General features: G+C 66.9%; 51 protein-coding genes and 1 pseudogene (1 of these 52 running past the window's edge). 22 read left to right on the top strand and 30 right to left on the bottom strand.

Translation table 11 applies throughout. The features are described 5' to 3' along the window. The 3 genes from IP69_RS15400 to IP69_RS15390 form a co-directional block, all read right to left on the bottom strand. Window positions 1-256, bottom strand: the 5' portion of a protein-coding gene (locus IP69_RS15400) for an XRE family transcriptional regulator (protein WP_054143716.1). The gene continues 365 nt to the left of window position 1, outside the view; only the first 256 of its 621 coding nucleotides appear in the window; it begins with the start codon at window positions 254-256; its stop codon lies off the left edge, out of view. Between the two features lie 135 nt (window positions 257-391). Further along, entirely contained in the window at window positions 392-1,321 is a 930-nt protein-coding gene (locus tag IP69_RS15395; protein WP_054143715.1) for a DMT family transporter, read from the bottom strand. Window positions 1,322-1,540: 219 nt separating this feature from the next. Continuing rightward, on the bottom strand, window positions 1,541-2,320 hold the full coding sequence (locus tag IP69_RS15390) for an SDR family oxidoreductase (protein ID WP_054143714.1): 780 nt from the start codon (window positions 2,318-2,320) through the stop codon (window positions 1,541-1,543). Between the two features lie 121 nt (window positions 2,321-2,441). Here IP69_RS15390 and IP69_RS15385 point away from each other — a divergent pair, with 121 nt between their 5' ends. Both IP69_RS15385 and IP69_RS15380 read left to right on the top strand, forming a co-directional pair. After that, window positions 2,442-3,272 carry a UDP-2,3-diacylglucosamine diphosphatase gene (locus IP69_RS15385; RefSeq protein ID WP_054143759.1) on the top strand — a complete coding sequence of 277 codons (831 nt, stop codon included), beginning with the start codon at window positions 2,442-2,444 and terminating at the stop codon, window positions 3,270-3,272. Further along, window positions 3,272-4,387, top strand: coding sequence for a glycosyltransferase family 1 protein (locus IP69_RS15380; protein WP_054143713.1), 1,116 nt, complete (start codon window positions 3,272-3,274; stop codon window positions 4,385-4,387). The genes IP69_RS15385 and IP69_RS15380 overlap by 1 nt, the downstream gene beginning before the upstream one ends. On the opposite strand, the gene IP69_RS15375 is transcribed toward IP69_RS15380, so the two are convergent. The 3 genes and pseudogenes from IP69_RS15375 to IP69_RS15370 form a co-directional block, all read right to left on the bottom strand. Next, window positions 4,326-6,116, bottom strand: a complete 1,791-nt coding sequence (locus IP69_RS15375) for a cation:proton antiporter (protein ID WP_054143712.1) — start codon at window positions 6,114-6,116, stop codon at window positions 4,326-4,328. The two genes, IP69_RS15380 and IP69_RS15375, sit on opposite strands and share 62 nt — an antisense overlap. Before the next feature lie 113 nt (window positions 6,117-6,229). Next, a pseudogene (locus IP69_RS21515) lies at window positions 6,230-6,388 on the bottom strand (IS5/IS1182 family transposase); the annotation flags it as partial. Window positions 6,389-6,497: 109 nt separating this feature from the next. After that, entirely contained in the window at window positions 6,498-7,487 is a 990-nt protein-coding gene (locus tag IP69_RS15370) for a peptidoglycan-binding protein (protein ID WP_054143711.1), read from the bottom strand. Window positions 7,488-7,979: 492 nt separating this feature from the next. Here IP69_RS15370 and IP69_RS15365 point away from each other — a divergent pair, with 492 nt between their 5' ends. The 8 genes from IP69_RS15365 to IP69_RS15330 all read left to right on the top strand — a co-directional run bounded on the left by IP69_RS15365 (window position 7,980) and on the right by IP69_RS15330 (window position 18,349). Next, window positions 7,980-8,825, top strand: coding sequence for a MoxR family ATPase (locus tag IP69_RS15365; protein ID WP_054143710.1), 846 nt, complete (start codon window positions 7,980-7,982; stop codon window positions 8,823-8,825). Window positions 8,826-9,184: 359 nt separating this feature from the next. Beyond that, entirely contained in the window at window positions 9,185-10,093 is a 909-nt protein-coding gene (locus tag IP69_RS15360) for a cell wall hydrolase (RefSeq protein WP_054143709.1), read from the top strand. A 74-nt stretch (window positions 10,094-10,167) separates the two neighbouring features. After that, entirely contained in the window at window positions 10,168-10,695 is a 528-nt protein-coding gene (locus IP69_RS15355; protein WP_054143708.1) for a histidine phosphatase family protein, read from the top strand. A 10-nt stretch (window positions 10,696-10,705) separates the two neighbouring features. Then, on the top strand, window positions 10,706-12,154 hold the full coding sequence (locus IP69_RS15350) for a YcjX family protein (RefSeq protein WP_054143758.1): 1,449 nt from the start codon (window positions 10,706-10,708) through the stop codon (window positions 12,152-12,154). Further along, window positions 12,151-13,164, top strand: coding sequence for a TIGR01620 family protein (locus tag IP69_RS15345; protein WP_054143707.1), 1,014 nt, complete (start codon window positions 12,151-12,153; stop codon window positions 13,162-13,164). Before IP69_RS15350 ends, IP69_RS15345 begins: the two co-directional genes overlap by 4 nt. A 196-nt stretch (window positions 13,165-13,360) precedes the next feature. Then, the gene (locus IP69_RS15340; RefSeq protein ID WP_197279902.1) at window positions 13,361-14,809 is read left to right on the top strand and encodes a flagellar hook-basal body complex protein; all 1,449 of its coding nucleotides are present in this window, start codon (window positions 13,361-13,363) and stop codon (window positions 14,807-14,809) included. Between the two features lie 59 nt (window positions 14,810-14,868). Next, complete coding sequence (gene flgK, locus IP69_RS15335) at window positions 14,869-16,755, top strand: flagellar hook-associated protein FlgK (protein WP_054143705.1); 1,887 nt, start codon at window positions 14,869-14,871, stop codon at window positions 16,753-16,755. Between the two features lie 7 nt (window positions 16,756-16,762). Beyond that, entirely contained in the window at window positions 16,763-18,349 is a 1,587-nt protein-coding gene (locus IP69_RS15330; protein ID WP_054143704.1) for a flagellin, read from the top strand. Window positions 18,350-18,585: 236 nt separating this feature from the next. On the opposite strand, the gene flaF is transcribed toward IP69_RS15330, so the two are convergent. After that, complete coding sequence (gene flaF / locus IP69_RS15325) at window positions 18,586-18,957, bottom strand: flagellar biosynthesis regulator FlaF (RefSeq protein ID WP_054143703.1); 372 nt, start codon at window positions 18,955-18,957, stop codon at window positions 18,586-18,588. 252 nt (window positions 18,958-19,209) lie between these two features. On the opposite strand from flaF, the gene IP69_RS15320 reads away from it, so the two are divergent. Beyond that, complete coding sequence (locus IP69_RS15320; protein ID WP_054143702.1) at window positions 19,210-20,409, top strand: flagellin; 1,200 nt, start codon at window positions 19,210-19,212, stop codon at window positions 20,407-20,409. 125 nt (window positions 20,410-20,534) lie between these two features. After that, window positions 20,535-20,957, top strand: coding sequence for a flagellar biosynthesis repressor FlbT (locus IP69_RS15315; protein ID WP_054143701.1), 423 nt, complete (start codon window positions 20,535-20,537; stop codon window positions 20,955-20,957). Window positions 20,958-20,960: 3 nt separating this feature from the next. Here the strand turns inward: IP69_RS15315 and IP69_RS15310 are convergent, their stop codons facing one another. The 4 genes from IP69_RS15310 to IP69_RS15295 form a co-directional block, all read right to left on the bottom strand. Next, entirely contained in the window at window positions 20,961-21,380 is a 420-nt protein-coding gene (locus IP69_RS15310) for a hypothetical protein (RefSeq protein ID WP_054143700.1), read from the bottom strand. A 182-nt stretch (window positions 21,381-21,562) separates the two neighbouring features. Next, entirely contained in the window at window positions 21,563-22,051 is a 489-nt protein-coding gene (locus tag IP69_RS15305) for a hypothetical protein (RefSeq protein ID WP_054143699.1), read from the bottom strand. Between the two features lie 2 nt (window positions 22,052-22,053). Then, on the bottom strand, window positions 22,054-22,419 hold the full coding sequence (locus tag IP69_RS15300; protein ID WP_082359366.1) for a rod-binding protein: 366 nt from the start codon (window positions 22,417-22,419) through the stop codon (window positions 22,054-22,056). Then, window positions 22,419-23,552, bottom strand: a complete 1,134-nt coding sequence (locus IP69_RS15295) for a flagellar basal body P-ring protein FlgI (RefSeq protein ID WP_082359365.1) — start codon at window positions 23,550-23,552, stop codon at window positions 22,419-22,421. Before IP69_RS15295 ends, IP69_RS15300 begins: the two co-directional genes overlap by 1 nt. A gap of 227 nt (window positions 23,553-23,779) precedes the next feature. Between IP69_RS15295 and IP69_RS15290 the strand changes: the two genes are divergently transcribed. Next, window positions 23,780-24,187, top strand: a complete 408-nt coding sequence (locus IP69_RS15290) for a flagellar assembly protein FliX (RefSeq protein WP_156323487.1) — start codon at window positions 23,780-23,782, stop codon at window positions 24,185-24,187. 115 nt (window positions 24,188-24,302) lie between these two features. On the opposite strand, the gene IP69_RS15285 is transcribed toward IP69_RS15290, so the two are convergent. From IP69_RS15285 to IP69_RS15275, 3 genes are all read right to left on the bottom strand, one after another. Then, the gene (locus tag IP69_RS15285) at window positions 24,303-24,848 is read right to left on the bottom strand and encodes a 2,4'-dihydroxyacetophenone dioxygenase family protein (protein ID WP_054143697.1); all 546 of its coding nucleotides are present in this window, start codon (window positions 24,846-24,848) and stop codon (window positions 24,303-24,305) included. Between the two features lie 97 nt (window positions 24,849-24,945). Next, window positions 24,946-25,674, bottom strand: coding sequence for an SDR family oxidoreductase (locus tag IP69_RS15280; protein ID WP_054143696.1), 729 nt, complete (start codon window positions 25,672-25,674; stop codon window positions 24,946-24,948). A gap of 53 nt (window positions 25,675-25,727) precedes the next feature. Next, window positions 25,728-26,501 (bottom strand): hypothetical protein, encoded by a 774-nt coding sequence (locus IP69_RS15275; protein WP_054143695.1) that lies wholly within the window; start codon window positions 26,499-26,501, stop codon window positions 25,728-25,730. A gap of 317 nt (window positions 26,502-26,818) precedes the next feature. On the opposite strand from IP69_RS15275, the gene IP69_RS15270 reads away from it, so the two are divergent. Beyond that, complete coding sequence (locus tag IP69_RS15270; RefSeq protein ID WP_054143694.1) at window positions 26,819-28,033, top strand: NADP-dependent isocitrate dehydrogenase; 1,215 nt, start codon at window positions 26,819-26,821, stop codon at window positions 28,031-28,033. Between the two features lie 760 nt (window positions 28,034-28,793). Here IP69_RS15270 and IP69_RS15265 read toward each other — a convergent pair. The 4 genes from IP69_RS15265 to recA all read right to left on the bottom strand — a co-directional run bounded on the left by IP69_RS15265 (window position 28,794) and on the right by recA (window position 34,679). Continuing rightward, window positions 28,794-29,456 (bottom strand): hypothetical protein, encoded by a 663-nt coding sequence (locus tag IP69_RS15265; RefSeq protein ID WP_054143693.1) that lies wholly within the window; start codon window positions 29,454-29,456, stop codon window positions 28,794-28,796. Continuing rightward, window positions 29,453-30,619 (bottom strand): cyclic nucleotide-gated ion channel, encoded by a 1,167-nt coding sequence (locus tag IP69_RS15260; RefSeq protein WP_054143755.1) that lies wholly within the window; start codon window positions 30,617-30,619, stop codon window positions 29,453-29,455. Before IP69_RS15260 ends, IP69_RS15265 begins: the two co-directional genes overlap by 4 nt. 7 nt (window positions 30,620-30,626) lie before the next feature. Next, entirely contained in the window at window positions 30,627-33,269 is a 2,643-nt protein-coding gene (gene alaS, locus IP69_RS15255) for an alanine--tRNA ligase (protein WP_054143692.1), read from the bottom strand. Window positions 33,270-33,593: 324 nt separating this feature from the next. After that, window positions 33,594-34,679, bottom strand: a complete 1,086-nt coding sequence (gene recA / locus IP69_RS15250) for a recombinase RecA (RefSeq protein ID WP_054143691.1) — start codon at window positions 34,677-34,679, stop codon at window positions 33,594-33,596. A 198-nt stretch (window positions 34,680-34,877) separates the two neighbouring features. On the opposite strand from recA, the gene IP69_RS15245 reads away from it, so the two are divergent. Further along, window positions 34,878-35,906 carry a P1 family peptidase gene (locus IP69_RS15245; RefSeq protein WP_054143690.1) on the top strand — a complete coding sequence of 343 codons (1,029 nt, stop codon included), beginning with the start codon at window positions 34,878-34,880 and terminating at the stop codon, window positions 35,904-35,906. A 6-nt stretch (window positions 35,907-35,912) separates the two neighbouring features. On the opposite strand, the gene IP69_RS15240 is transcribed toward IP69_RS15245, so the two are convergent. From IP69_RS15240 to flgB, 7 genes are all read right to left on the bottom strand, one after another. After that, the gene (locus IP69_RS15240; RefSeq protein WP_349236300.1) at window positions 35,913-38,474 is read right to left on the bottom strand and encodes a cell cycle histidine kinase CckA; all 2,562 of its coding nucleotides are present in this window, start codon (window positions 38,472-38,474) and stop codon (window positions 35,913-35,915) included. Window positions 38,475-38,491: 17 nt separating this feature from the next. Beyond that, window positions 38,492-39,559: a flagellar biosynthesis protein FlhB gene (gene flhB, locus IP69_RS15235; protein ID WP_054143688.1), complete on the bottom strand. Its 1,068-nt coding sequence runs from the start codon at window positions 39,557-39,559 to the stop codon at window positions 38,492-38,494. Window positions 39,560-39,565: 6 nt separating this feature from the next. Next, entirely contained in the window at window positions 39,566-40,324 is a 759-nt protein-coding gene (gene fliR / locus IP69_RS15230) for a flagellar biosynthetic protein FliR (RefSeq protein ID WP_054143754.1), read from the bottom strand. Window positions 40,325-40,404: 80 nt separating this feature from the next. Further along, on the bottom strand, window positions 40,405-40,671 hold the full coding sequence (gene fliQ / locus IP69_RS15225) for a flagellar biosynthesis protein FliQ (protein ID WP_054143753.1): 267 nt from the start codon (window positions 40,669-40,671) through the stop codon (window positions 40,405-40,407). Window positions 40,672-40,815: 144 nt separating this feature from the next. Then, on the bottom strand, window positions 40,816-41,139 hold the full coding sequence (locus tag IP69_RS15220; protein ID WP_054143687.1) for a flagellar hook-basal body complex protein FliE: 324 nt from the start codon (window positions 41,137-41,139) through the stop codon (window positions 40,816-40,818). Window positions 41,140-41,153: 14 nt separating this feature from the next. Beyond that, a complete protein-coding gene (flgC, locus tag IP69_RS15215; RefSeq protein WP_054143686.1) occupies window positions 41,154-41,564 on the bottom strand; it encodes a flagellar basal body rod protein FlgC in 411 nt (136 codons plus the stop codon). Window positions 41,565-41,624: 60 nt separating this feature from the next. Further along, window positions 41,625-42,026 (bottom strand): flagellar basal body rod protein FlgB, encoded by a 402-nt coding sequence (gene flgB, locus IP69_RS15210; protein WP_054143685.1) that lies wholly within the window; start codon window positions 42,024-42,026, stop codon window positions 41,625-41,627. Between the two features lie 225 nt (window positions 42,027-42,251). On the opposite strand from flgB, the gene IP69_RS15205 reads away from it, so the two are divergent. Beyond that, window positions 42,252-43,742, top strand: coding sequence for a hypothetical protein (locus IP69_RS15205; RefSeq protein ID WP_156323486.1), 1,491 nt, complete (start codon window positions 42,252-42,254; stop codon window positions 43,740-43,742). 210 nt (window positions 43,743-43,952) lie between these two features. Next, window positions 43,953-44,669 (top strand): flagellar type III secretion system pore protein FliP, encoded by a 717-nt coding sequence (fliP, locus tag IP69_RS15200; RefSeq protein ID WP_248306857.1) that lies wholly within the window; start codon window positions 43,953-43,955, stop codon window positions 44,667-44,669. Between the two features lie 23 nt (window positions 44,670-44,692). Here the strand turns inward: fliP and IP69_RS15195 are convergent, their stop codons facing one another. The 5 genes from IP69_RS15195 to fliL form a co-directional block, all read right to left on the bottom strand. Then, entirely contained in the window at window positions 44,693-48,151 is a 3,459-nt protein-coding gene (locus IP69_RS15195) for a hypothetical protein (RefSeq protein WP_054143683.1), read from the bottom strand. 108 nt (window positions 48,152-48,259) lie between these two features. Further along, window positions 48,260-49,096: a hypothetical protein gene (locus tag IP69_RS15190; protein WP_054143682.1), complete on the bottom strand. Its 837-nt coding sequence runs from the start codon at window positions 49,094-49,096 to the stop codon at window positions 48,260-48,262. After that, a complete protein-coding gene (locus IP69_RS15185; protein WP_054143681.1) occupies window positions 49,093-49,560 on the bottom strand; it encodes a DUF6468 domain-containing protein in 468 nt (155 codons plus the stop codon). The genes IP69_RS15190 and IP69_RS15185 overlap by 4 nt, the downstream gene beginning before the upstream one ends. Before the next feature lie 16 nt (window positions 49,561-49,576). Then, window positions 49,577-50,704 carry a flagellar motor switch protein FliM gene (gene fliM / locus IP69_RS15180; RefSeq protein WP_082359364.1) on the bottom strand — a complete coding sequence of 376 codons (1,128 nt, stop codon included), beginning with the start codon at window positions 50,702-50,704 and terminating at the stop codon, window positions 49,577-49,579. Between the two features lie 78 nt (window positions 50,705-50,782). Further along, window positions 50,783-51,304 carry a flagellar basal body-associated protein FliL gene (gene fliL, locus IP69_RS15175; protein WP_248306856.1) on the bottom strand — a complete coding sequence of 174 codons (522 nt, stop codon included), beginning with the start codon at window positions 51,302-51,304 and terminating at the stop codon, window positions 50,783-50,785. Window positions 51,305-51,585: 281 nt separating this feature from the next. Between fliL and flgF the strand changes: the two genes are divergently transcribed. The 5 genes from flgF (at window position 51,586) to IP69_RS15150 (ending at window position 56,902) form a co-directional block, all read left to right on the top strand. Then, window positions 51,586-52,329: a flagellar basal-body rod protein FlgF gene (gene flgF / locus IP69_RS15170; RefSeq protein ID WP_054143678.1), complete on the top strand. Its 744-nt coding sequence runs from the start codon at window positions 51,586-51,588 to the stop codon at window positions 52,327-52,329. A gap of 22 nt (window positions 52,330-52,351) precedes the next feature. Then, the gene (gene flgG / locus IP69_RS15165) at window positions 52,352-53,143 is read left to right on the top strand and encodes a flagellar basal-body rod protein FlgG (RefSeq protein ID WP_054143677.1); all 792 of its coding nucleotides are present in this window, start codon (window positions 52,352-52,354) and stop codon (window positions 53,141-53,143) included. A gap of 17 nt (window positions 53,144-53,160) precedes the next feature. After that, the gene (gene flgA, locus IP69_RS15160; protein ID WP_054143676.1) at window positions 53,161-54,219 is read left to right on the top strand and encodes a flagellar basal body P-ring formation chaperone FlgA; all 1,059 of its coding nucleotides are present in this window, start codon (window positions 53,161-53,163) and stop codon (window positions 54,217-54,219) included. Window positions 54,220-54,242: 23 nt separating this feature from the next. Then, the gene (gene flgH / locus IP69_RS15155; RefSeq protein ID WP_054143675.1) at window positions 54,243-55,019 is read left to right on the top strand and encodes a flagellar basal body L-ring protein FlgH; all 777 of its coding nucleotides are present in this window, start codon (window positions 54,243-54,245) and stop codon (window positions 55,017-55,019) included. Between the two features lie 578 nt (window positions 55,020-55,597). Continuing rightward, window positions 55,598-56,902 carry a hypothetical protein gene (locus tag IP69_RS15150; RefSeq protein WP_054143674.1) on the top strand — a complete coding sequence of 435 codons (1,305 nt, stop codon included), beginning with the start codon at window positions 55,598-55,600 and terminating at the stop codon, window positions 56,900-56,902. Window positions 56,903-56,948 lie beyond the last annotated feature (46 nt).

Below are 56,948 nucleotides of genomic sequence, written 5' to 3'. Positions count from 1 at the left end.
CGCTGGAGAGCACGCGCTCGATCGAGATGTCGAGTGCCTGCGACAGCCGCCAGATCGTCGCCAGCGTCGGGTTGGTCTCGTTGCGCTCGATCTGGCTGATGATCGACTTGGCGACGCCCGACTGCTCGGCGAGCTCCGACAGCGAGAAGTTGTACGCCTTGCGCAGGCGCTGGATCGTCTTGCCGAGCTGGCCCGAGATGACGTGAGCCCCGGATTCGAACTCGCGTCCGCCACGCTCTTTCGTCTCGATACCCATGCTGTCTGGCCTGCCTCACCTGCTGGATCGTTTGCACAAGCGAACGATTGTTTGTCCTGGCGGACAATGCCCGTTGCAGCCGCGAGGGGCAAGCCGCAGCCGCGCGCGGAGCCCCGATGGGCACGCATGTCGCGTTCAGGTCGAGCGTGTCGAACTGATCTCGCGCTGTTCGCGCTTCAACAGGCCCAGCCGCTGCTCGCGCAGGATGACGTAGATTCCCGATGCGATGACGATCGCCGCCCCGATCAGGATGGTCGAGACCGGCCATTCCCCGAAGACGAACCAGCCGATCAGCACGGCCCAGATCATGGTCGAGTATTCGAAGGGCGCGATCAGCGAGGCGTCGCCGAAGCGATAGGCCTGGACCAGGAGAATCTGGCCGAAGCCGCCGAGGACACCGATCGCCACCAGCATGGCAGCCTCCGTCAGGTCCGGCATGCGCCAGCCGAAGGCGAGCGTGATCAGGCCGAGCGCGCTGGTCAGCAGCATGAAATAGAACACGATCGCCCCGGTCGGCTCAGTCTTGGTCAGGAGACGCACCTCGATCGAGGCAAAGGCCGAGCAGAAGGCGCCGGCCAGGCCGAGTGCGGCGCCCAGCGCCGGCCCGCCCTGCAACCCTTGCGACAGGGTTCCGCCGGAGAGATGCGGCGAGAGCATGATCAGTACGCCGACGAAGCCGACCGTGACCGCGCTCCAGCGATAGATCCGCACGCGCTCCTTCAGCACGAGCGCCGCCAGTACGACGACGCCGAGCGGCGCGGCGTAGCCGAGCGCCACCGCATCCGAGAGCGGCAGGAACTGCAGCGCCGCGAAGCCGCAGAACATGCCGGTCGAGCCGATGACGCCGCGCTTCATGTGGCCGCGCAGATTGCGCGTCTTGAGCGCGCCCGGGAGTTCGGAGCGCCAGGCGAGCCAGATCAACAGGGGAATCAGCGCGAAGAAGGAGCGGAAGAAGACCAGTTCCCCGGTCGGATACTGCGCCGACATATGCTTGATGCCGGCCGACATCAGCGTGAAGGACAGCGCCGAGAGCAGTTTCAGGCTGATGCCGAGGAGAGGGGACAAGGGACCGGCGCGGTGGGAGGAGCAAAGGGCGGCGGTGCCGCCGTATCGCGGTTAGACCATGCCGGGCCGAGGCCTCAAAGCGCCAAGCCTGCAACCCCGCCACGCGGCGGGCGGGCGCGTGGCTCGTTTTCTTCGCAACGGTTCCCTCAGCCCTCATCCTTCGAGACGCCGCTTCGCGGCTCCTCAGGATGAGGGCTGAGGGGTAAGAAACCGCTGGCCTCAGAAGCTGCCGCGGAACGCGCCGCCGTCGATCAGCAGGTTCTGGCCGGTGATGTAGCCGGCATGGGCGCTGGCGAGGAAGGCGCAGAGCTTGCCGAACTCGTCGGCCTCACCGAAACGGCCGGCGGGCACGTCCTTGCGGCGCTCCTCTGCCATCTGGTCGACACTCATGCCCTCGTTGGCCGCCATCTTCGACAGGCCGCTCTTCAGCCGGTCCGTGTCGAAACTGCCCGGCAGGATGTTGTTGATCGTGACATTGGCATGGGCGACCTCGCGGGCGACGCCCGCCAGGAAGGCGGTCAGACCGGCGCGCGCCGCCGATGACACGTCGAGACCCGGCAGCGGCGTCAGCACGCTCGCCGAGGTGATGTTGATGATTCGCCCGAAGCGGCGCGCGATCATGCCGTCGACCACGGCCTGAACCAGTTCGAGCGGCGTCGCCATGTTCTGGACGACACCCTCCACCAATGCCTCGCGAGAGACATCGCGAAACGGTTTGGGCGGAGGCCCGCCATTGTTGTTCACCAGAATGTCGGGCTGCGGCGCGGCGGCGAGCAGGGCCTCCTGCCCGGCGCGGGTCGAGACGTCGGCGACGACGGTGAGGACCGTCGCGCCGGTGGTGGCACGAATCTGGCTCGCCGTCGCCTCGAGGGTCGTGCCGTCGCGGCCATTGATCACGACGGTGCAACCGGCCTCGGCCAGCGCCTGCGCGCAGCCACGGCCAAGTCCTTTGCTGGAGGCGCAGATAATGGCCGTGCGGCCGGAAATTCCCAAATCCATGGCATTTCTCCAAAGGCTTCGTGCCTTGAACCGCAGACAGACCACGGATCGTCAGCGCCGTCATCAAAGCGCAACGCAAATCAGACACATGCCGGACGCATCGCAACAGGATGGGCCGGGCATGGGCGACGAGGACGACGCGAAGCAGGTCCGCAGCATCTTCATCTCGGATCTTCACCTTGGCACGCGCGGTGCCCAGGCTGATCTGGTTCTGGAATTCCTGCGAGACTATGACGCCCCTCAGATCTATCTGGTCGGCGACATCATCGATGGCTGGCGGCTGAAGAGCGGCTGGTACTTCCCCCAATCCCACAACGACGTCATCCAGAAGCTGCTGCGCAAGGTTCGCAAGGGCTCGAAGCTGATCTACGTCACCGGCAACCACGATGATTTCCTGCGCGACTTCACCGGGCTGCAGTTCGGCGGGATCACGCTCGTCGACGAGGTCATCCACGAAACCGCCGACGGCAAGCGCTTCCTGGTGATCCATGGCGATCTGTTCGATCTCGTGGTGCGCAACGCCAAATGGCTCGCCCTGCTCGGCGACTGGGCCTACACGGCCGCGCTCGCGTCCAACGCCGTGATCAACAAGGTTCGCCGCCTGCTCAACCTGCCGCACTGGTCGCTGTCTGCCTGGGCCAAGCTCAAGGTCAAGAACGCGGTCAACTATATCGGCGAGTTCGAAACCTGCCTGGCCGGCGAGGCGCGCCGGCATAACGCCGACGGCGTCATCTGTGGCCATATCCACCACGCCGTGTGCCGCGAGATCGACGGGCTGACCTATATCAACACCGGCGACTGGGTCGAAAGCTGCACGGCCTTCATCGAGCATCACGATGGCCGCTTCGAGATGATCCGCTGGCCGCAGGGCCGCCAGAAGGGCGAGGCCCCGGTGCCTGTCGTCGTTCCGGCCCGGCCTCTGCCGGTGCCAGCGCTCGTCGAGGCCGCCTGATGCGCGTCATGATCGCGACGGATGCCTGGCGTCCGCAGATCAACGGCGTCGTGCGCTCGCTGGAACGAATGGTGCAGGCGGGGCCCGCTTTCGGCGTCACGCCTAAAATGCTGACGCCGGAAGGCTTTCGCCAGATCGGCCTGCCGAGCTATCCCGACATCCGCATCGCGCTTGCGACGCGGCGGGCGCTGGCGGAGCGTATCGCCGATTTCGGGCCCGACCACATCCACATTGCGACCGAAGGGCCGATCGGCTGGCTGACCCGGGCGGTGTGCCTCGCCCAGAAGCGGCCCTTCACCACGAGCTACCACACCCGCTTCCCGCAATATGTCGCGGCGCGCTGGCCGATTCCCGAAAGCTGGAGCTACGGCTTCCTGCGCCGCTTCCACGGGCCGGCGGCTGCCGTGATGGTCTCGACCGCGTCTGTGGAAAGCGAGCTGCGCCAGCACGGCTTCGAGAAAATCGTGCGCTGGGGGCGCGGGGTCGATCTCTCCCTGTTTCATCCGCGCCCGCAAAGCGTGCTCGACCTGCCGCGTCCGATCTTCCTCAGCGTTGGGCGCGTCGCGGTCGAGAAGAACCTCGACGCCTTCCTGTCCCTGCGGCTGCCGGGCAGCAAGGTCGTGGTCGGCGACGGGCCGGCCCGCGCCGATCTCCAGAAGGCCTTTCCCGACGTGACCTTCCTGGGCACGCGTGAGGGCGAGGATCTGGCGGCGATCTATGCGTCCTCGGACGTCTTCGTGTTCCCGAGCCTGACGGACACCTTTGGCATCGTTCTGCTGGAGGCGGCGGCGAGCGGCCTGCCCGTTGCGGCCTTCCCGGTGCAGGGGCCCAGCGACGTCTTTGCCGGCAGCGGGGCTGCCGTGCTAAACGAGGATCTGCGGACGGCGGCGCTGCAGGCGCTGCGGATTCCGCGCGAGATCTGCCTCGAACTTGCGGCGAGCCACAGCTGGGACCGCAGCGCCGCGCAGTTTTACGGCCATATCGCGCAGGTCGTCAGCCAACATGCGGGGCGCCTGCCCCGCAATGGGGTGGCCGTGGCGCCGCAGCCGGGGATCACAGCCTTCGCGAGCGCGCATCCCGCGGAAGGGCTGGGGCCGCGGCGTCTGCCGGTTTGAGGAGGGCGCGGAAAGCGTCCCGCCGTTCATGCACCGAGGCGATGACGAAACCCATCGGCACGCCCAGCCCCACCAGCGCGGCCTCCGACAGCTGAAGACTGGCCTCGATCGTCTCAGGCACGGCATCGTTGACGCCGATCCTGTAGAGATGACGCGCATGATCGGCGTCGCGCGCGCGGGCCACGATGACGAGATCGGGCTTGAGCTCGCGCGCCGCCAGCACGGTGGCATCGACCGCGCGCTGATTGTCTATCGTCACGATCAGCGCTGTGGCCTCCTCGATGCCGCAGAGCCGCAGGAAATCAGGCCGGGTCGCATCGCCATAAAAGGCCGGTCGCCCCGCCCGTCGCTGCGCCGCGATCAGCGAAGCGTCCGAATCGATCACGATATAAGGCTTGCCGTGCTCCTCCAGCATCGAGCCAACGAGTTGGCCGACACGGCCGCCGCCGACGACGATGGCCCGGGCCGAATGGTCGAGCGGCGGCAGCACCTTGGCCTCGTCGGGCAGGATCACCGGCACGGCCAGCTTCAGGGTGAGGCTGCGGGCCAGCCTTGCCAGCAGCGGCAGCGCCACCATGGTCAGCGACACGCCAGCCAGCACCAGGCTGGCGGCGGGCTGGTCCAGTAGCTTGGCCGCGACCGCACCATTGAGCAGGACGAAGGCGAATTCGCCGCCGGGGCCGAGCATGATCGCGGTCTCAACCGCAGTCGCCTTCGACAGGCGCAGAAAACGGGCGAGACCGAAGACGAGCAGGGATTTCGCGGCGAACAGGCCAACCGCGATGCCGAGAATGGCCAGGGGTTGGGCGGCGAGCTGCGCCGGGTCGACGCCCATGCCGACGGTGAGGAAGAACACGCCGATCAGCAGCGATTTGAACGGCTCGATCGTGACCTCGATGGCGCGGCGATATTCCGTCTCGGCGAGCAGCAGGCCTGCGATGAAGGCGCCCAGCCCCATCGAGAGCCCGGCCGCCGCGGCGATCATGCCGGTGCCGAGCGCGATCAGCAGCGTCGCCGCCATGAAGCTCTCGGAGGAATCGGTCGAGGCGACCAGGCGAAACAGCGGCCGCAGCGCCCGCCCGCCGACCAGCACGATCGCGGCGATCGCAGCAAAGGCCTGAAACAGGGCCTGAACCAGACCGGCCAGCAGCGAGCCGCTGCCGTCCTGCGCGCCGAGCACGCTGACAAGAAAGAGCAGGGGAATGACCGCGATATCCTGGCAGATCAGCACCGCGAAACTGGCGCGGCCGGCCGAGGAGGTCATGCGCTTCTTGGCCGAGAGCAGCTCCACCACCATCGCGGTGGAGGACAAAGCGAGGCCAAAGCCGATGATCAGCGCCGCCGTCGCCGGCTGGCCCAGCGCGAACGCGACACCGCCGATCGCGGCCGCAGAGAGTACGACCTGGCCCAGGCCCAGCCCGAAGACGAGGCGGCGCATGGTCTTGAGCCGCTCGAACGACAGTTCCAGCCCGATGACAAAGAGCAGGAAGGCGACGCCCAGTTCAGCCGGTCCCGCCAGCGCCTCGGCGCTGGAGACGGTGATGGTGCTCAGCAACGGAACCGAGGAGACCAGCCCGCCCAGGCCGAAAGGGCCAAGCAGGGCACCGCAGGCCATGAAGGCGACGACCGAGTTGATCTTGAAGCTCTTGGCGAAAGGCACGATCACGCCGGCCGTCGCGAGCACGACGACAGCGTCCTTGTAGACGGAAGGATCGACGGTTCCGGCCAAGGCGGCGCGCTCTGCGATTCGGAAGAGAGATGGTACCGCGAGACTGTGCGGTCCGGTGCGCCGCAACACAACCTTCGCGGCGTTGTCGCGGTCCAAGAACCTGCTTCAGACGTTCACGCAGGTTTGCAATGTCTTGCGATGCGTCCTGTGAGCATGCGGATGCTGGCGATTTGAGCGAAAATGGTGGCGCTTTCGATCGATTTCTCCCAGTCCCTCGCGAGGCGGCGGCAGCGTCCGAGCCATGCGATTGGCTGCTGGCCCACCCAGCGGCGACGCCGATCACGCTCGGCTTGGGCGACAACGGTCGAGGCCAGCGGAAACCCCATTTGCTTCAGTACCAAGCAGGGCTCACAACCTGCCGATAGCGCTCAACTCCGGCGCTCAGGTCGCCGGCGATCCAGGCGGCGGCGGGCCGGTCAGTTCGTTGTAGGCAAACTGCTTTGTATCTATGATGTTACCAGCAGGTCCCCAGGTGAACCTGAGGCCGTTCCAGTTGCCGAAATGCATGCCGCCTGACTGCGTTCCCTGCCAATAGAATTGCAGATGGATGGAGGCGGCGACTTCGGCGGCTGTGCGCTGAGCAAGTTGGTAGCAGAATTCGTTGCCGTCATAACTGGCGTGGCCATTGGCTTCTGAACACGGTCCGATCCGTGCGACCAAGCAGCTATGGAATTCGATGCGCTTGACCTTGCCACGCAATTGTTCGAGCTGGGCCAGATCCGTTCGGGATATCCCGCTCTTCCCGGGGCCGATGTAAAGGTTGCCCTTTTTGGGATCGACAACCCGAGCCGACAAAGTGGGATGTTGAAAGGCGCCTCGGCAGCACTGCACGAAACCAGGCAGGCCGTGCGACATGATTTTCAGCGTCAGATTGCCGCCGGCGGCATCACCCCGCTTGATGACATTGTCGATCATCCATTGCAGCGGTGTGTCGCCGTTCACTTCAAGCACATCGCCGAGCGGCTTCCAGCCGAACAGACGGACGTCATGGACGATGAACTCCTTCGGGGGCCCGGGTGGCGGAGGCGGAACGGGAGGCGAGGGCGGGGCCGGGGGCAGAGGGCCAATGGATGCGAGCTCCTGGTCGAGCGCGGCGACTGTCTTTTTGCCGACGATATCGTCGATCCGGCCAGCGTAATTCAGGATCCGGCGCGCTGTCTTGAAACTCCGGACGCTGGCAGCCGTCGACGGCCCGTAACGCATCTGGGTTAACTCGTCTGGCGAGATGGCCGCAGCGCCAAGCCGGATCAGCGCCTGTTGGATCTTGCCGACGAAAGCGCCTATGGCCCCTTGCTTTACATTACTGGAATCTGCGACCGCGCAGGCTTCCAAGCGCGGATCGCCGGAGAATTCTTTCGACTGGAGTGGCATCGGCCTGTCCTCATGACATGGAGGAAGTGACAGTCGCGCGCATCATCGACCCGCAAGCTGGACCGGCAGGACGAAAATTATATGACGAAATGCCGGAAGGGAATGCCTACTGCCATAGACTTAGAAGCACTTACTGAGAGCGTGTTTGAGCAGGATTCCCAAGCCGGCGTTGGCGTGATTCAAAAGGCGTCGGATCAACGACGCGAGCCGATCCAAAGTCGAAAGGCAGCCGCCTGTAAGGCGACGCCACGATGCTAATCTGACCGCCCCCCGGTGGGCGTGATCGCGCCCGTGATTCCGAATGCGCGGCCGCCCGCCGGGCCGGATGCAGGGATCACCTGTGCTCCCCAATCCAGCTTCGTTTCGTCTTCTCAGCGTCGTGTTGGCCAGTGCGGCTTGCGTCGAGCCATCTGGTCGAAGGTTTCCCGTCGCTTGCATCCTGGGTTAGCCTTCGCCGACATTCTCCAGAAAGCTTGGTCAGAAGGCTACCGCATGCGTTTCACCGGCACCGAGAACTATGTCGCCACCGAGGATCTGACGGTTGCGGTCAATGCCGCGATCCGGCTGGAGCGGCCGCTGCTGGTCAAGGGCGAGCCCGGCACCGGCAAGACCGTGCTGGCCGAGGAGATCGCGGCTGCGCTCGGGGCGCCGTTGATCACCTGGCATGTCAAATCGACGACCAAGGCGCAGCAGGGCCTCTACGAATACGATGCGGTCAGCCGCCTGCGCGACAGCCAGCTCGGCGATCCGCGTGTCTCCGACATCGCGAACTACATCCGGCGCGGCAAACTCTGGGAGGCCTTCGTCGCCCCCGAGCGGCCCGTGCTGCTGATCGACGAGATCGACAAGGCCGATATCGAGTTCCCCAACGACCTGCTGCTCGAGCTCGACCGCATGGAGTTCCATGTCTACGAAACCGGGGAGACCGTCAGGGCCGCGCGCCGGCCGGTGATCATCATCACGTCCAACAACGAGAAGGAATTGCCCGACGCCTTCCTGCGCCGCTGCTTCTTCCACTACATCCGCTTTCCGGACACGCAGACGATGCAGGCGATCGTCGAGGTGCATTTCCCCGGCATCAAGAAGCGGCTGATGGAGGAGGCGCTGAAGCTGTTCTTCGAGGTGCGCGAGGTGCCCGGCATCAAGAAGAAGCCCTCGACCTCCGAACTGCTCGACTGGCTCAAGCTGCTCGTCGCCGACGAGATGACGCCTGAGATGCTGCGCGAGCGCGATCCGCGCAAGCTGATCCCGCCGCTGCATGGGGCGCTGCTCAAGAACGAGCAGGATGTCTCGCTGTTCGAGAAGCTGGCGTTCATGGTGCGGCGAGAGGGACGGTGAGGGGGCGCGGGACCTCCCTCAGCCCTCGTCCTGAGGGCGAAGTTTGGCACTCGCCGGATAGACACACCCGCGCCGTCATTCCGGGCGAGCGAAGCGAAGTCCCCGAATCCATCGTAGGGCGCTGATCTCTATGATGGATTCCGGAGCGGCGCCGCTTTGCGGCTTGTCTGGAATGACAGAGGCAGGAATGGGCAGGAGGGCTGGGGTGACAGCCGTCGCGAGAGGCAGAGGGCCGGCCTTCGATCTGGCCCCTTCCTTCCCGCACTAACTTCCTGTTAAGACATTACGCATTCCTTGCGGGTGACGAGGGGATGCCGTCTGCGGCAGCCCGACGCCCATCAACAGGAGGCCGCCGCTCGATGCGCGCCACGATCGCCGCCGAAGCCGTCCGTTCCACGGGCCCTCTCCGCCGCCACCGCCGCAAGGCGATCCCGCTGCTGATGGTCCTGGCGGCTCCGGCGCTCGGCGCCTGCAGCACCTCGCCTCTGAAGACGGCCGCAGCCAAGGCCGCTCCCGCAGCCAAGACGCCCCAGGACGTGCGCAAGCGCGCCATCGAGCTCGCCAAGGCCGATCCGCGCGAGAAGGACTGCCTCGTCCGCGCGATGTATTTCGAATCCAACCGGTCGAGCGACAGCGGGTTGCTGGGCGTCGGCACGGTCGTGCTGAACCGGGTCGAATCACCGAGATACCCCGAGACGATCTGCGGCGTCGTCGGCGCGCCGCGCCAGTTCGCGCCGGGCGTGCTGACCCGCGCCATGGCCGCCCGCGACCTGCCGCGGGTCGAGGCCGCCGCCGAGGCGATCCTGGCTGGCAAGCGCAACGAGTCGGTCGGGAACGCCAAGCATTTCCACATGGCCGGCCTGCGCTTTTCCTACGCCAACATGCATTATGTGACGGTGGCCGGCGGCAACGCCTTCTACGTCAAGGGCGAGCGGCCCGAGCGCCGCCGCATCGAGGAGCCCAGCTACCAACTCGCCAGCGTCTCCGCGCCTCTCGCCACCACCACGGCGTCCTCTGTGCCGAATTCGTTTGCCACCGCGCCGCTGGCCTTCGCGCCGGAAATGGCGGTCGCGCCCGTCGCCATCGCCTCAAACCAGCTCGTCACCGCGCCGCTGCCGCCCGGACGGCCGCTCGATCTCGACCTGCCGCGGAAGACCGCATCCGCCGCCGTCGTGCCGGCCAGGCCGGATGCCCGGCTCGCCTCGCTCATGCTCGACAGCCGCGGTCTTGACGCCAAGGCCCTGCGCGGCAGCCTGAAGCTGGACTGATCGCCTCCTGTATTGCTGCCGCCGATCGCATGGTGCCTCTCGCAAAAGCCGGGCGCTGCCACTAGGTTGCGCTGATGCGACGCCTCATGCTCCTGCGCCATGCGAAATCGAACTGGCCCGAAGGCGTGGCCGATCGGGAGCGGCCGCTTGCCACGCGGGGCCGCGAGGCCGCCCCGGTGATGGGGCGCTATCTCGCCGACGAATTACTGCTTCCCGACCTCGTCCTGGTCTCGCCGGCGCGACGGACGCAGGAGACCTGGCAGCTGGTGGCCCCGATGCTGCCGGAGAAGCCGCCGGTCCAGCACGAACCCCGCATCTACGAGGCGCCGATGCGGCGGCTGCTCGAGGTCGTGCAGGAGACCGAACCGCAGGTGAAGACGCTGCTGCTGATCGGTCACAATCCCGGTTTCGAGGATCTGGCGATGCATCTGACCGGCCATGGCGACCGCTATGCGGCGGCGCGTCTGAGCCAGAAATATCCGACCTGCGGGCTGGCCGTGCTCGATTTTGCCGTCGAGGACTGGCGCGATGTCGCGGCGCGCGGCGGCCGGCTCGACCGCTTCGTCACCCCAGCCTCTATCGGCGAAGGCCCGGACGAATGAGCCTGTCCGCATCGTGAGCCAAAATTCCTATCTCGATGACGCACGCCAGGCCGCGCTTGCCTTCGGCGACAGCCTGCTCGGCATGGGTCGGCCCCGGCTGCGGCTGGGGGTCACCGGTCTGTCGCGCTCGGGCAAGACGGTGTTCACCACCGCCTTGATCCAGAACCTGATCGAGGGCGCCAAGCTGCCTGTGCTGAAAGCGGCGACCGAGGGCCGGATTTCGCGCGTGCGCCTGGTGCCGCAGCCGGACCCGGACATCCCGCGCTTTCCCTATGAGGCGCATCGGGCTTCGCTGAACGGGGCGGAGCGGCGCTGGCCCGACTCGACGCGGCGGATCTCCGAACTGCGCGTCGAGATCGACTACGAGCGCGCTTCCGGCTGGTTCAAGGGTCCAGCGACGCTGACGCTCGATATCGTCGATTACCCCGGCGAATGGCTGCTCGACCTTGCTCTGATCGGGCAGGATTACAAGACATGGTCGCGCCAGGCCGTGGGCGATGCGCGCAAGGCGCATCGGCGCGAGGCGGCCGCCGCCTGGCTTGCCGATCTGCCGGCGCGTGATCCTATGGGTGCGCCCGACGAACTCGCGGCCGAGGCTGCCAGCGACCGTTTCAAAGCTTATCTCGGCCGGCTGCGCGCCGATCCCGAAGCGGTGGCCGTGACGCCGCCGGGGCGCTTCCTGATGCCGGGCGATCTCGAGGGCTCGCCAGCTTTGACCTTCGCGCCGCTCGATCTTGGCGCCGATACCGAGCCGCTTCCCGGCACGCTGGCGGGGCTCATGGCGGAGCGTTTCGAGGCCTATAAGCGCGTCGTTGTGGCGCCGTTCTTCCGCGACCATTTCGCCAGGCTCGACCGCCAGATCGTGCTGGTCGATGTGCTGGCGGCGCTCGATGCCGGCGCGCCGGCGCTGGCCGATCTCGAAACCGCGCTCGGCCAGGCGCTGGCGGCCTTCCAGGTCGGGCGCAATTCCTGGCTGTCGAGCCTGTTTGCGCCTCGGATCGAGCGGGTGCTGTTTGCGGCCACGAAGGCCGACCACGTTCACCACACCAGCCATGACCGGCTGGCGGCGGTGATGGGCCATCTCGTCGCGCGTGCCGCCTCGCGCGCGCAAGGGGCGGGCGCGCGTGTCGAATCGATGGCGCTGTCGGCGGTGCGGGCGACGCGCGAGGTCCGCATCAAGCAGGGCCGCGAGGATCTTCCCGCCATTGCCGGCGTGCCGGAGGCGGGCGAGATGGTCGATGGCGAGGTCTTCGACGGCATGAGCGAGGCGGCGATCTTTCCTGGCGAATTGCCCGAGCGGCCCGATTCCGTGTTCGATCCGGCAGCGAAATGGCAGATCAGGGCGCCGCGCTTCCGGCCGCCGCTGGTCGAGGCCGATGCCGGAGGCCGCAGCAGGCCGCCGCCGCAGATCCGCCTCGACCGGGCGCTCGAATTCCTGATCGGGGACAGGCTGGCATGAGCAAGGCGCCGCGCGCGATCCGGCTCGATCCGGCCACCCTCGAAGCGGCTCTCGACGAGAAGGTCCGCGGGGGCGAGGTCGCGATTCTGCCGGAGAACGAACCGATCGACCCTGTCGAGCCCGCGGTCCTGCCGGTCGCCAAACGGCGCTGGTCCTGGGGCGGGCTGTTCGTGGCGGGGCTTTCGGGCTTCCTGACGCTTGCGGTCGGTGTCTGGGCCGAGCGCACCATCGTCTCGCTGATGCAGCAGAGCCCGGTGCTGGGCTATGCGGCGCTCGTTTGCGCGGCGCTGGCGGCGCTTGCGCTGCTGGTCATGCTGGTTCGGGTGCTGCGCGACATCCTGCGCGAACGCAAGGTCGAGGCCCTGCGCCTGCGCGCCATGGCCGCGCTAGCCGAGGGCAGCCTGAGCGAGGCCCAGGCCGTGGCCGCCGAGCTTGCGGGTCTTTACGGCGCGCGCGCCGACACGGCCAAGGGGCGGGCGCATCTCGCCGACAGCCTGCCGCAGCTCTTTGCCGCGCGCGACGTGCTCACCGTCGCCGAGCGCAGCCTGATGGCGCCGCTCGACGCGCTGGCGCAGGCGCAGATCGCCCAGGCGGCGCGGCGGGTCTCGCTCGTCACAGCGGTCAGTCCACGCGCGCTGATCGACATCGTCTTCGTGCTGGTCGCCTGCGCGCGGCTGCTGCGGACGATCGCCGGCATCTATGCCGGGCGCCCCGGCACGCTGGGGCTGATCCGGCTGGCGCGGCAGGTGCTCGGCCATCTCGTCGTCACCGGCGGCATCGCGGCCGGCGATGCCGTGATCCAGCAGGTGGTCGGGCAGGGTCTGGCGGCGCGGCTGTCTGCCAAGCTGGGGGAGGGCGTGCTGAACGGCTTGCTGACGGCGCGCATCGGCCTTTCGGCGCTGGCGGTGTGCCGACCGATGCCCTTCGTCGAGGCTGCGCCGCCCAGCCTCGGCGATGTCGCCGGCGACCTGTCGTCCTGGCGCGGCGCGCCGGAGCAGAGCGGGGCCTGAACGACACGATGCCCCCGCAGGGCTTAGGCAGATTCTGCCGGGCTGGCCGATTCTGCCCGGCGCAAACCGGGTCTAAACCTCTGAGAAACCATCCAAGTCATTGGTATTTCAGGCCCGCGCCGCTGGCATGGGCCGTGCAGTTATCGCCTCGAAAGTGATGGTCGCCCCGGGGGGCGCCGGTCGAGGTGAGGGTTCCATGGGTGTTTTCAGCGCGTTGACAACGGCAGTTTCCGGAATGCAGGCGCAATCCTATGCGCTGGAAAACATCTCCGGCAACATCGCCAATTCCCGCACGGCCGGTTTCAAGCGGGTCGACACGACCTTCTCGGACCTCGTGCCGGATTCAGCGCTCAACCGGCAGATCTCGGGTTCGGTTGCGGCCTACAGCCAGTCGACCAACTCGATCCAGGGCGATCTCACCGCGACGCGGATCGACACCAACGCGGCGATCAACGGCGATGGCTTCTTCGTCGTCGATCAGCGCACGACCGGGCTCGGCAGCAACACGCAGTTCGCCAATACGAACCTGTACACCCGTCGCGGCGATTTCGACTTCGATGCGAACGGCTACCTCGTCAATGGCGCCGGCTATTATCTGAAAGGTCTCAAGATCGATACGGTTACGGGTCAGCTCATCGGCACGCAGCCGGAGGTGTTGCGCATCACCAAGGAGCAGTTCCCGGCAAAGGCGACGACTTCGATCGAATACCGTGCCAACATCCCCGCCGTCCCGGGCACCAACAATGCGACGGCCGGGACGCCGGGCTCGGAACTGCTGTCGCCGACCGGCTTCACGAGCAATCCGCTGTCAACCACAGAAGGTGGAACGGGCGTCGTGATCGGCAGCGATCTCACCAGATTTCTCAGCCAGACCATCCCTGGAGGCTCAGTCACTGTCTATGATGCGCTCGGCAAGGCGACGAGCGTCGAGTTACGTTGGGGGAAGACCGTCAATGCCGCACCCGCCGTCGCGGCAGACCCGGCGGCAATTCCTCCGGTCGTCGGCTCGGCCGCGACCGTCGATACCTGGAACCTTTTCGTTGCCGAGAATACCGGCGCAACAGGCGCCGTTCCCGCGTATCGCAACGCCAATACAAGCATCACCTTCGGGTCGACGGGGCAACTGGAGACGCCGGCCAACGGCAACATTCTTCTGCCCGAAATGACCATCGGCGGCACCCTGATTAGTTCGGCCGCCAACCCGATCAATTTGACGACTGGTGGCAACGGCGTCACCCAAAACGGCGATGTCAGCGGCCAGATCGACGCCCGCTCGATCCGGCAGGACGGGTACACCGCCGGCACACTCGACCGCACTAGCGTCTCGGCCACCGGCCAGGTCATCGGCACCTTCAGCAATGGACAGGTGGTGGCGCTGGCGCAGCTTTCGGTCGCGCGCTTCAACGCCGACAACGCGCTCAAGCGGCTTGATGGCGGTGCCTTCGAAGAAACGATCGAATCAGGAGCGCCGATCATCGGGCTCGGCACCTCGCAGCTCATCGGCGGCAATGTCGAACAATCCAACACCGATATCGCCGACGAATTCTCGAAGATGATCGTCACCCAGCAGGCCTATTCGGCCAACACCAAGGTCATCACCACGGCTCAGGAAATGCTGCGCGACGTCTTCAGCATCATCCGCTGAAGGCTCTCGAGACGTTCGGCGCCGCCCGACAGGGCTTCTAGCCGCGACAGGAATTGACCATGGGTCTCAGCACATCCCTCAATACCGCGGTCGCCGGGCTGAACGCCACGCAGATCGGCATCGGCGTCATCTCGCAAAACGTCGCCAATGCCGGAACGGCAGGCTATGTCCGTCGGGCCGTCTCGACATCGGATACGCTGAGCGGACAGACGGTTGGGAGCCAGAGCACGCAGGTCCAGCGACTGCTCGACAAGATCGTCCAGCACCAGCTCTGGCAGGAATCCGCCGGGGCCGCCTATACCTCGACGCGGGCCGACATGCTGTCGGGCCTCGACCAGCTCTATGGCGCGCCGGGCAGCGCAACGGCGCTCGATTCGATCTACAGCGGCTTCACCAGCGCGCTGCAGGCTCTCCAGAACGACCCGTCATCCTACAGCCTGCGCACCGCGGTGCTCGATAACGCCGGTCAGCTTGCCGCCCGACTCAACACACTGTCGGATGGTGTGCAAAGCTTGCGCAGCGACGCCGAGACCGGCATCGCCAGCGCGGTCACGCAGGTAAACAACCTGCTCGAGGCGCTGACGAACGTGAATGCGCGGATCGTCGGCACGCCCAACGATGCCGCCGCCGCCGGCCTGAAGGATCAGCGCGACCTGATCCTGTCGGAGCTGTCGCAGTTCATCGACATCAAGACCAGCGAGGACGCGCGCGGCTCGATCAGCATCACGACCGGGTCCGGTACGCAGCTCTTCGACGGCCGCCCGTCGGTGACCTTCGGCTTCGATGCGCGGTCGGGCCTGGACGCCGATGATCAGTGGAGCAGCGATCCGGCCCAGCGCGGCGTCGGGACCATCACCATGTCCACCGGTTCCGGTGGCACGATGGACGCCATCGCCAACAAGACGTTCCGCTCCGGCGAGATCGCCGCGCTCGTGGAGATGCGCGACAAGACGCTGGTGCAGGCGCAGGCGCAGCTCGACGAGATCGCGTCGCAGATGGCCAAGGCGCTGTCGGACCGCGAGACCAAGGGCGTCGTCACCGGCGCCGGCGTGGGCAACTCCGCCACGCTTGCCATCGCCTCGCCCTCCACGCTGTCGCCGGGCAACACCATCACCTTCGACTACAAGGCGACGGCCACCGGCCCGACGCAGCGCCTGACGCTGGTGAACGCGTCGGCCGGCACGGTGCTGCCCGCAACAGCCGTCGGCGACGCCAGCAATCAGGTCATTGCCGTCGATCTGTCGGGAAGCGCGGCCGACATCGCCACGGCTATCCAGGCTGCTCTCGTCGCCACACCGGGCGTGCCTGCCTTCACCTTTTCCAATCCGAGCGGAAACCAGCTCCTGATCTCGGCCCCGGCGGCAAGCCAGGTCATGGGGGTTGCTTCCTATGCGACCAATACCGCGCTGACCGGTGGGAGCGCCGAAATCCCCCTGTTCGTCGATGGCGGTGCCGGCGGTGTCGCGTTCACGGGCTCCTATGAGGGCCGTTCGCAGGCGCTTGGCTTTGCCGGACGGATCACCGTCAATCCGGATGTGATCGCCGACCGGTCGAAGCTCGTGGTCTTCAACACGACCGCGGGGTCGACGACGCCTCAAGGGGACGCGACGCGGCCCAAGCTCATGCTGGAGGCCTTGACGCAAACCCAGCGCAGCATCACCAACCGCACCGGCCTAGACGGCTCGACCGCGACGACCCAGCTGACGGTGTCCAATCTCGTCCAGCGCATCGTCTCCTCGCAGGGCCAGTCGGTGGAGACCGCCAAGCGGCTGGACGAGGGCCAGCAGGTCGCGCTGGCCGCGATCCAGAGCCGGTTCCAGCAGACCGCGCAGGTCAATGTCGACCAGGAGATGGCGCAGCTGATCGAGTTGCAGACCGCCTATGCCGCCAATGCCCGCATCATCTCGACCGTTAAGGAGATGATGGACCTTTTGATGAGAGTGTGAGCGCGCCATGACCATCACCTCCTCCGGCACGGGCGCCTACCGTCTCGCCACGCGCAGCCAGTTCGTCAGCGCCCGCAATGATCTGACGGAGTTGCAGCGGCAGCTGGCGACGCAGCAGAAGAGCACGACCTATGGCGGGCTCGGCATCGACCGGACCAAGAGCCTCGATCTGAACGCGAAGATCGCGTCACTCGATTCCTGGCTGGCGGGCATCGAAACCGCGGGCACCAATCTCAAGCTCCAGTCGAATGCGGTCGAGAGCATCGCCAAGGTCGCCACGCAGATCCGCACGGATATCAGCACCAGCACCTATCTGCCGTCGCAAGGCGGCCTGACCGGTCCGCAGATCCTGGCGGAGGGGTCCTTCGCGCAGGCGATCGATCTCCTGAACATCGACGTCAACGGCCGCTACCTGTTCTCGGGCCGCACGACCGATGTGAAGCCGACCGAGTCGACCGACCTCATCATCAATGGCGACGGCGTCAAGGCCGGGCTCAAGACGCTGATCGCCGAGCGGGCCACGGCCGATGGCGTGGCTGCGGGCGGGCAGGGGCGGCTGGGCGCGACATCGGCGACGAACGTTGCCACGCTGGCACGGGACACCGGCTTCAATGCGGCGTACGGCTTCAACATTTCGCCGCTGTCGTCGGGCTCGACTAATCTCGTTATGGCCGTTGATCCCCCTGCCGATCCGACCAGCCTGACGGTCACCGTCGGCCCCAGCCAGCCGCTGCTCGGCGAACAGATCCGGATCAAGCTCGACTTGCCCGACGGGACGCAGACCGAGATCCTGCTGACGGCCAAGGATCAGAGCGACCCGGCCAGCGCCGACGGTTTCGCCATCGGGGCGACGACGGCCGATACTGCCAAGAACATCTCCGATGCCATTGGCATCGCTCTGAAGAACGAGGCGCAGACCACGCTGAAGGCAGCGTCCGCGATCTGGACCACCACGGATTTCTTCGACTCCAGCGTCAATTTTCCGCCGCGGCGCGTGCCCGCAGACCTCGCCGATCCGCCGACGCGGGCCGGTGCCGCCGCCAATACGGTGATCTGGTATCAGGGCGAGGACGGGCTCGATCCGGCAGTGGCGCTGGATCCGCTGGCCGACGATCCTCGGGCTCTGGCGACGGGCGATCCAGTCCTGCCGAACCCCTCCGCCCGCAACACGGCGGGTGTCCAGGTCGATCGCACCCAGATCGTGTCGATCGGCACCCGGGCCAATGAGGGGGCGATCCGGGCCAGCTTGGCCAATCTGGCCGCCTTCTCGCTGGTCGAATTCCCGCAGGGGGTTGCCACCTCGCAGTCCGGCTACAATGCGCTGGCCGAGCGTGTCCGCGACGGGCTGAGCTATGAGGGGGGCCAGAGGCCCTCCGACATCGCGGTCGAGCTCGGCGTGGCGCAAAACGCGCTGAAATCCGCAACCGAGCGTCACGAGGCGACAAAGGCCTATTTCGAGACGACACTGGGCGGCGTCCAGGAGATTGACAAGAGCCTGGTCGCGACGCAGATCCTGGCGCTGCAAACCAGCTTGGAATCGAGCTATCAGGTGACCTCGATCCTGTCGAAGCTGTCGCTGACGAACTACCTGTAGGCGCTGAGCGCCCGCTGCTGAACTTCAGCGGCTAACATCCTGCGCGTCCGGCCCGAATTGAGCCCAATCCCGGTCATGGCTCGGTGCACGCCCGTTCTATCCGGCGTTATTCCGGACAAGCCGCGCACCATCGCCGTCCTGAACCCGTCATAGAGCACCGTCGGGCCTGACGCTGGGTTCCGGATCTGCGAGACGGCACGCGCAATAGCGTCCGTCTCGTCGCGCGTTCGCAGATGTCAGCGGCCGCGCAGGCCGGCGGCGATGTTGCGGTTGATCTCGATCAGCCCCGGCAGCGCCTGTGCGGAATTCGTCGCGCTGATGCGGACGGATTCGGCGAAGATGAAATTCGCCAGGTTCAGCAGATTGCTCTTGTCGGCGAAGGGCAGGGGATTGTCGGCCTTGCTGACGGCCGAGGCCAGCAGCGTCCAGAGCTTGCGGTTGAAGGCCAGCGCCGCGTCGAGATCGCCGGCGCGGCTTTCGAAATGGTCGGCGACCGCCTGGAGCTGCGTCGCGGCCTTCATCAGAAGCTCGGCTTCGAGATCGCGGGGGGTGTTGACGGTCGAGGTCTTGCGGGCGGCGGAGGCATATGCGTTGAAACCGGGCTGCATGCGCTTCATTCCAATCGGATGGACGGCCTGTTGCCGCTTCGGCAGGTGTAGATGCCCGTGTCTTAAAATGCGGTTTAAAGGGCGATCGCCGCTGCAAGACGGCGTTAGGGGCTCATTTACCGTGTTTGACCTCGGACCTTTCCCAAAGGCGAATACGCCGAAAGCAAGCCTTCGCATTAAGGCCGCCGCAAGGTCTGGCCCTCATGTTCACGAGGCGGCCAGCAGGGCCGCTTTCGATCAAGGACATGACACATGGCAATCGCTCTTTCCGCTGGCGTTCGCACCAACCTGCTCTCTCTGCAGAGCACCGCCCAGATGCTGACCCAGACCCAGGAGAAGCTGTCGACCGGCAAGAAGGTCAACAGCGCTCTCGACAACCCCACCAACTTCTTCACGGCCCAGGCGCTCACCGAGCGCGCCTCCAGCCTGACCTCGCTGCAGGACGGCATCAACACCGGCGTGCAGACGGTCAAGGCCGCCAACAAGGGCCTCGACACCATTACCACCCTGCTCAAGCAGGCCAAGTCGATCGCCGAGCAGGCGAAGAACGCGGGCAATGGCGCCGCCTCAGCCGGTGTTGACGCTGGTACGGCTATCGACGTTACCGGCACTGCTGCCGGCAGCGTCTTGGAGAGGACTCGTGCGGCTTCCCTCACCACCAACGGTGTCGCTGATACCGAGACGCTGATCTTTACGACAACCAAAGGCGGCGTGCAGGAACAGTTCACATTCACCGCGAGCGCGACGCTCGACACCGTGGGTGAACTCGTTGACGCTGTTAACAACTCTGGCGTTGCTACCGCTAAGATTAATGATAACGGAACCCTCAGCTTCGATGCGGCTGTCGATACTGCTGCCACTCCGGCTGAAACATTCACTATCACTGGTACTGGCGCGACTGCTACCGACCTTGGTTTCGCAGCTTTCGCTACCGCCGCTCGCACACCCAGCACCACCGCAAACGGTCAGGATTATGTCTCGCAGTACGCGGATGTGATGACCGCCATCAATGATGCCGTTACGGACGCAAGCTTTAACGGCATCAATCTGTTGCAAGGCGGCGATAGCAACAAGCTTACCGTGACCTTCGACGGTGCCTCGAAAAGCAAAATCGATGTCGACAGCAAGAGCTTTTCTACCTCGGGTATGTCGGTCGTTTCTCTCGGCAGTGGTAACGCGGATGCGGTTCTGACGTCGATCGACACGGCTCTGAACACCGTCAAGGGCAGCCAGGGCGAGTACGGCAACAAGCTTGCCATCATGCAGACCCGTCTCGACTTCTCCAAGGAGCTGTCGAACATGCTGGAAGTCGGCGCCGACAACCTGACGCTCGCCGACACCAACAAGGAAGCGGCCAACCTGCTCGCTCTGCAGACCCGCCAGTCCCTGTCGCAGTCCGCCCTGTCGCTGGCCAACCAGTCCGACCAGGCCGTGCTCCAGCTGCTGCGCTGATCCACATCAACGGCGAGGCGGGCCTCACGGCCCGCCGGTCACCCAGGCGGCGAGGGCAACCTCGCCGCCTTTTTCATGGTCGGTTAACGCTTCTGGCGCAAAGACTGCAATGCGAGGAGCAGACCATGGCGCTGAAGATCGAACTCAAGGCCAATGAGCGGGTGATCATCGGCGAGCACGCGATCGTCAACGCGAGCGACCGTCGCATCAAGCTCGTGGTCGAGACCAAGGCGCGCATCCTGCGCCAAAGCGAGATCCTCCCCGAACTTGAAGCCAGGACGGTCTGCGACCGGCTGCAGGTGGTGCTCCAGAGGATGTATCTGGCGCGCGACCCGGCGCCGCATCAGGCCGATTTCCTGCGGATCGCGGGGGAGATCGTCGCGGCGGTGCCGAGCTTCGGGCCGAAGATCGCGGCGATCTCGGGGCATATCCTGGCTGGGGAAATGTATCAGGCGCTCAAGGGCGCGCGCGCCCTGCGCGAAGACGAGGCGGCCCTGCTGGAGCTGGCAAGGGTCGCGCTGGCGGGGCCCGACGCGGCGTCGGCCTGAAACTCACACCGAGCGGTCGATGCGGGCCGCTTCGGCTTCCTGCTGCGCCAGCACGCGCGCATAGACGCGTCGGCGCAAGGAGGCTTCGTCGGGAATGGTCTCGACGACCTCGCCCGTACTTGCATCGCGTCTTTGCAGAATGACGGTGCGCGTCTGCGGCTCGACAATCAGCCGCCGCTCGATGTCGGATGAGGCGGCGCTGCGCCGCAGGGCCTCGTTGCGGGCGCTTTCGGTTTCGGCGCGCTGCTGCAGATCCCGCCCGCGAATGTCGAGCTCGATGGCCCGACCGGCCTGTGCGGATTGCACGGTCTTCTCGGGGGGGAGTTCAACGCCGACACTGCCTTGCGTCGCGACGATATCGGCGCGGGCGGCGATCGGGGGGCCTCCGACGGGTGTGGTCCTGGGCGCGTTGCCGAAATCCATGGTTTTACTCCTTCTGGAGTGAGGCCCAGCGGCGCGGTGCCGCTGCTGGCCTTTGCATGGACAGGCTCGCGCCGATCCGAACATGGACAGGCTGGCACGGAAGATTGAATCTCCCGTCAAGAAGTTAGGTAAATATTGAGGGGTTTGGAGGCAGCCGCCCGCTCAGGCCCGCTGATGCTGGCTTAGAGCCGCCGCGACACCATCAGCGGTCCGGAATTGGGCCTGGCGAAGGCGCCGGCGCCGACAGTGGAAGCCGGACCATAGCCGGCCGCGCGGGAGGGGCGGTTGGCGTCGGCGGCGAGATCGCGGATGATCGATTCCGAGACCGCGCGCGCGGTGGCGAGCACGATCTGGTTGGTTTCGATCAGCGTCTGGAACGAGAGATGCGCGCCCTTCAGCCGCTTGACCTGATCGGGCACGAAACGGGCAAGCGCGACCGCGTTGAGCTTCACCTGTTCGACGCCGCGCATATAGATGCCGGCGAGCTCGGTCTTGCGCGCCTCGCGCGTCATCGCCTCGGGCAGGCGGCCGGCACGGACAAGTTCGGTCTCCTCGCCGACGACATGCGACAGGGCCGACAACGCCTCGAGCACGCTCTCGATCAGCGCCCTGGCTTCGAGCGGGCTGGAAACGCGCGGCCGCTCGTCGAGAACGCGTCTTGCGACCGACATGGTTACGCTCCCGAAGCCTGTGTCGCGATGCTGGCGCCGGACTGCTCCTGCACCCGCAAAAGATCGCGCATGATGCTGTCGGAGAGGCCCAGACCACCGGCCTTCTGGATCTGCTTGGCGTATTCCTGGGTCAGCTGCGACTTGTAGATATCGCCGCCGATGCCGTTTTCGCCGAGCGGGCCTTCACTGCCCGAGGGGGTGGCCGTGAGCTGCTGGGTGACCTGTTCGAGGAACATGGTCTCGAAATCATCGGCCTGCTTCTTGGCCTTGGCCTTGGCCGGATCGAGCGCGTTGGAGAGCCCGCTGGCGAGGCTGCCGACGACGTTGAGGGCCAGCTTGGCGGCCGGCATGGCAAGGGTTGGGCTCATTACATCACCTCGATTTCGGCCTGCAGGGCGCCTGACGCCTTGATGGCCTGGAGAATGGAGATCAAATCGCGCGGGCCGATGCCGAGCGCGTTCAACCCGTCGACGAGCTCGGCCAGCGTCACGCTTTCGCGCACCAGGGCCAGCTTGTTGCCGCCTTGGGTATCGACCTTCACATTGGTGCGCGGGGTCACCACCGTCTCGCCATTGGCAAGCGGGCCGGGCTGGCTGACCTGCGGCTGTTCGCTGATCGTGACGGTGAGGTTTCCCTGCGCCACGGCAACCGTCGAGACGCGGACATCCTTGCCCATGACGATGATGCCGGAGCGCTCGTCGATGACGATCCGGGCGAGCTGGTCGGGCTCGATGCGCAGCTGCTCGATATCGGTGAGCATGCGGATCATGTTGCCCTGGAAGCGCGGCGGGATCTGCAGCACGATGGTCGAGGGATCGGTCGGCTCGGCCGCGTCGCCGCCGAGGAAATCGTTGATCGCGGCGGCCATGCGGCGCGCCGTGGTGAAATCCGGGTTACGCAGCGATAGCCGCAGCGTCTTCAGCTTGTTGAGTGCAAAGTCGATCTCGCGCTCGACAACGCCGCCATTGGCGATGCGCCCGACGGTGGGCACGCCGCGGGTGATCTTGCTCGCATCGCCCTCGGCCGAGAACCCGGCGATGGCGACAGGCCCTTGCGACACCGCATAGACCTCGCCATCGGCGCCCAGAAGCGGCGTCACCAGAAGCGTGCCGCCCTGGAGGGACTTGGCATCGCCCAGCGCCGAGACCGTGACGTCGAGCCGGGTGCCCTGCGTGGCAAAAGGCGGCAGATTGGCGGTCACCATCACGGCCGCGACATTGGCGGTGCGCATATTGGCGCCGCGCGTGTTGACGCCGAGCCGCTCCAGCATCGCGGTGAGCGACTGTTTGGTGAAGGGCGCGTTGTTGAGGGTGTCGCCGGTGCCATTGAGGCCCACGACGATGCCGTAGCCGAGGATCTGGTTGGAGCGGACGCCCTCGACGGAGGCGAGATCCTTGATGCGCGACAGGGCCTGCGCCTCGCCTGCCACCACGGCGAAGCCCAGCGCCAGCAGCAGGGCCAGCGGCTTTACCAGGGATGTCAGGGCGGCTTTGCGGAACATGGTCTCACCGGCAGGAGAAAACGGTCGGTCATCCTCCTGCGATCCGCGTGCCAGACGCCGACACATTTAAAATGCTGATTTATCAGTTGTTTGGACATTCGAGGCAGGGTCAGTCCTGCCGATGGGCGGCAGCCGTTCCTGCCGGGGCGGCAGTTTCTGCCGGGTGGTTTACCGCCTGTTAACCAGGCTGGCATGAGGGTTCGCATGACCGATTTCGCGAGGCGACCATGATCCGGATCGACCAGCGCGCACCCGTCTCCCACGCCGGCCCGGCAGGTTCCGCACGGCGCGCAGGGAGCGCCGCGTTCACATTGCCGACCAAGGAAGGTGCGACCAGCGCCCGCAGCGCGAGTGTCGCCGCGTCGGGTCCGCTCGACACGCTGCTCGCCGTGCAGGCCTATGAGGAGCCCCACGAGCGCAAGAAGCGCCAGGCCAAGCGCGGCCACGACCTGCTCGACGGGCTCGATCGCCTGAAGGCGGCGCTGCTCTCTGGCCGCGTGCAGATCGCCGAACTGGAGGAGATCAGGGCCAATCTCACCATGCGCCGCGAGACGACCGACGATCCGCGGCTGGACGACGTCCTGGCGCATATCGAATTGCGGGCGGCGGTGGAACTGGCGAAGCTCGGGCGGTGATCTCCGTCATGCTCGGGCTCGACCCGAGCATCTCGTGACGAGATGGTCTGGAGAAACATCCGGCCAGAGATTCTCGGGTCTGCGCTTCGCTTCGCCCGAGAATGACGTGATCCCGCTACCGGATGAACTGATCCGCATACTCCGCGCCGAGCCCGTTGCTGGCATAATGCGCGCGGCATTTGTCGAGCCGCGTGAAGACGTCGTCATAGCCGAGGCATTTGCCGTCCGGGTCGACATAGATCATCGCGCCGTTGACCTGGAACATGGTGATCATCTCCTCGGTCTCGGGATCGACCACCAGCGTATGGGTCTCGCCCGGCGCCTCGTAGACATAAGACCCTTCGGTGGCGACCCAGTCATGCTCGAGATAGCGCCACTGGCCCTTGAGCACATAGCCATGGACCGGCTGCGGATGGCGGTGGCGGGAGAGCACGCCCGAGCGGCGCACCCGCAGCAGGTTCATCCAGTAGCCGCGCGTCACGCTGAGGCATAAGGGTCGGAACCAGACATTGTCGTCGACCGGGACCCAGACGCGCTCATCGGTGGGGATGACGTTGGGCACAATCAACTCCGGCGGCGAATCCTTCGGCTGCGGGTGCCGATAGGGCGTCCAGCGCTCGGCGTCGGAGGCTGCGACCGGAATGGGGCTGACCTTGTTCATGGTGTTTCTCCCGTTGCTGTTGGCTGAATCCGGCGTTGCCGAGCTGATTCAGGATGATCCGGCATCGTCCTGTGCCGGTTGGGTTTTGGCTGGCGGGTCAGACCGCCAGATAGCCGCCGTCCACCGGCAGGATCGTGCCGGTGATGAAGCCGGCCGCATCCGAGAGAAGGAAGGCGATCGCGCCGCCGACATCGCCGGGCTGGCCCCATCGGCCCATCGGCGTGCGCGCCAGGATGGGCGCCGAGCGGACGGCATCCTCGACCAGCGGCCGCGTCAGTTCGGTCTCGATCCAGCCCGGAGCGACCGCGTTCACGCGGATGCCGTCGCCCGCCCAGGCGGCGGCCAGCGACTTGGTGAGCTGCCCGATCGCGCCCTTGGAGGCGGCATAGCCTGGCGCGAAAGCCGAGCCGTGGAAGGTCAGCATCGAGGCGATGTTGACGATCGCGCCATGGTTGGCCGCAAGCTTGTCCTTCGCCGCCAGGCACATCCGCATCGTGCCGCTGAGATTGACCTCGATCGTCAGGCGGAAGGCGTCGATCTCGAACTCCTTGCCGCCGCGCTGGATCATGCCGGCGCAGTTCACCAGCGCGTCGAGGCGGGGGCAGGCGGCGATGATCGCCGCGACTTCGTTGTCACGCGTGACGTCGAGCCTCGCATAGGCAATGGCGGGGTGGGGTGGGGCAGTCGCAATTTCCTCTTCGGTCAGGCCGGTGGCTAGGACCTCGAAGCCCGCAGCGGCGAGCGCGAGCGCGGCGCCCTGGCCGATGCCGCGGGTGCCGCCGGTGACGAGGGCGAAGCGTGGTGCGGTGTGGGGTGTGTCGGTCATGGCGCCGAGTCTAACGGCGCCGGCAGCACACGGGAAGACCGCGGCCCTGCGTTTCAGGGCGTCGGCAGTTCCAGCCGCAGCAGGGCGGACGCGTTGGTCTGGTAGTCGTTGCCGGTGATCGGCACCTGCCGGCCGACATTGAGATCCAGTGTGGTGCGCCAGGGCATGGAGAGCGGCTGCGTCAGATCCGCGATGACCTTGACGCGTGGCGTCATGCTGGTGACAAGCCCGTTTTCCGCCGCGAATGTATAGCTCCCGGCGAGCGCGATCTCCGTCGTCAGCGTGACGATGTCGAGTGGCTGGAGCTTGTAGCCCAGTACGGCCTGGGCATTCTGCTCGGCTGATCCCGCCGCCTGGAGATTGCCGCCAGCCGCCGCGCTCCACAGCACATCCCCCTCGGCGCTCGGGCCCTGCGTCACATTCCAGTCGACCCGCGTGTCGTTGCGCTGCCAGCCGCCCTGGCCCGTGACGATCGCGGTCGAGACCGAGAGCCGCTCGGCACCCAGCTTCATGCCGACAGCCCGCTCGGCGACAGAGGGCAGCGGCGTCGCGGCGGGGCTGAGCCCGCGCCGGATCGGCACGGCGGCGAAGTCGGGCCGGGCGAGCCCGTTGCGCACGGCCCTGTCATGGGCTGCGCTTTGCTTGTTCAGCGTCGGGGCCATGAAACTCGGCGTCGCCAGCACGGGCTCGGGCGGCGGCGGCGGGGCCTGCCAGCGTGGAATCGGGGCAAACAGCTGCATCTCGGCCTCGTCCGCGAAGGCTGCGTCGAGCGTCAGCGCATCGGCAGGCTGCTCCGGGCTGGCGGCGAGGGGCCCTGCGGTCAGCATCAGAAGCGCTGCAGCCCGAATCAAAAGGCCGGCCGGCGCGAGAAAGACAGATGGAGGCAAGGCGGTCGTCCCGGTGCGGCGGCGGTGAGGGCGCAGACTGAACACGCAAGCCGACGATTTTGCGGCAGTGCAGCATGGATTTGCCCCGCCATGGCCTCAAGGGTTAAGGAGCCTTGCGTCCCGGGTTCAACAGCGCCTTAGCCGAAAACCGCATTTCCCTTTCCAGGCCGATGCTTTAGGACACGGCCAACCGCCTGCGGCGCGCTTGCCGCAGGCCGATATCGTTTCAATCTGACCAGAAGCAGGGGTCGTTTCACATGAGCAAGATCAAGGTCGCCAACCCGGTCGTCGACATGGACGGCGACGAGATGACCCGCATCATCTGGCAGAAGATCAAGGACACGCTGATCTTCCCCTATCTCGACCTCGATCTCGATTATTACGACCTCTCGGTCGAGAACCGCGACGCCACCGACGACCAGGTCACCATCGACGCCGCCAACGCGACCAAGAAGCACGGCGTCGCGGTGAAATGCGCGACGATCACGCCCGATGAAGGCCGCGTGAAGGAATTCAACCTCAAGTCGATGTGGAAGAGCCCCAACGGCACGATCCGCAACATCCTCGGCGGCGTGATCTTCCGCGAGCCGATCATCTGCAAGAATGTGCCGCGCCTCGTTCCCGGCTGGACCCAGCCGATCGTGATCGGCCGCCACGCCTATGGCGACCAGTACCGCGCCACCGACTTCACCTTCCCCGGCAAGGGCACGCTGTCGATCAAGTTCGTCGGTGAGGATGGCGCGGTGATCGAGAAGGAGGTCTTCAAGGCCCCCGAGGCCGGCGTCGCCATGGCGATGTACAATCTCGACGAGTCGATCAAGGATTTCGCCCGCGCTTCGCTGAACTACGGCCTGATCCGCAAGTATCCGGTCTATCTCTCGACCAAGAACACCATCCTCAAGGTCTATGACGGCCGCTTCAAGGACATCTTCGAGGAGATCTACCAGGCCGAATTCAAGGCCCAGTTCGACGCCGCCGGCATCACCTATGAGCACCGCCTGATCGACGACATGGTCGCGTCCGCGATGAAGTGGTCGGGCGGCTATGTCTGGGCCTGCAAGAACTACGATGGCGACGTGCAGTCCGACACGGTGGCGCAGGGCTTCGGCTCGCTGGGCCTGATGACCTCGGTGCTGATGACGCCCGACGGCAAGACCGTCGAGGCCGAGGCAGCGCATGGCACGGTGACGCGCCACTATCGCGAGCATCAGAAGGGCAAGGAGACCTCGACGAACTCGATCGCCTCGATCTTCGCCTGGACCCGTGGGCTGGCCCACCGCGCCAAGCTCGACGGCAATGCCGAGCTGGCCAGGTTCGCGACGCTGCTCGAGAAGGTCACGGTCGACACCGTCGAGGCCGGCGACATGACCAAGGATCTGGCTTTGCTGGTCGGCGCCGAGCAGAAATGGCTCTCGACCACCGGCTTCCTCGAGAAGGTCAGCGAGAACATGAAGAAGGCCATGGCCGCCTGAGTGGTTTCAGCCTTCGTGACGACACGAGAGCCCGGCCGGCGACGGCCGGGCTTTTTTCGTGGGTCGGGGGAGGCGGTTCATTGGGGCGCCCGTCATCCTGGACAAGCCGCGGCACGCGGCGCAGGCCGGGATCCATCATCGGGCACGGTCGCCGCCCTATGATGGATCCCGGTCGGCCTGCGGCCGCCCAGGATGACGGTGGTGGTTCGGGGACCATCATCGACGCCGCGCACCAAAAGCCCCGACCGACCTGAGCCGCGGGGTTTCGCGACCATACCCCCGAAAGGGGATGCGCGGAGCCGGGTGGCGCGCGGATCAGAGCCGCGTGCCGATGTCGAGTGTCGATGTCGAGGTCGATGCAGCGCCGATCTCGCGCCGCCCGGCTCCGCGCGCGGGTGTTTTGGGCGTCGCGGCCACTCGTCCCTTGACTAAGGGGACTTACTGCCGCTCGACCTCCGGGAGCCCCCGCCCGCAATGGCGACGCCTCCCGAAACCCGCCACTGCACCCGGCCGCACGATGCCTCGCGAGAGCCCCCTTGGTCGGATGCAGCGAGGGGAGGATAGGGGCGGGCGGGGTGGCGGGGATAAGGGGTGGAGGTTATGCCCGTTCAATCCATGATCACGACGGTCGTTGGGGCGGCTGCCGACAGCGGCTCATCGTAGAGCGCGGTGGTCAGTTCCGGGCTCTTCGCTGGCGCGAAGCCCTGGAATGACAGCGGGGGGCTGGGGATGCGTGCGGTTTGTCCGCTCCCCTCCACCCTCACTCCACGCGCACCGCCCTTGTCGCCAGCACGCGCAGGCCGCTGAAGGGGGCGTCCATCACATAGCGCAGCTCGTAGGCGCCGGGCTGGTCGGGGCCATCCAGCGTCGCCTCGACGTTCTCCTGCGGGAAGAAGGACGGGCCTTGCGCGTCCGGGGCGGCGCCGGCCTGCACCAGCACCACCCGGTCGCGCTCGCCATTGGGGCCGATGCCGCGCACCGGCAGGGCCTGGCCGCGTCCGATGCGGGCGGGCGCGGCCAAGGTCGCCTGCGGCGGTGTGGTGACGAGCGACTGGCGCAGCAGGATGACCGGGGCGCCGTCCTGGTCGCGCGTCAGGCGCAGCTCATAGGCGCCGGCCTCGCCCGGCGTCGGCAGGCTGGCCGAGGGGCGGGCGCCGAGCGGCACCACGACGATGGCGGTCGCAGCCGGATCGGTCGGACGCGCGATGGCGAGCCGCGCTCCTTCCGGCGCACGGGTGGCCAGGACATTCAGCGGCGAGCCCGCCATCAGCCGCTGCGAGGCGGACAGCGCTGGGCCTTTGGGCTGCGGCGGCTTGCGGGGGCCCTGCTGCTGGGCCTGAGCCTGCGACGGGGAGCCGGCGGGCGACAGGGCGGCCAGCGGCAGGGCGGCTGCCGCCAGCAGGATGAGACGGCGAAGCCTCATGCGCCCAGCGCCAGCTTGCGGATATGGGCGGCGAGCTTCGGGCTGCGCGCGGTCAGGGCGCGGAAGTCGATCTGGTCGAGCACGAGGAGCTTTGTCGGCGCGGTGGCGACCGCCGCGCTGACCGCCGAGGCATGGCTCGTGATCGCGACGTCGTCCAGCGTCAGCGCGCCGAAGAAATGGCCTTCGTCCAAGGTCGTCTTCCCCTCCGGCCGCGAGATCTCGACCTCGCCGCTGGCGACGAAATACAAGGCCTGCAGCGGCTCGCCCTCATGGGCCACCACGACGCCGTTGCGCACGGTGCGGGCGCGCAGGAACTGCATCACCTGCGCGATCTCGACCGCATCGAGTTGGCCAAATAAGGGCACGCGGGCGATCATGCTCCAGGTCACGACGAATTCGCGGCGGTGGATCTCCTGCGCGAAGGCGGTGGCGACGATGCCCACGGGGAGCGCCAGCATGACAAGGCCGAGCACCGCCGTGACGGATGCCACCGCCTTGCCGGCCGCCGTGACCGGGAAGACATCGCCATAGCCGACCGTGGTTAGGGTGATGATCGCCCACCACATCGCATCGGGAATCGTGCCGAGCTTGTCGGGCTGGGCCTCGTGCTCGACGAGATGCATCACGCTGGCGGCCATCAGCATCACGCCCATCAGCACGACGAAACAGGCAAACAGCGCCTTGCGCTCCGCCGACAGCGCCGCCGCCAGCGAGGCCATGCCCGGCGAATAGCGCCCGAGCTTGAAGAAGCGCAGCAGCCGCAGCAGCAAAAGCGCGCGCAGATCGCTCAGGCCTAGCACCGCGAAGGCGAGCGGCAGCGTGGCCAGAAAATCGATGATCGCCGGCAGCGACAGGGCGTAAGCCAGCCGCGCCCGGGCCGGGGAGAGCGCGCGGTAGCGGGCATGTTCGGGCGCGACCCACAGGCGAATGGCATATTCGAGCGCAAACAGGACCAGCGAGACGGCCTCCAGCGCCTGGAAAGCCGGGCCGAAGCGCGCCGCGATGTCGGGCACCGATTCCAGCACGATCGCGGTCACATTGGCGCAGATCAGCAGGACGAGCCCGCGATGGATCGCGGTGGCGATGGCATCGTCGCCTGCGCCATGGTCGAACCAGAGGTGAACCCGGCGCCGCCAACTCGGGTGAGAGGCGGCGGCGTCCATGGCGGCGTCAGCCCATCGCGGCGGCGACGGCGTCGAGCGCGGCTTGCGCTTTGTCGCCATCGGGGCCGCCGGCCTGGGCCATGTCGCGGCGTCCGCCGCCGCCCTTGCCGCCGAGCGCCTCGGAACCCGCGCGCACCAGCGCGACCGCGTCGAACCGCTCGGTCTGGTCGGCGGTGACGCCGACGACGATTCCGGCCTTGCCATCCTCGGCGACGCCGACGATGGCGACGACGCCCGAGCCGATGCGGGTCTTGGCCTCGTCGACGAGGCTCTTGAGATCCTTCATCTCGACGCCGCTGATGGCGCGCGCCAGCAGCTTGGTGCCGGCGATCTCCTGCACCGGGTCCTGCGCTTCTCCACCGCCGCCCATGGCGAGCTTCTTGCGGGCGTCGGAGAGTTCGCGGTCGAGCTTGCGGCGCTCCTCGATGAGGGCGGTGAGCCGGTTGCCGGCTTCATGGGCGGGGACCTTGAGCAGGCTGGCGAGCCCGTCGAGCAGGCGCGACTCGGTGTTGAGCCGCAGGCGCGCGCCGTTGCCGGTCATCGCCTCGAGGCGGCGCACGCCGGCGGCGACCGCGCTTTCCCCGACGACGCTGACCAGGCCGATATCGCCGGTGCGGTTGGCATGGGTGCCGCCGCAGAGCTCGACCGAATAGGCGCGCCCCGTGGCGTTGGTGCCCATCGCGACGACGCGGACCTCGTCGCCATATTTCTCGCCGAACAGCGCACGCGCGCCCGACGCGATGGCCTCGTCGACGCTCATCAGGCGGGTCGAGACCGGCTCGTTTTTCAGCACGATGGCGTTGGCGATCTCCTCGACCTCGCGCAGTTCCTCATCGGAAATCGGCTTGGGATGCGAGAAATCGAAGCGCAGCCGGTCGGGCGAGACCAGCGAGCCCTTCTGCGCGACATGGTCGCCAAGCACGAGACGCAGCGCCTCATGCAGCAGATGGGTGGCGGAGTGGTTGGCGCGGATGGCGGCGCGGCGGGCATGATCGACGACGAGTTCGACGGCGGCGCCGCGCTTCAGCACGCCCTCCTTGACGGTGACGGCATGGGCGAAGACATCGCCGAGCTTCTTCTGGACATCGCTGACCGCGACCACCAGGCCGGGCCCGCGCACCGTGCCGGCATCGCCGACCTGGCCGCCGGATTCGCCGTAGAACGGCGTCTGGTTGACGATCATCAGGCCGGTCTCGCCGGCATTCAGGCTCTCGACCTCGGCATTGTCGCGGATCAACGCCGTGACGACGCCTTCGGCGGTCTCGGTGTCGTAGCCGAGGAATTCCGTGGCGCCGAGCTTGTCGCGCAAGGGGAACCAGAGCTTCTCGGTCGCGGCCTCGCCGGTGCCGGCCCAGGCGGCCCGCGCCTTGGCCTTCTGCTGCTGCATGGCCGCATCGAAGCCATCCGTATCGACGGTGACGCCGCGGGCGCGCAGCGCATCCTGCGTCAGGTCGAGCGGGAAGCCATAGGTGTCGTAGAGGGTGAAGGCGACGTCGCCCTTGAGGCTCTGGCCTGCGGTCAGATCCTTGGCGGCGTCGTCGAGCAGGGTCAGCCCTCGCGCCAGCGTGGTGCGGAAGCGGGTTTCCTCGAGCTGCAGCGTCTCCGAGATCAGCGCCTCCGCGCGCAGCAATTCGGGATAGGCGCGGCCCATCTCGCGGGTCAGCACGGGGACGAGCCGGTGCAGCAGCGGATCGCGCGCGCCGAGCAGCTGCGCATGGCGCATGCCGCGGCGCATGATCCGGCGCAGCACATAGCCGCGGCCCTCATTCGAGGGCAGCACGCCATCGGCGATGAGGAAGGCGGCGCAGCGCAGATGGTCGGCGATGACGCGGTGGCTCGCCTTCATCGGCCCGTCGGAGGGCACGTTGGTGAGGTCGGCGATGGCCGCGATCAGCGCCGCGAACAGGTCGATGGCGTAGTTGTCATGGGTGCCCTGGAGCACGGCGGCGATGCGCTCCAGCCCCATGCCGGTGTCGATCGAGGGGCGGGGCAGATCGGTGCGAATGCCGCCCGCCGCCTCCTCATACTGCATGAAGACGAGATTCCAGATCTCGATGAAGCGGTCGCCATCCTCGTCGGGCGAGCCCGGGGGGCCGCCGGGGATGTGGTCGCCATGGTCGTAGAAGATTTCGGAGCAGGGGCCGCAGGGGCCGGTGTCGCCCATGCGCCAGAAATTATCCGAGGTCGGGATGCGGATGATCTTGGAATCCGACAGACCAGCGATCTTCTTCCAGAGCGCGTGCGCCTCGTCGTCCTCGGAATAGACCGTGACGGTCAGCTTGTCCTTGGGCAGGCCGTATTCGCGGGTGACCAGCGTCCAGGCGTGGGTGATCGCCTGTTCCTTGAAATAATCGCCGAAGGAGAAGTTCCCCAGCATCTCGAAGAAGGTATGATGGCGTGCGGTGTAGCCGACATTGTCGAGATCGTTGTGCTTGCCGCCGGCGCGGACGCATTTCTGCGCGGTGGTGGCGCGCTGATAGGGGCGCTTCTCCTGGCCGGTGAAGACGTTCTTGAACTGCACCATGCCCGAATTGGCGAACATGAGCGTCGGGTCGTTGCGCGGCACGAGCGGGCTCGACGGCACCACCTCATGGCCCTGGCCCTTGAAGTAATCGAGGAAGGTGGACCGGATTTCGTTGACGCCGCTCATCGCTGTTTGCGCTCTGGTCTGGGCTTGAGGCCGGCACACCCGGCGGGAAACACCGCTTCTAGTCAGGCGACCGGCGCCTGTCCAGAAAACGCGCGCGGGCGGAGCAGACAGCAAAAGGGCGGCCCGGGAGCCGCCCTGTGTCAAGATCGTTGAAGATGATCACCCATTGCGGCAAAAACGCGCCGTCATTCCCGACAAGCCGCGAAAGCGGCGCCGCTCCGGAATCCATCATAGAGGGCCGTCGGCGCCCTATGATGGATTCCGGGACTTCGCTGCGCTCGCCCGGAATGACGGCGAGGGTGTGATCGCCGTCCGCGCCAATCCTCAGGCCTCGCCCTCGTCGAGATCGTCGGCGCTGGGCGTCGCCTCGTCGAGGATGCGCTCGGCGACGAGGCCGGAGTTCTGGCGGATCGTCGCCTCGATCTTGGCGGCCATTTCGGGGTTGGCCTTGAGGAAGGCCTTGGCGTTCTCGCGGCCCTGGCCGAGGCGCTGGCTGTCGAAAGAGAACCAGGCGCCCGACTTCTCGACCATGCCGGCCTTGACGCCGAGATCGACGAGCTCGCCGACCTTGGAGATGCCCTCGCCGAACATGATGTCGAACTCGACCTGCTTGAAGGGCGGCGCGACCTTGTTCTTGACGACCTTGACGCGGACCTGGTTGCCGGTGGCCTCCTCGCGATCCTTGAGCGTCGCGACGCGGCGGATGTCGAGGCGCACGGAGGCGTAGAACTTCAGCGCGTTGCCGCCGGTGGTGGTCTCAGGCGAGCCATACATCACACCGATCTTCATGCGGATCTGGTTGATGAAGATGACCATGCAGTTCGAGCGCGAGATCGACGCCGTCAGCTTGCGCAGGGCCTGGCTCATCAGGCGGGCCTGGAGGCCGGGCTGGACATCGCCCATCTCGCCCTCGATCTCGGCGCGCGGGGTCAGCGCGGCGACCGAATCGACCACCAGAACGTCGATCGCGCCGGAGCGGACGAGCGTATCGGTGATCTCGAGCGCCTGCTCGCCAGTGTCGGGCTGCGAGATCAGGAGATCGTCGAGATTGACGCCGAGCTTGCGGGCATAGACGGGATCGAGCGCGTGCTCGGCATCGACGAAGGCGCAGACGCCGCCCTTCTTCTGGGCTTCGGCGATGGTGTGCAGCGCCAACGTGGTCTTGCCGGAGGATTCCGGCCCGTAGATCTCGATGACGCGGCCGCGCGGCAGGCCGCCGACGCCGAGCGCGATGTCGAGCCCGAGCGATCCGGTCGAAATCGTCTCGATCTCGACTGCCTGCTGGTTCTTGCCCAGCCGCATGATCGAGCCCTTGCCGAAGGCGCGCTCGATCTGCGAGAGCGCCGCATCCAGCGCCTTGGCCTTGTCCATCGAGGACCCTTCCACCAATTTGAGATTCGCCTGACTCACGATTCGCGCTCCTTATGGCAGGGGCGCGGGGACATCTCAATCCGCGCCGATGGCCAAGATTGGTCACGGTTTGTTCTTGTGGGCAAGTTCTTTTTTTGTTCTCGTGACGGCGGTGCTGACAGGAGATGTCAGGAGCGGCTATCGGCCGGGTTCCGGGCGCCGCGGATCGCCGCTGGCAGTGTTTGAAGGGATGGTGGAATGAGCCTGCGCGCGCGCGATGTCGGCCTGATCTGCGGGACGTTGCCGCCGGGGCCGCTCAACGCAATCGCCGATGTCGCCGGGGTGCGCGTCGGCCATCGCAGCCTGCACCAAGGCGATGTCCTGACCGGCTTCACGGCGGTGCTGCCGCATGAGGGCGATCTGTTCCGCGACAAGCTGCGGGCGGGCTGCGACGTCATCAACGGCTTCGGCAAGAGCGCGGGTCTGGTGCAACTGGCCGAGCTCGGCCAGATCGAGACGCCGATCCTGCTCGGCAACACCTTTTCGGTCGGCGTCGGCATCGACGCGCTGGTCAGCCGGGCTCTGGCGTCTCATCCCGAGATCGGGCGCGAGACGGGAACGGTCAATCCGCTGGTGCTGGAATGCAATGACGGGTTCCTCTCCGACATCCGCGCGCGGGCTTTGACCGAAGCCGATGCTTTCGCCGCACTCGATTCCGCCGCCGCTGGGCCGGTGGCCGAGGGCTCGGTCGGCGCCGGCTCGGGCATGAGCGCGTTTGGCTTCAAGGGGGGCATCGGCACGGCCTCGCGCCTGATGCGGCTGGGCGCGCGCGATTTCACGCTCGGCGTGCTCGTGCTCGCCAATTTTGGCAATGCCGGGGATCTCGTTTTGCCCGATGGGCGCCGGCCCGTGCCGCCGGCCGCGCCGCCTGCGACGCAGGAGCGCGGCTCGGTCATCATCGTGCTGGCGACCGATCTGCCGCTGGAGTCGCGCCAGCTCAATCGGGTGGCGCGGCGCTGCGGCGCGGGGCTGGCGCGGCTGGGCGCCTTCTGGGGGCATGGCAGCGGCGATATCGCGGTCGCCTTCAGCACGGCGGGGCGCATCGCGCATCACGAGGCCGCCGATATCCTGCCGATGGCGATGCTCAATGAGAGCCGGATCGACCTGCCGTTCCGCGCCGCCACTGAAGCGACGCAGGAGGCGGTGCTCAACGCGATGCTGGCGGCACCCGCGATCACGGGGCGCGACGGGCATGCGCGCCTGTCGCTGGCCGACGCGCTGCGCTGAGGGGCATCACCCCATCGCCGCCTTCACCGTCTCGACGAGCTGCTTCATCGTGAACGGCTTTGGCAGGAACTGGAAGTCCTCGCCCTCGGGCAGGTTCTTGCGGAAGGCTTCCTCGGCATAGCCGGAGACGAAGACGACCTTGGTGGCGGGGTTGCGCTGGCGCAGTTCGCCCAGCAGCGTCGGGCCGTCCATCTCGGGCATCACCACGTCGGAGACGACGAGGTCGATCTGGCCGTCATGCTGCAGGAAGATCTCCAACGCCTCGACGCCCGAGGCCGCCTCATGGACGGTGTAGCCGCGCGAAACCAGCATGCGGGCGTTGAGCGCGCGCACGGCGTCCTCGTCCTCGACGAGCAGGATGACGCCGGCGCCGGTGTGGTCGGCGGCGATCTTCTTGGGCGCCTCCTTGATCGCGGCTTCGGCTGCGATCTCCTCTTCGCTGGGGACATGGCGCGGCAGGAAGATGCGGAAGATCGTGCCGCGGCCGACGACCGAATCGCAGAAGACGAAGCCGCCGGTCTGCTTGACGATGCCATAGACCATGGAGAGGCCCAGGCCCGTGCCCTTGCCGACCTCCTTGGTGGTGAAGAACGGCTCGAAGATCTTGTCGAGATGCTCGGGCGCGATGCCGGTGCCTGAATCCTCGACCTCGAGCAGGACATAGTCGTCGGTCGGCAAGGCGGCGTGGGCGAAGCTGGCGCAGTCGGCGCGCTCGACATTGCGGGTGCGCACCGTGAGCTTGCCGCCATCGCCCATCGCGTCGCGGGCATTGACCGCGAGGTTGACGATGACCTGTTCGAGCTGGCCGAGATCGGCCTTGACCGGCCAGAGGTCGCGGCCCTGGCGGACGTCGAGCGTGACCTTGTCGGCGACGACGCGCTTGAGCATCAGCGAAAGATCCGACAGCACGTCGCCGAGTTCCAGCACCTGCGGCCGCAGCGTCTGGCGGCGCGAGAAGGCGAGCAGCTGCCGCACCAGCGCAGCCGCTCGGTAGGCGTTCTGCTTGATCTGCATGATGTCGGGGAAGGACGGGTCGGTCGGGCGATGGCTCGCCAGCAGGAACTCCGAGGCGTTGATGATGACCTGCAGCACATTGTTGAAGTCGTGGGCGATGCCACCGGCCAGCGTGCCGACCGCCTGCATCTTCTGGGCCTGGTCGATATTGTCCTTGAGCTTGCGCTCGGCGGTGGTCTCCAGCGCATAGACGATGGCGCGCTCGCCGTCGCCATCCTCGGTCGCGGCTACGGGCGCGAGATAGAGCCTGGCCGAACGGGCTTCGTCGGCGGCCAGCGTCAGATCGAGCGGGGCGACCTCGCGGCGGCCTTCCATGACGTCGGTCAGCGCCCGGTCGAGCCCGCCGCCGGGCACGACGAGATCATGAATCGTGGCCGGCTGGGGGCCGAGTTGCTGGCCGGTGTGGGTCAGGCGGGCGAAGGCGGCGTTCGAGCGCAGGATGGCGCCGTTGCGGTCGACGGTGGCGATCGCCATCGGGGTCGAGTGGAAGAAGCGGGCAAAGCGGATCTCCGCCTCGCTGCCGCGGTCGGTGCCGGCTTCGCCGGGCGCCCGGTTCAGCACCAGCGTGCGCGATGGGCCGGCGCGGCCATCGCTGCCGAAGGCGACCTGGTGGTGCAGCCGCACCGGCACGGGGGCACCGTTGCGGCGCTTCAGATCGACGTCGAGAACCTCGATGCGGACATCGCCGGGATGGCCGCGGATGGCCTGGACCAGGGCTGCGGCGCCGGGCGTCGCGATATCGTCGAGATGCAAGCCGCCCGAGCCGAAGCGGGCCAGATCGAAATCGAGCCAGCCCGAGAGCGTGGCGTTGAGATAGGACACCTCGCCATCGGCATCGATCGAGACGAAGCCGGCGGGCGCATGGTCGAGATAGTCGATCGCGTGCTGCAGCTCCTGGAAAGCGTTTTCCTGGCGCTCGCGCTCGGGCGTGATGTCCGACACGGCCCAGAGCGCGGCCGGTTTGCCGTCGCGGCGAACGGGGGAGACCCGGATGCGGTACCAGCCGACGGCACCACGGCCGGCAAGCGCGGGTTCAAGCCGGATCTCCTCGGAGAGCTTGCGGTTCTCGCGCGCGGCGGTGGCGAGGCGGTAGATCGCCTCGGAGACCTCGGCCCGGCCGGTGAAGAGGCTGCCGACCGGGCGCAGATCGCTGGCGCCGCGCGCGCCGGCCAAAGCGATATAGGCCTCGTTGGCGTAGACGATCGAGGTCTCGCCCTCGGTGACGACAATGCCCTCGTCGGCACGATCGACGATCGCCTTGGTCAGGTCGTTGCGGGCGGCGCGGCCGGAGAACTGGATCAGCCCGACGGCAAAGGCGAAGAGGCCGAAGACGCCGACGACCGAGAGCAGCGCGAGCAGGCCGAGAATCAGTGGCTGGGCCCATTCATGGGCGATGAAGCCAAGCGCCACCGCGGCACCGACGAGCAGCCCCGCGACGAGCAGGATGACGCCGATATGCCCGGGCTTGTCGGAGCGATCGATCGCAGTCGTGGTGCCGCCCATTGCGGTGAGATCCGTCCGGTTGCCGTGGCGCCGTCGCAAGGGGCGACGCATGCGTGAATATCAGCGAGTTAGGCGTGCCGACGCTTCATGCGCAAGACGTATCCGATCACTTCCGCCACGGCCTGATAGTGTTCGACAGGAATTTCTTCGTCGATCTCGACGCTGGCGTGCAGCGCGCGCGCCAAGGGCACGTTTTCGACGATCGGGACCTTGTGCTCGCCTGCGACCTCGCGGATTTTCAGCGCCATCGCATCGACGCCCTTGGCGAGGCACAGCGGCGCTGCCATCCCGGGCTCGTATTGCAGCGCGACCGCGTAATGGGTCGGGTTGGTGATGATCACGGTTGCCTTGGGCACGGCTGTCATCATGCGCCGGCGGGCGCGTTCCATGCGGATCTGCCGGAGCTTGGCCTTGATCTCGGGGTTGCCTTCCGAGTTCTTGTGCTCGTCCTTGAGCTCCTGCTTGGTCATTTTCTGGCGCTGGTACCAGGAGTAGCGCTGCCAGCCGAAATCGCCGAGCGCGATCACGGAAAACAGCGCCAGCGCGCTCGCCATCAGCTTGATCGCCAGCACCAGCGTCGCCGGCAGCAAGGCCGAGACATTCATCTGGGCGAAGCCCTCGAGCCGGTCGTGCTCGTTCCAGAGCGTGATCCAGAGCACGGCGCCGACCAGACCGGTCTTGGCCAGCCCCTTGGCGAAATTGACCCAGGCCTCCTTGCCGAACATCCGCTTGGCGCCGGCCATGGGCGAGATGCGGCTGAACTTCGGCATCATCGGATCGAAGGTCCAGAGCGGCTTGTGCTGGATCAGCGCGCCCATCAATGCGGCGACGAGGATGAAGGCGAAGGGCAAGCCGAGCGCGGCAAACCCCGCCATCACGCCCTGCTGCGCGACATTGGCGAAGGCCGCCCCGTCGGAGGGCACCTGATGGGCGTTCATCAGGAAGGCACGCAGCGACAAGGCGGCGTCGCGGGCCGACCAGCCGGCACCGACGAGCAGCGCCATGGTGAAGCCGCAGAGCACGAAGAAGGTGCCGATCTCCTGCGATCTGGGAATATCGCCTTTCTCGGTCGCCTGATCCAGTTTTCGCTGGGTCGGCTCCTCTGTCCTGTCTTCCTTTTCGGCGTCCTCCGACATGGCGCCTCAGTTCCCGGCAAACTGGCGCAGGAAGGCGCCGAGATCGTTGAGGAACACGCTCATCATCACGCCGACGACGGCCAGCAGCACGAACATGCCGCCGAGGATCGAGGCCGGAACGGCGAGGAAGAAGACCTGCAGCTGCGGCATCATCCGCGCCAGCACGCCGAGCCCCAGATTGAACAACAGGCCGAAGACGATGAAGGGCGCCGAGATCTGCACCGCCAGCGAGAACCCCTGGGAGGCGGCCCGCACGGCCAGCATCATCACATCGCCGATCTCGGGAATGCCGCCCGGCGGCAGCAGGCGGTAGCTCTCATGGATCGCGACGATCGCGACATGATGCAGGTCGCTGGTCAAAATCAGGGTGATGCCCAGCAGGGTGAGCAGGTTGCCGATCGAAGGGTTCTGCTGGCCGCCGGTCGGATCGACCGTCATGGCATAGCCCAGCCCCATGGTCTGCGCGACGAGCGTGCCGGCCGTCTGCAGCGCGGCCATGACGAAGCGGGCGCAAATGCCGATCACCAGGCCGATCAGGATCTCGCCGAGCAGCAGGCCGACCACGGCCGAAAGGTCGGTCGGCAGGGTCAGAAGCGGGCGCGCCATCGGCACCATCATCAGGGCGATGAAGAAGGCCAGCGACAGCCGGGCCCGCGAGAAGACGAAGCGCTCGCCGATGCCCGGCATCAGCATGACGAGCGTGCCGACGCGCGCGAAGACGAGCACGAAGACGGCGCTGATCTCGGGCAGGATCGCGATCTGCATCGTGCCGTCGTCACCTCGTCGCCCATCGGAACGCCGCGTGGGCGCGCCTCCGATGAAGGCCAGGCGCGGCAGCGGCAGGCTCATTCGCCCGTGGCGATTCGGACGGCGACCCGTCCCATATAGCCTGCCAGGGCGTCGCCCATGAACGGCAGAAACAGCATCAGCCCGGCGAAGACCGCGAGAATCTTCGGCACATAGACCAGCGTCTGTTCCTGGATCTGCGTCAGCGCCTGGATCAGCGAGACGACGAGGCCGACGATGAGGGCGATCATCATCAAGGGCCCGCCTGCTTTGAGAAAGACCATGATGCCGTCGCGCGCGACGTCGAGGATGGCTCCGGAGGTCATGTCGATATCCTTTTTGGCTGAGGATTCCTCAGCCCTCATCCTGAAGAGCGCTGTCTGGCGCGTCTTGAAGGTGATCCAGAGGGCGCTGGCGCATTCTTCGACGCGCCGCTTCGCGGCTCCTCAGGATGAGGGCTCGTCTCGATCTCAGACCGGCATCCGCATGATTTCTTCATAGGCCGCGATCACGCGGTCGCGCACGGCGACCAGCGTCTCGATGGCGGCCTCGCTCTCGGCCACCGCGGTGACGACATCGACGACGTCGGCACGGCCGACGGCGACGGAGGCGGTCTGCGTATCGGCCTTGCGGCCGGCATCCGCAGTAGCCTCGAGCGCCTTGCCGACCAGGGCCGAGAAGTCGGTGGCGCCGGTCTGCGTCCCCGTCGGGGTGAGGGGCTTGCGGAGCAGATTGCCCGCGCCCATCCCCTGGATCGAAGCATAGGCGCCGGCGGCGAAGCTTGGCGTGGCCATGATGAGCTTGTCCTTCAGGCGCGCAGGATGTCGATGGTGCGCTGGATCATCCGGCGCGTCGACGAGATCAGGTTGAGGTTGGCTTCATAGCTGCGCTGGGCCTCGCGCATGTCGATCGTCTCGATCAGCGAATTGACGTTGGGCATGCGGACATTGCCGGCGGCGTCGGCCGTCGGATTGCCCGGCTCGAACTTCACGCGGAAGGCGCTCTGGTCGCGCTGGACGCGGCCCATGTCGACGACCTGCGCCTCCAGTTCGCGGTCGAACCGACGCTGAAAGGTCGGGATCTTGCGCCGATAGGGGTCGGCGCCGGGGCGCTCGGGGCCCGAATCGGCGTTGGCCATGTTCTCGGCGATGACGCGCATGCGGCCGGACTGGCTGCGCAGCCCCGACGTCGCCACCGCGATGCTCTTGAGAAGATCCATCCTGCCCGTTCCTTACCTGTGCGAAGCGTCAACGGCCCGGTCTGTTAGCGGCCCGGTCTGTTAGCGGCCTTTGCCGATGGCGATCTTCATCAGGCCAAGGCCCTTGCTGTAGAGCGAGGCGGCAAGCTGATAATCGGACTGGTTCTGCGCGACCTTGCTCATTTCGTCCTCGAGATTGACCGCGTTGCCGCTCGGCGTGGTTTCGAACCGCTGGGCCCGCTTGTCGTCGAAGCCGCCCGCGCGGGTGCTCAGATCCATGTGCCCGGCGCTCGTCAGGGCGAGCCCGACGCTGGCCTGTCCGGTCCCGATCGCAGGCGCCTTGACCTCCATCGGGCGAAAGCCCGGGCTGTCGGCATTGGCGACGTTCTCGGCCAGCACCTTCTGGCGCGACTGGTGCCAGTGCATGCGGGTCTTCAGCGCCAGCATCAGGTTTCCGCCTGTGCCCAGGGCATTGTTCGCCATGACGGTGGCCCTCCCGAAGCCGGCGGTCGCGCCGGTCCACTGGGTAAATATTGCCGGCCTCGTGGTTAACGATCGGTTAAAACCCCGCGGTTCCGGGGATCCGGTTAACCACGCATTCACCATGTTTCCTGAAAGCGCGGGCGTCATGCTATAGCCAGCGTGTTCAACGTCAGCTGAACTTAAAGGCAGCCGGGGCCCGGCCAGCCGTCGCATATGAGGCAGACCTTGCAGAGCTTGTTTGGCTTCGATCTTCCCACCGCGCAGAAGTGGGTCATCGCTTTTGGCGTCATCCTGGTGCTGCTCGTGCTGCTGGGGCTGTTTGCGCGGCAGATCAAGGATGGCCGGCTGCGGCTGAAGGGGCAGGGCGGGGGCCGCACGCGGCAGCCCCGGCTCGGCGTCGTCGACATCCACGATCTCGACCGCCAGCGTCAGCTCATCCTGATCCGGCGCGACAATGTCGAGCATCTGGTGATGATCGGTGGTGCCTCCGACGTCGTCATCGAGACCAATATCTTGCGCAGCGGGGCGCGGACGCCGATGCAGGCTTCGCCCGACATCGGGCTGCCCGACCGCCCGCTGCCGTTCGACACGCTGGTGCCGCAGGATGCGCCTCGCCAGGAGCCGCCCCGCCAAGAGCCGCTGCGCCAGGAGTCTTCGCGTCAGGAGCCTTCACGTCAGGATAATGCCGAGGACATGCGCCGCGCGCCGCCGGCCCCGGTTGCACAAGTCCCGATGGCAGGCGAGGCCCCGCCGCCGCCGGTGCGCTCGGCCCCGCGCCCCATGCAGACGCTGACGCAGGCAGAAGCTGCCGTCGCAGCGGCGGCAGGGGGCAGCGCCGTGCTCGCGGCCTCGTCCAGGGCGCAGCCCGCGCCGGCCGCCCCGGCATCGTCGATGCCGACCCCGAATTTCACGCGCGACCACGCGCCGGCACCGACCGCCAGCGCAGGCGAACTCGACGATATGGCGCGCCAGCTCGACGAGGCTCTGAAGCGACCGTTCTCGGCGGTTCGACCCTCCCAGGCGCAGGCCAATCTTCCGGTCGAGACCGAATCTGCGGTCAAGCTGGACCTGCCCGCCCCGCCGGTGGCTCCCCCCACACGGTTGGATCCGGTCGCGGCATCGACCATGTCTGCGCCGCCCGTGTCTGCGCCGCCCATGTCTCCGCCGCTCATGTCTCCGCCGCCCATTCCCGCTTCGCCGCCGGCCGCGCGGATCGTGCCGCTCGATGTCGAGGCCGAGTTGGAACTGGCGCTGGGCCTGAAGCCCGAGCGCACCAGCCCCAAGCCGCCGGCGCCCGCGCCGCTGCCTGTGGTGTCCCATCGGCCGGCGGATGTTGAACCGGTGGTGATGCGCGAGGCCGAGGCCGCTGCAGCGCCTGCCGTATTCAAGCCGGCGGCGGCGCCAGTGGCGGAGCCGCCCGTGCCCCTGTCGGATGGAGGGGACATCCGGCGGATCGGCGATGAGGCAGCCCTGACGGCGCCGACGCCTGCGGATGCACCTGCGGATGATGACGGGGCGTCCGGCGAGCCGTTCCAGGAGTTCGAGCCTGTGGCGGATGCGTCGCCTGCGCCCCCGCCCGCGTCCGAGCCTGATCCAGCAACCCAGCCGGAGCACGAAGCCGAAAGTGCGCCCAAGCCCATCGACCCGTTTTCGGTCGATGCGATCGAGGCGGAATTTGCGCGTCTGCTGGGACGCGATCCCAAGCCGCGGCCGTGAGCTTCACGGCCGTGCAGGCCGCGATCAACAGGATTTGTGGCTTCGCGGCGCTTTGACGCCGCCCGGCCGGTTGCGGCCTGGCCAAACCCGGCCTTAGCCTCGCGCGGCCCGACCAAGTGAGTCGGGGGCAAACCCGGCGCGTGCGTGACCCTGATCTGCACATCTGCGAGACGGCGCCCCGTGCGCAGCCGGCGCCCGGTCTGGGCCTGGCTGGTGCTGGCTGCGGGGCTGGTCGGCGTCCCTCATGCACCGGCACTGGCGCAGACGCTGTCGCTCGATCTCGGGCAGGGCGGTGGCGTGGCCGAGCGCGCGCTTCAGCTCATCGCCGTCATCACGGTCCTGTCGCTGGCGCCGTCGATCCTGATCATGGTGACGTCGTTCACGCGCATTGCCGTGGTGCTGTCGCTGCTGCGTTCGGCGCTCGGCACGCAGACAGCGCCCCCCAATGCGGTGATCATCGGGCTGGCGATCTTCCTGACCGGCTTCGTGATGGCGCCGACGCTGCGCGAAGCCTATTCGAGCGCGATCGTGCCGCTGGTGGCGGGTCAAATCCAGCCGGCCGAGGCCTATAACCGCGGCGTCGTGCCGTTCAAGACGTTCATGCTGCGGCATGTGCGGGAGAAGGATCTGGCGCTGTTCATCGAGATGTCGCGCGAGCCGCCGCCCGCGACGCCGCAGGAGGTCCAGATCCATATTCTGGTGCCCGCCTTCATGATCTCCGAGCTGCGGCGTGCTTTCGAGATCGGCTTCCTCTTGTTCGTGCCGTTCCTGATCATCGATCTCGTCGTGGCGTCGATCCTGATGTCGGTGGGCATGATGATGCTGCCGCCGGTGACGGTGGCACTGCCGTTCAAGCTGATCTTCTTCGTGCTGGTCGATGGCTGGGGATTGGTGGCCGGATCTCTGGTCAAGAGCTACGGCGTCTGACGCAGGGCGCGCGCGCCTGAGTGTCAGCTGCGCCCGGGCGGGGCTGGCGGTGCCGCATCGGCCTCGGCGCCGGCCGGGGTCGGCGTGGGTGCTGCCGGCGGCTCGGTGGAGGGCGGCAGGGCGGGCGCGTCCGGCTTGTTCTGGCGCGCGGCGGCGGAAATGGCCGGGTAGCGCTCGCGATAGGCCTGCATGAAATCAGACAGCGTATCGGCGCCGGCAGCGGCGGCAGCGCGGGCCATCTCGCGGATATCGGCCGATTTGGTCCGGTTGGCTCCGGTGACGAAGGCGAAGGTGCGCGCATCGCTGCTCTGCGCCATCTTGCCGGCGAATTTGCTGCGCAGCCGGTCGAGCGAGAGCGCCTCGTCGGACATGACATAGGAGATGGCGGCGCGCATGACGTCGGCGCGCTGGCCGTCGCTCAGCGGCTTCTCGCCGCGCCAGGCTTCGTCGAGGATGCGCTCATGCGCCTCGCCGGCCTCGCGCCAGCGGCGTCCGGTCCAGAAGATGTCGGCACGCAAGCGGTCGATCTCGGGGCCGCGCTCGGATTCGAGCAGGTCCATCGCCTGATCCGTGCGCGACAGATCCGACAGCGCCTTGGCTTCGAGCAGCAGGCGGGCGCGCTTGACGTCACCGGGCAGCTCGACGAGGCGCGTCGTGTTCAGCGCGCGCAAGGCCTCCGCCGGCTTGGCGTTCATCAGGTTGACCATCGCCAGCCGCGCCGCGACGGTGGACCGCGCTGCTCCGGTCAGGCGTCGCTCGATCTGATGGCGCAGGATGTCGCTCGCCTGATCGAGCAGATCAAGGCCGATCAGGCGGTCGGCGAGAAGACGCGTGATCTCGTCGCCGCGCCGGCCGATGGGAAGGAACTCCTTGAAATCGTAGAACAGCGCCAGTGCCTCAAGGCGCGGCAGCTGGTCGAGGCTGTCGCCGCTGAAGAGATCGGCGAAGCGCTGCGCCGTCTCGTCCTGCATGCGGCGTGTCAGCTGATGCTCGGGGAAGCTTTCGGACGCCCGACGCGCAACCATGAAGGCGTCGCGCCAGCGCTGCGCATCGGCATAGAGACGGCCGAGTTCGCTCAGCGCCTCGATTTCCAGTTCGCCGCCGCGCCAGATGATCGAGACCGTCTCGAGCCTGGCGAGAGCCTCCTCGGGGCCGATGTCGGCGCGCTTCTCGGCCTGGACCAGCTTGACCGCGCGCAGCTGCGCTTCCGCCGCCACCGGGCGGCTCTTGGCCTCGAACAGCGGCTTATAGCCGGCCAGGGCGTTGTCTGGCCGGCCAGCGACGTCGTCGATCATGGCCCGCAGCAGATCGAGGGTTTCATGATCGGCCGTTCCGGCCGGCAGTTGGCCAAGTGCATCGATCTCGCGTTCGGCGACCGCGATGTCCTGCGTCGCCAGCGCCGCGCGGGCCTTGGCGACGCGAATCTCCGCCTGCAGTTCCGCCGGGTAGCGATCGAGGACGGCCTCGGTGCGACGAAACCCAACCATCGCCTGCGTGGCGCGGCCGCGGCGCTGATCAACGAGAGCACGCCACAGGACCGTGTCGGGGTCGTCCTTGATCGGCGCCGCCTCGAAGGCGGCGGCAGCCTCCTGGTGACGGTGCATCTGCGCGGCGATCAGGCCCTTCAGGAAGAGAGCCTCGCGGTTGCCGCGCATCGCCGGGTCATCCGCCATCAGCGCCGTCAGCGGGCCCTTGGCTTCGCTCATCAGCCCATTTGCAGCGTAGAAGCGCGCCAGGGCGAGACGGGTCTCGGATTTGCGAGACCGTGAGGCGCCGGCGATCTCGCGCTGCAGCACGCGCTCCTGGTCGCGCACGGCGCCAATAACGAGATCGCCCCAGGGTTCGGGGTCGAGCAGGGGCGCGCGCAGCTCGGCCGCCTTGCTGTCGCCATCCTTCTCCGGCGCTGCGACGTCGAGCGAGACGGTGAGTCCGCCGGCGCGGCCGATGCGGACCTGATCGGTGCCCGCGCGCACGACGACGTCGTCGGAACGGGGTGCGACGGCCAGTCCGTGCAGGGTCGGTACCAGGCTGAATTCGACGAAGCGATACGGTTTGGCGGTGACCCGAACCGGTCCCGTGGCGGTGGCGACGGCGATTGGCGGGCCCAAGGGGCCGACTTCGAGCCAGTGAATCCCGGTCATGCCGCGCAAGGGTACAGTGACGATTGTCTGGCCCTGCTCGTCCATGGCGCGGGCGGGCGACACCGGTTCGGCCGCTTTGCCGCCCTGCTCGCCGAAGCCGAGCGACCAGGTCGTGCCGTCGTCGAAAAGCCGCGTCAGCGGCTGACCCGCAAGGCGCAACCGCACCAGGACGATCCTGCTCTCGCGGGAGACCGTCGCCTCCTCGATGATCTGCGGCAGGAGCCCCTGGAGCGCGGCGGGGTCGATGGTGTCGCGTGTGTCGAAGGCCAGCGTCGCAACGCCGCCCTCGACGAAGGCGGCGGCGCCGGTCGCGCGCGGGAAGCGGAAGTCAAGGCGCGTCCCGACCGCCGCGATCTTCACCGCCTGCGGGGCGGGATCGACCACGGGGGGAGCGATGACGGCCGGTGTAGGAGCGGGGGGCTGGAGCGCGGATGCGCTCGCCGGCGCAGCGGCCGGCGCATTGTCGAGGGCTCCCTGCACGACCGCCGGGTGCGCGAGGGCGGCGGCGGGCAGTGGGCCTGCGGGGGCCGCCAGGGTCGCAGCCGGGGGAGCGACAGGCTTCAGCAGGTCGAGAAGGAGGCCGTCCTCGTCACGGAAGCTGCGCATCTCCCACTTCGGCGGCAGGCCCAGCACCAGCGTCGTCGCCGCTTTCCCGGTTTCATGCGAGCGCAGCGAGATACCTTCGGGCAGGGCGGTTCTGATCGCGGCGGGGTCGACGGTCATGGGCTGGTCGAAGGTGAGCGTGAGGGCACCGTCTTTCAGCACCGGCAACAACGCGGTTTGCGGCGGAACGTCGAAGATCAGCCGTTCGAGAGTCGGCAGGCTGGCGCCGCGCATGCCCAGCGTCTTGCGCTGCTCCTGCTCCAGACGGGCGGCGTTGCGCGAGCGCGCCTCCGCGACGCGCAGACGCTCCGACATCTCGGCGATGACTTCGGGCGGCGGACCCGGCAACAGGCCGCGCCAGTTCTCGGGCAGGAGATCGATGAAGACCCGCTCGCCGACCTCGATCAGGTTGGCGCGATAGGGCTGCGCCAGGGCAAGGCGCATGCCGCGCCCGTCGGGGTCGACACGGGCGATCGAGACGTAAGCCGGCAGTTCGCGGGCGATCTTGGCGACGTTGATCTTGACGCTCGTGCCGAAGGCCACGACCAGCACGCCGTTGGCGACGCGGATGCGTGTCTGTGTCGGTTCGTCGAAGGTCAGCGACAGGCGCCCATATCCCGGCGGCACCACATCGCCGCGCAAGCTTGCATTGGCGGCGAGCGCCGGCGCGCCGAGACCGGCGGCGGTGGCCAGGGCGATAAGCCCGATGCCGAAGGCAAGGGAACGCGGGAGACGCAAAACGGAACACTCACGCAACGCAAAGGTGACGAAGCGGGAAGAAACCTGCTCCGGTCGTCAGACGCTAGAGGGTCAAGGATAATACGACGTTAAGGCCGCGGCGGCTGTTCACCGGCGCGGGGCGGGTGCGATCGCGGGGAGCTCGGTCCCGGGGAGGGCGGCCGCATCGAGCGAGACCCGCTCGGTCGCGGGGCCGCGCGGCATCGTCGCCAGCGCCACGGTGAGCTTCTCGGCCCGTTCGGGCGCCATCGCGGCCAGTACTTCTGACATCTTGCGCGGGTTCATCTGCTGGACGACGGGCACCAGGATATCGAGCCCGAGGCGATCGAAGACCCGGGCGGCGTCCTTGGGCTTCATCGCCTCATACATGATGACCAGGTTCTTGATCGCCTTGGTTTCCTCGCCGGCAGGCTTGGCCCCGGGCCCACCGCCAGCCTTGGTCTCCTGATCCTTCAGATCGCCGACGCGGCTGTCGAGCTTCTTCTCGGCGGTGTCGAGCAGGCGCTCGCGCATTTCGAGCTCGCGCATCCGCGCGTCGATTTCCTCGCGCCGCTGGCCGAGCCGCTCCAGCAATGCGCGTTCGGCGGGCGAGACCGGCGCCGCCACACCGTTCAGGATATTGGCCTTGTTCAGGGGGTTGGCGGCGCGGGCGGCATCGGCCTTGGCATCGGCTTCCGCCGTCTCCGGATTGTTCTTGGGATCGGGTTTGTCGACCGAGCCCGTGGTCTCCGGATCGAAGGGCAGGTCGGGCGCATGCGCCTGGGCGACGATCTTGGCCAGTGCCCAGGGCTGCTTTTCGGCCTTGGGCGCTTCAGAGGCGAAGATCGGCGCGTGGGACGGAATCGTGCCGGGATAAGGCGCCGCCGTCCAGGCCAGCAGCTTCAGCGCCAGGAGAGCCATGGCGCCGAGGATGACGGCAGGAAGCAGGCGCGGCCGCTCGATCACGCGGCATGCCCTTCGAGCCGTCGGGCGGCGCGGGCCCGGATGGCGGCGGCCGACTGGGCCGCATTCGCGAGTCGCGAAATCGGGGTTGGTTCGGCTGCCGACGCGTTGACGGGCTGCTCGGCAGCCGTCTTGGGCGCCACCAGCGCGGCTGCGCTGACGATCTGGCCGATGCGCTCCATCACGACCTGGCCGGCCTCGATCTGGGCGGCAAGATCGGCCGCATAGCGCTCCGCCGTCTGCAGACGTTCGGCCAGCGTGCGGTCGCAGTCGCCCAATGTGAGCTTCAACCCGGCGATGGCGCGTTCGGCGGTGTCGGTCGCCGCGATCAGGGCCCCGACCGTCTGGCGCATGCCGGCCTCGTCAGCCTTCATGCGCTCGATGCGCTTGGTCAGGATGAAGCAGGTGATGATGGTGGCGACGAGCAGGCTGGCAACCAGCACATCGGCGATGAGAGTGATCGTCATGGCGGGCGCCTTATCGTCAGGGTTGGCCGTGCTGGTTGGTGTCGAAGGCGGCGATCGTCGTCTTGGAACGCCGCAGCGGGCTGACGATCTGGACCGCGATCTTGTCGTCGACCCGGCCGATGCGGCCGTCGCTGACGATGAAATCCCCGCAGCGCAGCGAAACGAAGGAATCGGGGCGCGCGTCGAACATCAGCGTGTCGCCGATCTCGAGCTTCATCATCCGCTTCAGCGGCATCTGCGTCTCGTGCAGCACGCAGGTCACGGGCACCTCAGTCTGCCAGACCTCGGTCGCGAGATGGTTCTCCCAGATCGGATCGCGCCCGAGCTTCTCACCCATGAAGCTTTCGAGCAGCAGATCCCGGATCGGCTCGATCGTCGCATAGGGCAAAAGAATGTGGAGCGCGCCGCCACGGCCTTCCATGTCGAATTTGAGTTCGACGCGGATGGCGGCGTTGGCCGGGCGCGAAATCGAGACGAAGCGCGGATTCGATTCGATGCGGTCGATGGTGAAATTCACCGGCGAGAGCGGCTTGAAGGCGGCTTCTGCGTCGGCCAGGATCAGCCCGATGACGCGCCGGATCAGCCTGATCTCGATCGAGGTGAAGGGCCGTCCGTCGACACGGGGCGCCGGCTGGCCGCGCTTGCCGCCGAACATCGTGTCCATGATCGAATACATCAGCGCCGATTCGATCGTGACCAGGCCGAAATTGTCCCATTCCTCGGCCCTGAACACCGACAGCATCGCCGGCTGCGAGATCGAGTTCATGTAGTCGCCGAAGCGCACGGAGCGGATGCTCTCGAGCGTGACTTCGACATTGTCGGTGAAGAAGTTGCGCAGGCTGGTCGACAGCAGCCGGACGAGACGCTCGAAGATGATTTCGAGCATCGGCAGGCGTTCGTAGGACACCGAGCCGGAATCGACGATGGCCTGGATGCCGTTGCGGCCATCCTTGTCGTCGCCGAGCGAGAAACCGAGCATCGTGTCGATTTCGTCTTGGCTCATCAGGCGGTCTACGCCGCCCTCCGGTTCGCCTTCGTCCTCGACGATGTCGGGCATGGTGGCCCATTCGGCCGCCATGCTTTCCGGGCTCAGCGGCTCGTCCTTGGCCGGCTTGCCGGCATTGTCGCGGTCGCTGGTGCTCATCGGGTTGTCAGTGCTCTCGTCACGTCTGGATGTCGCGTCGGATGATCCGAAGGCCGGCTCAATCGGGTGAGGGGTGGCTCACTGAACCAGCAACTCCTTGAACAGCACCGCATCGACCTTGGCCGGGAAGACCGTCACGTTGACGCGGCGCAAAAGCTCTTCCTTGAGGCGGTACATGCCGGCCGAACCCTCGAGATCGGAGGTGCGCAATTCGCGCATGAAGACCTGGAAGGCGTCCTCGACGCGCGGCAGCAGCGGCTTGATCTCCTCGGAGATCTTCGCGTCGGCGGTTTCGAGCACGACCTTGATCTTGATCATGGGCTGGCGCTCCTGCTGGGGGCCGCTGGTGATGCCGATCACCATGTCCTTCATCTCGATGAAGTTGACCGGCTTCTTGGCGTTCTTGGCGGCTTCGAGCGCGGCGACCTGCTCGGCCGAGGGCTTCTTCAGGAAAAAGAACCAGCCGCCGCCGCCGAGCGCCGCCAGCAGCACCACGCCGCCGATGATCATCATCAGCTTCTTCTTGCCGCCGCCTGCGGCTGGGGCGGCTTCCGCCGCGCCGTCTTCGTCGGTCTTGGGCTTCTTCGCCATCGCCTGCACGCCCCGCAATCACGACGATCCGCTGCGCCTGCGCGGGCCGTTGAGGCACCCTGGCTGGTCACGGTTAACGCGTCGTTAAGGAGGGCAAATTCTGCCGGGTCGATCTTGCCCGCCAGGCCTTGCATGCCGGGTTGCGGCAAGGTCGAGTGGCTGGGTTTGCTAATATAGAACAGATACTTAGGCGTCTTAACCATCCTGGCATGGCGCTTGCGGACTGTTCCCCGTGGCTGCTGCGCTGGGGAGCGTCGAAGCGGCCGCGGAACAAATCGGGAGACCACGCCGTGGAGAACGCTCTTCTCGTCGGCCTGTCGCGTCAGATGGCTCTGGCGCGTGAGCTGGATGTCATCGCCAACAACATGGCGAATGTCGGGACCAATGGTTTCAAGACGCGCTCGGCGCGTTTCAACGAATTTCTGAGCCCCAGTGCCAGCGCCGACAGCTTCAAGCCGGCCGACAGGAAGCTGTCCTATGTCATCGACAAGGGCACGCCGATCGACCTGTCGCAGGGCTCGACCGAGCGCACCGGCAATCCGCTCGACGTGGCGCTGCGCGGTGACGCCTTCCTCGTCGTGCAGACGCCGGGCGGCGACCGCTACACCCGGGCGGGCTCGCTCGACATCAACGCCCAGGGCCAGCTCGTGACCCAGTCGGGCCAGCCGGTGATGGGCGATGGCGGGCCGATCACCTTCGGCGCCGCCGAGAGCAATGCGCGCATCGCCGCCGACGGCACGGTCTCCACCGACCAGGGCCAGCGCGGCAAGATCAGGATGGTGCGCTTTGCCGATGCGCGCCTGCTGAGCAGCGAGGGCACCAACCTCTTCGCCTCGACCGCCGCGCCGCTGCCGGCGGGACCCGAGGCGCGCCTCGAGCCCGGCGCGATCGAAGGCTCGAACGTCAAGGCGGTGATCGAGATGACACGCCTGATGGAGGTGCAGCGCTCCTATCAGAGCGTCGCCAACATGATGTCGAAGACGGACGAGCTGCGCAGCAAGGCGATTTCCCGCCTTGCCGACCAGCAAGCCTGACCGGACCTGAGGAGCCAAGCCCATGCGCGCCCTGCAGACTGCCGCCACCGGCATGATGGCCCAGGAACTCAACGTCCAGGTCATCTCCAACAACATCGCCAACGTGCGCACCACCGGCTACAAGCGCCAGCGCGTGCATTTCCAGGATCTTCTCTACGAGAACTTCCGGCGCGCCGGCTCGGCCACCTCCGACCAGAACACGCAGGTGCCCGCCGGCACCTTCGTCGGCTCCGGCGTCAAGACGGTCTCGACCGGCCGCGTGATGACGCAGGGCAACCTGACGCCGACCGAGAAGCAGTACGATCTGGCGATCCGGGGCGAGGGCTTCTTCCGCGTCCGCATGCCCGACGGCCGCACCACCTATTCGCGCGACGGCTCGTTCGATCTCGATTCGCAAGGGCAGCTCGTCACCCGCGACGGCTACCAGGTCGAGCCCGGCATCACGGTCCCCAACAACGCCACCAGCGTCAGTGTCAATGCGCAGGGCACCGTCGAGGTGATGCTGCCGGGCCAGACCGCGCCGCAGCAGCTCGGCCAGATCCAGCTCGTGCGCTTCGTCAACAAGGTCGGCCTCGAATCGATCGGCGACAACCTGTTCATCGAGACCGCAGCCTCCGGGCAGCCGATCGACGGGTTCGGCGGCGGCGAGGGCTTCGGCACGCTGCAGCAGAACTATCTCGAAGAAGGCAACGTCCAGGCCGTGACCGAGCTGTCCTCGCTGATCGCGGCGCAGCGCGCCTATGAGATGAACTCCAAGGTCATCACCGCCGCCGACCAGATGATGTCGGCGACGACCGCGATGTTCCGCGGCTAGGCCGGAGGTTCCCCATCATGATCCGCACGTCCCTCGGCCTCGCCCTGATCGTCCTGCTGGCTCCGGCAGCGCTGGCGGCGCCGGCACCCCAGGCAGCTTCGCCGGGCCTCTCGGTCGCAGCCCTGGCGGCTGGCCCGGTCGCTTCGGCGCCGCAGGCGCGCCGGCTGCAGCTGCGACCCGAGATCACCCTGACGCACGAGCTCGTCTCGTTCGGCGATCTAATCGCCGGACTGCCGGCCGAGGCGGCGGCCACCGCCGCGTTCCGGGCTCCGGCTTTGGGCGAGACCGGCACGATCCAGCTCGCGCGCATCGTCGATGCGGCGCGCGCCGCCGGCTTCATCCGCGAGGCGGGCGAGATCGAGAATCATGGCGCGGCGCAGGTCGTCGTCAGCCGGGCGGCGCGGCGCATCATGGCCTCCGACATCGAGGCCGCGGTCAAGATCGGGCTGCAGGAGCGCTACGGCATCGATGCCCGCGCCTTTGCCCTGGCGATCGATGGCGGCGCGCCGGCGATCGCGGTCGAGCCCGAACTGACCGGCGAGGTCACCGTCACCGATCTGAGCTACGACGCAAGGGCGCGGCGGCTGCAGGCGCGCATCGGCGTGCCCGGCAGCATGGCGCTGCGGCTGAAGCCGGTGCGCATCGGCGGCCAGCTCGTCGAGACGGTCGAGGTCGTGGTGCCCAGGCGCGCGATCGCGCGCGGCGAGACCTTGACCCGCGACGACGTCACCATCGAGCGCCGCCCGCGCGACGGGCAGGTCTCCGATCTCGTCGCCGATCCGCGCGCCGCGGTCGACAAGGTGGCGACCCGCGCGCTGATGGCGGGGCTGCCGCTGCGGGGCAGCGACGTCCGGCGCGAGGAGATCGTCGCCAAGGGCGATCTCGTCACCATCATCTACGAATCGCGCGGTCTGACCATCACCATGCGCGGGAAAGCCGGCGAGGCCGGCGCGATGGGCGATGTCGTCACCGTCACCAATCCCCAATCCAAGCGCGTGCTGCAGGGCACGGTCAGCGGGCCCGGCCGGATCTCGGTTCAGCCCAGCTCGGCCGGCCGCGTCGCCGCCGCGCCCTGAAATTCGTCACGGAAAGCACCGCCATGACCGCGAAAACTGTCACCCCCAAAACCGTCACCACCCTTCGCAAGCTCTCCGCCGTGCTGCTGATCGGCATCTCGCTCGGCGCCTGCGGCGCGGCCGACCGGCTCGCCAATGTCGGCGCCGCGCCGGCGCTCTCGCCGGTCGAGGATCCGACCGCCGCCAAGGGCTACAAGCCGGTGCAGATGCCGATGCCGACGATGGAGCATGCCTCCTTCGCGCCCAATTCGCTCTGGCGCACCGGCTCGCGCGCCTTCTTCAAGGACCAGCGCGCCAGGCTCGTGGGCGATCTCGTCACGGTCAAGGTCAAGGTCACCGACAAGGCGCAGCTCAACAACACGACCAAGCGCAGCCGCAAGAATGGCGAGGATGTCGGCGCCGACAACGCCTTCGGCTTCGAGAACAAGCTCGACAAGTTCCTGCCCGACGGCGCGAGCGCGGGTTCGCTCCTGAAGCTCGACTCGTCGGCCTCCAGCGAGGGCGCGGGCTCGGTCAACCGCTCCGAGACGCTGGCGACCAATGTAGCGGCCGTCGTCACCCAGACTTTGCCCAACGGCAATCTCGTGATCGAGGGCAAGCAGGAGATCCGGGTGAATTTCGAGGTGCGCGAATTGATCGTCGCGGGCGTGATCCGGCCCGAGGACATCGAGAGCGACAACACGATCGAATCCGCCAAGATCGCCCAGGCGCGCATCGCCTATGGCGGGCGCGGCCAGATCACCGACGTCCAGCAGCCGCGCTATGGCCAGCAGGTGATGGACATCCTGCTGCCGTTCTGACCCTCACACCGACGCGACGTCATCCTGGGGCGACCGAAGGTCGTCCCGGGATCCATCGAAGGGCGCGACATCGCCTTATGATGGATCCCGGAGCTGCGCCGCTCCGCGGCTTGTCCAGGATGACGTCGCGTTTCCAAAGTCCCTCTACGAAGGACAAAGCCCCGCACGATCCTCACCCCATCCCGGCCGGCGCGGAACGCTCCCCGCTCATCCCCGCGCCAGCCGGCAGGCGGTCTCTCCCGAGCCGCCGACCCACCCGGCCGCCAGCCACGCTCCCCGGCATTTCAGGGCAGGCGGCCCGACCAGAAGCCCCGCGTTCTCCCGACGCGGGGTTTTTTGGTGTGGGGGGAGGGGTGCGCTGGCAGCGGACACGAAAGCCGACCTTCAGAGCCTACCTATACGCTCCCGATGCTTGGTTGATGTCAGACAAAGCACCGGCATGTGCTCGGGCGCTAAGAAGTGCGTCCGTTTCCTCGCGAATGACCATGGCGTTGGGATGAGTGGCAAACTTGCACGCCGTTATCCGAAATGCTTGATGCTTCATCATTGACTGATAGGCTGCCCGTAAGGGGAAGCAAATGGTTATAAGAAAACTTGCTTTGATTGCGCTGGTCGTGAACCGCGCGAATGATCGTCACGGCGAACTCGAAAACGAGACGGCCGCGATGGCATGGCTCTTCAACGAGCGTGAAACGCACATGCGAAATCTGACGAAGGACATCGTCGAGCAGGGCGAAATTTACGAGTACCCCCTCGTTTCTCCCGACAAGTCCAAGTTTATCGTCTTCGACGGCAACCGCCGCGTGACGTGTCTCAAGCTTCTGGACGATCCGCGCCGGGCCCCGACTACTGAGCTACAAGCATTTTTCCGGGACCAGAAAGCGCTGTGGAAGGGCACCTTCCCGAAAGAAATCCAGTGCCAGGTCGAAACCGACCGCGAACGAATTGACGAGATACTGTTCCGTCGTCACACCGGCTCACAGTCCGGCGTCGGCCAGAGCACTTGGGACGACCGGATGAAGGCAACCTTTGTTACGCGTACCGGCAAGGGTGGCGGACCGAGTGTTGCAGACGAGATTGAAAAGCGGCTCGCAAAAGCAAACTTGCTGCCCTCCCGTCGCAAGATACCACGGTCAACGCTGAACCGCCTTCTGTCTGCTGAACCTTTCCGGCATCGCGTCGGTATCAGCATGAAGGGTGGCTGCTTCCAGTTCACGCATGACGAGACAAAGTCGCTCGCCGCACTGGCCCGTATCGCGAAGGACATGGCGGAACGCGATCTTGTACTGGGGGACATCTGGGACATCGACGGCAAGCAGAGCTATCTTGATCAGCTTGAGCGCGAGGGCGTCCTTCCTGATAAAACAGGCACGACGACGACAGCCGCGCCCGCAAAGCTGGCTGAGAAGACCGCAAAGGTGAAGCCGAGCGCAAAGCCGACGCCGACCATTCGAACGACGCTGATTCCGCAAAAAGACTTCGATCTGAGCTGGCCGGGACGGCTTCAGCGCCACCACCGCATCTGGGAAGAGCTACAGTTTCACCTAGATCTGCGAACCCACCCCAACGCGATCTCGGTTCTCATGCGCGTGCTCATCGAACTCGCATTGGAGAACTACATCACACAAGCGAAGGTCACGGTCCACGAGAACGACAAGCTCGCGACGCGGTTGGAGAAAGCCGGCATGCACCTTCAGCTAGCCAAAAAGATCGATCCTAAACAGGTTGAGGTGTTGAAGAAATTCAAGCAGGGCGACAAGCTCGTGTCGGCCGACACGTTGAACAAGTACGTTCATTCAACCAACTTCGCGCCTTCGCCTGAGCACCTGATGTCGATCTGGGATAGTTTGGCCGACGTGGTCGTTGAGATGCTGAGGGCCTAGTGGATTGACGGCGACGGAAGAGTCCCGCTCGGGATTCCGTTTTGCC

Source organism: Allobosea sp. AAP35 (assembly GCF_001295925.1).
Lineage (GTDB): Bacteria > Pseudomonadota > Alphaproteobacteria > Rhizobiales > Beijerinckiaceae > Allobosea.
This window is presented reverse-complemented; position numbering and strand designations above follow the sequence as displayed.

Excerpts from the sequence above, each read along its gene's own strand:
- IP69_RS15390 (WP_054143714.1), bottom strand. The coding sequence starts at position 2,320 with ATGGATTTGGGAATTTCCGGCCGCACGGCCATTATCTGCGCCTCCAGC.
- IP69_RS15385 (WP_054143759.1), top strand. The coding sequence starts at position 2,442 with ATGGGCGACGAGGACGACGCGAAGCAGGTCCGCAGCATCTTCATCTCG.
- IP69_RS15380 (WP_054143713.1), top strand. The coding sequence starts at position 3,272 with ATGCGCGTCATGATCGCGACGGATGCCTGGCGTCCGCAGATCAACGGC.
- IP69_RS15370 (WP_054143711.1), bottom strand. The coding sequence starts at position 7,487 with ATGCCACTCCAGTCGAAAGAATTCTCCGGCGATCCGCGCTTGGAAGCC.
- IP69_RS15365 (WP_054143710.1), top strand. The coding sequence starts at position 7,980 with ATGCGTTTCACCGGCACCGAGAACTATGTCGCCACCGAGGATCTGACG.
- IP69_RS15360 (WP_054143709.1), top strand. The coding sequence starts at position 9,185 with ATGCGCGCCACGATCGCCGCCGAAGCCGTCCGTTCCACGGGCCCTCTC.
- IP69_RS15355 (WP_054143708.1), top strand. The coding sequence starts at position 10,168 with ATGCGACGCCTCATGCTCCTGCGCCATGCGAAATCGAACTGGCCCGAA.
- IP69_RS15345 (WP_054143707.1), top strand. The coding sequence starts at position 12,151 with ATGAGCAAGGCGCCGCGCGCGATCCGGCTCGATCCGGCCACCCTCGAA.
- IP69_RS15340 (WP_197279902.1), top strand. The coding sequence starts at position 13,361 with ATGGGTGTTTTCAGCGCGTTGACAACGGCAGTTTCCGGAATGCAGGCG.
- flgK (WP_054143705.1), top strand. The coding sequence starts at position 14,869 with ATGGGTCTCAGCACATCCCTCAATACCGCGGTCGCCGGGCTGAACGCC.
- IP69_RS15330 (WP_054143704.1), top strand. The coding sequence starts at position 16,763 with ATGACCATCACCTCCTCCGGCACGGGCGCCTACCGTCTCGCCACGCGC.
- flaF (WP_054143703.1), bottom strand. The coding sequence starts at position 18,957 with ATGCAGCCCGGTTTCAACGCATATGCCTCCGCCGCCCGCAAGACCTCG.
- IP69_RS15320 (WP_054143702.1), top strand. The coding sequence starts at position 19,210 with ATGGCAATCGCTCTTTCCGCTGGCGTTCGCACCAACCTGCTCTCTCTG.
- IP69_RS15315 (WP_054143701.1), top strand. The coding sequence starts at position 20,535 with ATGGCGCTGAAGATCGAACTCAAGGCCAATGAGCGGGTGATCATCGGC.
- IP69_RS15310 (WP_054143700.1), bottom strand. The coding sequence starts at position 21,380 with ATGGATTTCGGCAACGCGCCCAGGACCACACCCGTCGGAGGCCCCCCG.
- IP69_RS15305 (WP_054143699.1), bottom strand. The coding sequence starts at position 22,051 with ATGTCGGTCGCAAGACGCGTTCTCGACGAGCGGCCGCGCGTTTCCAGC.
- IP69_RS15300 (WP_082359366.1), bottom strand. The coding sequence starts at position 22,419 with ATGAGCCCAACCCTTGCCATGCCGGCCGCCAAGCTGGCCCTCAACGTC.
- IP69_RS15295 (WP_082359365.1), bottom strand. The coding sequence starts at position 23,552 with ATGTTCCGCAAAGCCGCCCTGACATCCCTGGTAAAGCCGCTGGCCCTG.
- IP69_RS15290 (WP_156323487.1), top strand. The coding sequence starts at position 23,780 with ATGATCCGGATCGACCAGCGCGCACCCGTCTCCCACGCCGGCCCGGCA.
- IP69_RS15285 (WP_054143697.1), bottom strand. The coding sequence starts at position 24,848 with ATGAACAAGGTCAGCCCCATTCCGGTCGCAGCCTCCGACGCCGAGCGC.
- IP69_RS15280 (WP_054143696.1), bottom strand. The coding sequence starts at position 25,674 with ATGACCGACACACCCCACACCGCACCACGCTTCGCCCTCGTCACCGGC.
- IP69_RS15275 (WP_054143695.1), bottom strand. The coding sequence starts at position 26,501 with ATGCTGACCGCAGGGCCCCTCGCCGCCAGCCCGGAGCAGCCTGCCGAT.
- IP69_RS15270 (WP_054143694.1), top strand. The coding sequence starts at position 26,819 with ATGAGCAAGATCAAGGTCGCCAACCCGGTCGTCGACATGGACGGCGAC.
- IP69_RS15265 (WP_054143693.1), bottom strand. The coding sequence starts at position 29,456 with ATGAGGCTTCGCCGTCTCATCCTGCTGGCGGCAGCCGCCCTGCCGCTG.
- IP69_RS15260 (WP_054143755.1), bottom strand. The coding sequence starts at position 30,619 with ATGGACGCCGCCGCCTCTCACCCGAGTTGGCGGCGCCGGGTTCACCTC.
- alaS (WP_054143692.1), bottom strand. The coding sequence starts at position 33,269 with ATGAGCGGCGTCAACGAAATCCGGTCCACCTTCCTCGATTACTTCAAG.
- IP69_RS15245 (WP_054143690.1), top strand. The coding sequence starts at position 34,878 with ATGAGCCTGCGCGCGCGCGATGTCGGCCTGATCTGCGGGACGTTGCCG.
- IP69_RS15240 (WP_349236300.1), bottom strand. The coding sequence starts at position 38,474 with ATGCGTCGCCCCTTGCGACGGCGCCACGGCAACCGGACGGATCTCACC.
- flhB (WP_054143688.1), bottom strand. The coding sequence starts at position 39,559 with ATGTCGGAGGACGCCGAAAAGGAAGACAGGACAGAGGAGCCGACCCAG.
- fliR (WP_054143754.1), bottom strand. The coding sequence starts at position 40,324 with ATGCAGATCGCGATCCTGCCCGAGATCAGCGCCGTCTTCGTGCTCGTC.
- fliQ (WP_054143753.1), bottom strand. The coding sequence starts at position 40,671 with ATGACCTCCGGAGCCATCCTCGACGTCGCGCGCGACGGCATCATGGTC.
- IP69_RS15220 (WP_054143687.1), bottom strand. The coding sequence starts at position 41,139 with ATGGCCACGCCAAGCTTCGCCGCCGGCGCCTATGCTTCGATCCAGGGG.
- flgC (WP_054143686.1), bottom strand. The coding sequence starts at position 41,564 with ATGGATCTTCTCAAGAGCATCGCGGTGGCGACGTCGGGGCTGCGCAGC.
- flgB (WP_054143685.1), bottom strand. The coding sequence starts at position 42,026 with ATGGCGAACAATGCCCTGGGCACAGGCGGAAACCTGATGCTGGCGCTG.
- IP69_RS15185 (WP_054143681.1), bottom strand. The coding sequence starts at position 49,560 with ATGACGATCACTCTCATCGCCGATGTGCTGGTTGCCAGCCTGCTCGTC.
- fliM (WP_082359364.1), bottom strand. The coding sequence starts at position 50,704 with ATGAGCACCAGCGACCGCGACAATGCCGGCAAGCCGGCCAAGGACGAG.
- flgG (WP_054143677.1), top strand. The coding sequence starts at position 52,352 with ATGCGCGCCCTGCAGACTGCCGCCACCGGCATGATGGCCCAGGAACTC.
- flgA (WP_054143676.1), top strand. The coding sequence starts at position 53,161 with ATGATCCGCACGTCCCTCGGCCTCGCCCTGATCGTCCTGCTGGCTCCG.
- flgH (WP_054143675.1), top strand. The coding sequence starts at position 54,243 with ATGACCGCGAAAACTGTCACCCCCAAAACCGTCACCACCCTTCGCAAG.
- IP69_RS15150 (WP_054143674.1), top strand. The coding sequence starts at position 55,598 with ATGGTTATAAGAAAACTTGCTTTGATTGCGCTGGTCGTGAACCGCGCG.